This window comes from Neobacillus sp. NPDC093127, assembly GCF_044754175.1.
Taxonomy (GTDB): domain Bacteria; phylum Bacillota; class Bacilli; order Bacillales; family Cytobacillaceae; genus Neobacillus.
The window spans coordinates 1-57,671 of the sequence record NZ_JBIVOP010000004.1 but is presented as its reverse complement, the minus strand read 5'-3'; the positions used below and the strand labels follow the sequence as shown (position 1 = coordinate 57,671).

At 39.3% G+C, this 57,671-nt stretch carries 58 protein-coding genes and 1 pseudogene (1 of these 59 running past the window's edge); 45 read left to right on the top strand and 14 right to left on the bottom strand.

From position 1 onward, the window contains the following. A protein-coding gene (locus tag ACIQCO_RS07140) for an amino acid ABC transporter ATP-binding protein (RefSeq protein WP_400427055.1) crosses the window boundary here: on the top strand, positions 1 to 629 show its 3' portion. 94 nt of this gene lie to the left of the window's left edge; only the last 629 of its 723 coding nucleotides appear in the window; its start codon lies beyond the left edge, outside the window; the stop codon is at positions 627 to 629. 348 nt (positions 630 to 977) lie between these two features. Here the strand turns inward: ACIQCO_RS07140 and ACIQCO_RS07135 are convergent, their stop codons facing one another. After that, entirely contained in the window at positions 978 to 1,238 is a 261-nt protein-coding gene (locus ACIQCO_RS07135; protein ID WP_400427053.1) for a zinc ribbon domain-containing protein, read from the bottom strand. Between the two features lie 14 nt (positions 1,239 to 1,252). Beyond that, positions 1,253 to 1,762, bottom strand: coding sequence for a hypothetical protein (locus ACIQCO_RS07130; RefSeq protein WP_400427052.1), 510 nt, complete (start codon positions 1,760 to 1,762; stop codon positions 1,253 to 1,255). Between the two features lie 241 nt (positions 1,763 to 2,003). Here ACIQCO_RS07130 and ACIQCO_RS07125 point away from each other — a divergent pair, with 241 nt between their 5' ends. Next, positions 2,004 to 4,754: a dynamin family protein gene (locus ACIQCO_RS07125; protein WP_400427051.1), complete on the top strand. Its 2,751-nt coding sequence runs from the start codon at positions 2,004 to 2,006 to the stop codon at positions 4,752 to 4,754. Positions 4,755 to 4,926: 172 nt separating this feature from the next. Here the strand turns inward: ACIQCO_RS07125 and ACIQCO_RS07120 are convergent, their stop codons facing one another. After that, positions 4,927 to 5,037 carry a YjcZ family sporulation protein gene (locus tag ACIQCO_RS07120; RefSeq protein ID WP_400427050.1) on the bottom strand — a complete coding sequence of 37 codons (111 nt, stop codon included), beginning with the start codon at positions 5,035 to 5,037 and terminating at the stop codon, positions 4,927 to 4,929. A 646-nt stretch (positions 5,038 to 5,683) separates the two neighbouring features. Between ACIQCO_RS07120 and ACIQCO_RS07115 the strand changes: the two genes are divergently transcribed. The 5 genes from ACIQCO_RS07115 to ACIQCO_RS07095 all read left to right on the top strand — a co-directional run bounded on the left by ACIQCO_RS07115 (position 5,684) and on the right by ACIQCO_RS07095 (position 9,156). After that, positions 5,684 to 6,115, top strand: a complete 432-nt coding sequence (locus tag ACIQCO_RS07115; protein ID WP_400427048.1) for a hypothetical protein — start codon at positions 5,684 to 5,686, stop codon at positions 6,113 to 6,115. A 588-nt stretch (positions 6,116 to 6,703) separates the two neighbouring features. Continuing rightward, positions 6,704 to 7,069: a VOC family protein gene (locus tag ACIQCO_RS07110; RefSeq protein ID WP_400427046.1), complete on the top strand. Its 366-nt coding sequence runs from the start codon at positions 6,704 to 6,706 to the stop codon at positions 7,067 to 7,069. Between the two features lie 40 nt (positions 7,070 to 7,109). Further along, on the top strand, positions 7,110 to 7,547 hold the full coding sequence (locus ACIQCO_RS07105; protein ID WP_400427045.1) for an SRPBCC family protein: 438 nt from the start codon (positions 7,110 to 7,112) through the stop codon (positions 7,545 to 7,547). 175 nt (positions 7,548 to 7,722) lie between these two features. Next, on the top strand, positions 7,723 to 8,757 hold the full coding sequence (locus tag ACIQCO_RS07100) for a serine hydrolase domain-containing protein (protein ID WP_400427043.1): 1,035 nt from the start codon (positions 7,723 to 7,725) through the stop codon (positions 8,755 to 8,757). Positions 8,758 to 8,781: 24 nt separating this feature from the next. Continuing rightward, on the top strand, positions 8,782 to 9,156 hold the full coding sequence (locus tag ACIQCO_RS07095; protein ID WP_400427042.1) for a hypothetical protein: 375 nt from the start codon (positions 8,782 to 8,784) through the stop codon (positions 9,154 to 9,156). Here ACIQCO_RS07095 and ACIQCO_RS07090 read toward each other — a convergent pair. Further along, positions 9,108 to 10,155: pseudogene (locus ACIQCO_RS07090) on the bottom strand (helix-turn-helix domain-containing protein). The gene ACIQCO_RS07095 and the pseudogene ACIQCO_RS07090 sit on opposite strands and share 49 nt — an antisense overlap. 530 nt (positions 10,156 to 10,685) lie before the next feature. Between ACIQCO_RS07090 and ACIQCO_RS07085 the strand changes: the two are divergent. The 7 genes from ACIQCO_RS07085 to ACIQCO_RS07055 all read left to right on the top strand — a co-directional run bounded on the left by ACIQCO_RS07085 (position 10,686) and on the right by ACIQCO_RS07055 (position 15,553). Next, positions 10,686 to 12,266, top strand: coding sequence for an SGNH/GDSL hydrolase family protein (locus tag ACIQCO_RS07085; RefSeq protein WP_400427040.1), 1,581 nt, complete (start codon positions 10,686 to 10,688; stop codon positions 12,264 to 12,266). A gap of 227 nt (positions 12,267 to 12,493) precedes the next feature. Further along, a complete protein-coding gene (locus tag ACIQCO_RS07080; protein WP_400427039.1) occupies positions 12,494 to 12,784 on the top strand; it encodes a hypothetical protein in 291 nt (96 codons plus the stop codon). Between the two features lie 42 nt (positions 12,785 to 12,826). After that, on the top strand, positions 12,827 to 13,168 hold the full coding sequence (locus ACIQCO_RS07075; RefSeq protein WP_400427038.1) for a hypothetical protein: 342 nt from the start codon (positions 12,827 to 12,829) through the stop codon (positions 13,166 to 13,168). 41 nt (positions 13,169 to 13,209) lie between these two features. Continuing rightward, on the top strand, positions 13,210 to 13,821 hold the full coding sequence (locus ACIQCO_RS07070) for a M3 family metallopeptidase (protein WP_400427037.1): 612 nt from the start codon (positions 13,210 to 13,212) through the stop codon (positions 13,819 to 13,821). A gap of 105 nt (positions 13,822 to 13,926) precedes the next feature. After that, the gene (locus tag ACIQCO_RS07065) at positions 13,927 to 14,451 is read left to right on the top strand and encodes a GNAT family N-acetyltransferase (RefSeq protein ID WP_400427036.1); all 525 of its coding nucleotides are present in this window, start codon (positions 13,927 to 13,929) and stop codon (positions 14,449 to 14,451) included. 122 nt (positions 14,452 to 14,573) lie between these two features. Further along, entirely contained in the window at positions 14,574 to 15,095 is a 522-nt protein-coding gene (locus tag ACIQCO_RS07060) for a GNAT family N-acetyltransferase (protein ID WP_400427034.1), read from the top strand. Continuing rightward, positions 15,071 to 15,553, top strand: coding sequence for a hypothetical protein (locus ACIQCO_RS07055; RefSeq protein WP_400427032.1), 483 nt, complete (start codon positions 15,071 to 15,073; stop codon positions 15,551 to 15,553). Before ACIQCO_RS07060 ends, ACIQCO_RS07055 begins: the two co-directional genes overlap by 25 nt. Before the next feature lie 176 nt (positions 15,554 to 15,729). Here the strand turns inward: ACIQCO_RS07055 and ACIQCO_RS07050 are convergent, their stop codons facing one another. Then, on the bottom strand, positions 15,730 to 16,131 hold the full coding sequence (locus ACIQCO_RS07050) for a DUF1259 domain-containing protein (protein ID WP_400427031.1): 402 nt from the start codon (positions 16,129 to 16,131) through the stop codon (positions 15,730 to 15,732). Positions 16,132 to 16,395: 264 nt separating this feature from the next. On the opposite strand from ACIQCO_RS07050, the gene ACIQCO_RS07045 reads away from it, so the two are divergent. From ACIQCO_RS07045 to ACIQCO_RS07005, 9 genes are all read left to right on the top strand, one after another. Then, entirely contained in the window at positions 16,396 to 16,872 is a 477-nt protein-coding gene (locus ACIQCO_RS07045) for an NUDIX domain-containing protein (RefSeq protein ID WP_400427431.1), read from the top strand. A gap of 139 nt (positions 16,873 to 17,011) precedes the next feature. Next, complete coding sequence (locus tag ACIQCO_RS07040; RefSeq protein WP_400427030.1) at positions 17,012 to 17,587, top strand: hypothetical protein; 576 nt, start codon at positions 17,012 to 17,014, stop codon at positions 17,585 to 17,587. Between the two features lie 94 nt (positions 17,588 to 17,681). Then, positions 17,682 to 18,242 (top strand): histidine phosphatase family protein, encoded by a 561-nt coding sequence (locus ACIQCO_RS07035; protein ID WP_400427029.1) that lies wholly within the window; start codon positions 17,682 to 17,684, stop codon positions 18,240 to 18,242. 412 nt (positions 18,243 to 18,654) lie between these two features. Continuing rightward, complete coding sequence (locus ACIQCO_RS07030; protein WP_400427027.1) at positions 18,655 to 19,884, top strand: RtcB family protein; 1,230 nt, start codon at positions 18,655 to 18,657, stop codon at positions 19,882 to 19,884. A 215-nt stretch (positions 19,885 to 20,099) separates the two neighbouring features. Next, positions 20,100 to 20,498, top strand: a complete 399-nt coding sequence (locus tag ACIQCO_RS07025; RefSeq protein ID WP_400427025.1) for a cytidine deaminase — start codon at positions 20,100 to 20,102, stop codon at positions 20,496 to 20,498. A gap of 245 nt (positions 20,499 to 20,743) precedes the next feature. Continuing rightward, complete coding sequence (locus ACIQCO_RS07020) at positions 20,744 to 21,445, top strand: response regulator transcription factor (protein ID WP_400427023.1); 702 nt, start codon at positions 20,744 to 20,746, stop codon at positions 21,443 to 21,445. Further along, complete coding sequence (locus ACIQCO_RS07015) at positions 21,445 to 22,380, top strand: sensor histidine kinase (protein ID WP_400427022.1); 936 nt, start codon at positions 21,445 to 21,447, stop codon at positions 22,378 to 22,380. Before ACIQCO_RS07020 ends, ACIQCO_RS07015 begins: the two co-directional genes overlap by 1 nt. A 327-nt stretch (positions 22,381 to 22,707) precedes the next feature. Then, the gene (locus ACIQCO_RS07010) at positions 22,708 to 23,631 is read left to right on the top strand and encodes an ABC transporter ATP-binding protein (protein WP_400427021.1); all 924 of its coding nucleotides are present in this window, start codon (positions 22,708 to 22,710) and stop codon (positions 23,629 to 23,631) included. Further along, a complete protein-coding gene (locus ACIQCO_RS07005; RefSeq protein ID WP_400427020.1) occupies positions 23,624 to 24,316 on the top strand; it encodes an ABC transporter permease in 693 nt (230 codons plus the stop codon). The genes ACIQCO_RS07010 and ACIQCO_RS07005 overlap by 8 nt, the downstream gene beginning before the upstream one ends. Before the next feature lie 81 nt (positions 24,317 to 24,397). Here the strand turns inward: ACIQCO_RS07005 and ACIQCO_RS07000 are convergent, their stop codons facing one another. Next, positions 24,398 to 25,360 (bottom strand): D-2-hydroxyacid dehydrogenase, encoded by a 963-nt coding sequence (locus ACIQCO_RS07000; RefSeq protein ID WP_400427019.1) that lies wholly within the window; start codon positions 25,358 to 25,360, stop codon positions 24,398 to 24,400. Positions 25,361 to 25,551: 191 nt separating this feature from the next. Between ACIQCO_RS07000 and ACIQCO_RS06995 the strand changes: the two genes are divergently transcribed. Both ACIQCO_RS06995 and ACIQCO_RS06990 read left to right on the top strand, forming a co-directional pair. Beyond that, on the top strand, positions 25,552 to 26,763 hold the full coding sequence (locus tag ACIQCO_RS06995; RefSeq protein WP_400427017.1) for an MFS transporter: 1,212 nt from the start codon (positions 25,552 to 25,554) through the stop codon (positions 26,761 to 26,763). Between the two features lie 186 nt (positions 26,764 to 26,949). Beyond that, positions 26,950 to 27,717 (top strand): 3-hydroxyacyl-CoA dehydrogenase, encoded by a 768-nt coding sequence (locus tag ACIQCO_RS06990; RefSeq protein ID WP_400427016.1) that lies wholly within the window; start codon positions 26,950 to 26,952, stop codon positions 27,715 to 27,717. Between the two features lie 174 nt (positions 27,718 to 27,891). On the opposite strand, the gene ACIQCO_RS06985 is transcribed toward ACIQCO_RS06990, so the two are convergent. The 3 genes from ACIQCO_RS06985 to ACIQCO_RS06975 form a co-directional block, all read right to left on the bottom strand. After that, complete coding sequence (locus tag ACIQCO_RS06985; RefSeq protein WP_400427015.1) at positions 27,892 to 28,233, bottom strand: DUF3147 family protein; 342 nt, start codon at positions 28,231 to 28,233, stop codon at positions 27,892 to 27,894. Beyond that, a complete protein-coding gene (locus ACIQCO_RS06980) occupies positions 28,234 to 28,632 on the bottom strand; it encodes a MarR family winged helix-turn-helix transcriptional regulator (RefSeq protein WP_400427013.1) in 399 nt (132 codons plus the stop codon). Between the two features lie 779 nt (positions 28,633 to 29,411). After that, a complete protein-coding gene (locus ACIQCO_RS06975; RefSeq protein ID WP_400427012.1) occupies positions 29,412 to 30,404 on the bottom strand; it encodes a Gfo/Idh/MocA family protein in 993 nt (330 codons plus the stop codon). 253 nt (positions 30,405 to 30,657) lie between these two features. On the opposite strand from ACIQCO_RS06975, the gene ACIQCO_RS06970 reads away from it, so the two are divergent. The 4 genes from ACIQCO_RS06970 to ACIQCO_RS06955 all read left to right on the top strand — a co-directional run bounded on the left by ACIQCO_RS06970 (position 30,658) and on the right by ACIQCO_RS06955 (position 33,436). After that, positions 30,658 to 31,470 (top strand): lipid II flippase Amj family protein, encoded by an 813-nt coding sequence (locus ACIQCO_RS06970; protein WP_400427011.1) that lies wholly within the window; start codon positions 30,658 to 30,660, stop codon positions 31,468 to 31,470. 118 nt (positions 31,471 to 31,588) lie between these two features. Beyond that, entirely contained in the window at positions 31,589 to 32,074 is a 486-nt protein-coding gene (locus tag ACIQCO_RS06965; RefSeq protein WP_400427010.1) for a tetratricopeptide repeat protein, read from the top strand. A 64-nt stretch (positions 32,075 to 32,138) separates the two neighbouring features. After that, a complete protein-coding gene (locus ACIQCO_RS06960; RefSeq protein WP_400427009.1) occupies positions 32,139 to 32,711 on the top strand; it encodes a nucleotidyltransferase family protein in 573 nt (190 codons plus the stop codon). 5 nt (positions 32,712 to 32,716) lie between these two features. After that, complete coding sequence (locus tag ACIQCO_RS06955; protein WP_400427008.1) at positions 32,717 to 33,436, top strand: nucleotidyltransferase domain-containing protein; 720 nt, start codon at positions 32,717 to 32,719, stop codon at positions 33,434 to 33,436. Between the two features lie 225 nt (positions 33,437 to 33,661). On the opposite strand, the gene ACIQCO_RS06950 is transcribed toward ACIQCO_RS06955, so the two are convergent. Further along, on the bottom strand, positions 33,662 to 34,141 hold the full coding sequence (locus ACIQCO_RS06950) for a hypothetical protein (protein ID WP_400427007.1): 480 nt from the start codon (positions 34,139 to 34,141) through the stop codon (positions 33,662 to 33,664). 36 nt (positions 34,142 to 34,177) lie between these two features. Next, a complete protein-coding gene (locus ACIQCO_RS06945) occupies positions 34,178 to 34,636 on the bottom strand; it encodes a hypothetical protein (protein WP_400427005.1) in 459 nt (152 codons plus the stop codon). A gap of 344 nt (positions 34,637 to 34,980) precedes the next feature. Here ACIQCO_RS06945 and ACIQCO_RS06940 point away from each other — a divergent pair, with 344 nt between their 5' ends. Together ACIQCO_RS06940 and ACIQCO_RS06935 are read left to right on the top strand one after the other, a co-directional pair. After that, on the top strand, positions 34,981 to 35,673 hold the full coding sequence (locus ACIQCO_RS06940; RefSeq protein ID WP_400427003.1) for a Type 1 glutamine amidotransferase-like domain-containing protein: 693 nt from the start codon (positions 34,981 to 34,983) through the stop codon (positions 35,671 to 35,673). Between the two features lie 28 nt (positions 35,674 to 35,701). After that, the gene (locus ACIQCO_RS06935; protein WP_400427001.1) at positions 35,702 to 36,475 is read left to right on the top strand and encodes an SDR family oxidoreductase; all 774 of its coding nucleotides are present in this window, start codon (positions 35,702 to 35,704) and stop codon (positions 36,473 to 36,475) included. Positions 36,476 to 36,532: 57 nt separating this feature from the next. On the opposite strand, the gene ACIQCO_RS06930 is transcribed toward ACIQCO_RS06935, so the two are convergent. Both ACIQCO_RS06930 and ACIQCO_RS06925 read right to left on the bottom strand, forming a co-directional pair. Further along, positions 36,533 to 36,739: a zinc ribbon domain-containing protein gene (locus ACIQCO_RS06930; RefSeq protein WP_400427000.1), complete on the bottom strand. Its 207-nt coding sequence runs from the start codon at positions 36,737 to 36,739 to the stop codon at positions 36,533 to 36,535. Between the two features lie 120 nt (positions 36,740 to 36,859). Then, on the bottom strand, positions 36,860 to 38,197 hold the full coding sequence (locus tag ACIQCO_RS06925; protein ID WP_400426999.1) for an SGNH/GDSL hydrolase family protein: 1,338 nt from the start codon (positions 38,195 to 38,197) through the stop codon (positions 36,860 to 36,862). A 233-nt stretch (positions 38,198 to 38,430) separates the two neighbouring features. Between ACIQCO_RS06925 and ACIQCO_RS06920 the strand changes: the two genes are divergently transcribed. From ACIQCO_RS06920 to ACIQCO_RS06890, 7 genes are all read left to right on the top strand, one after another. After that, positions 38,431 to 38,661, top strand: a complete 231-nt coding sequence (locus ACIQCO_RS06920; RefSeq protein WP_400426998.1) for a hypothetical protein — start codon at positions 38,431 to 38,433, stop codon at positions 38,659 to 38,661. A gap of 109 nt (positions 38,662 to 38,770) precedes the next feature. Continuing rightward, positions 38,771 to 40,513 carry a sigma 54-interacting transcriptional regulator gene (locus ACIQCO_RS06915; protein WP_400426997.1) on the top strand — a complete coding sequence of 581 codons (1,743 nt, stop codon included), beginning with the start codon at positions 38,771 to 38,773 and terminating at the stop codon, positions 40,511 to 40,513. A 188-nt stretch (positions 40,514 to 40,701) separates the two neighbouring features. Next, a complete protein-coding gene (locus ACIQCO_RS06910; protein WP_400426996.1) occupies positions 40,702 to 42,237 on the top strand; it encodes a long-chain-fatty-acid--CoA ligase in 1,536 nt (511 codons plus the stop codon). A 201-nt stretch (positions 42,238 to 42,438) separates the two neighbouring features. Then, the gene (locus ACIQCO_RS06905; RefSeq protein WP_400427429.1) at positions 42,439 to 43,584 is read left to right on the top strand and encodes an acyl-CoA dehydrogenase family protein; all 1,146 of its coding nucleotides are present in this window, start codon (positions 42,439 to 42,441) and stop codon (positions 43,582 to 43,584) included. 18 nt (positions 43,585 to 43,602) lie between these two features. Beyond that, the gene (locus tag ACIQCO_RS06900) at positions 43,603 to 44,760 is read left to right on the top strand and encodes a thiolase family protein (RefSeq protein ID WP_400426995.1); all 1,158 of its coding nucleotides are present in this window, start codon (positions 43,603 to 43,605) and stop codon (positions 44,758 to 44,760) included. 316 nt (positions 44,761 to 45,076) lie between these two features. Then, the gene (locus tag ACIQCO_RS06895; RefSeq protein WP_400426994.1) at positions 45,077 to 46,651 is read left to right on the top strand and encodes a fatty acid--CoA ligase; all 1,575 of its coding nucleotides are present in this window, start codon (positions 45,077 to 45,079) and stop codon (positions 46,649 to 46,651) included. A gap of 15 nt (positions 46,652 to 46,666) precedes the next feature. Continuing rightward, the gene (locus ACIQCO_RS06890) at positions 46,667 to 47,767 is read left to right on the top strand and encodes a CaiB/BaiF CoA transferase family protein (protein ID WP_400426993.1); all 1,101 of its coding nucleotides are present in this window, start codon (positions 46,667 to 46,669) and stop codon (positions 47,765 to 47,767) included. 68 nt (positions 47,768 to 47,835) lie between these two features. Here ACIQCO_RS06890 and ACIQCO_RS06885 read toward each other — a convergent pair whose 3' ends face one another. Beyond that, the gene (locus tag ACIQCO_RS06885) at positions 47,836 to 48,987 is read right to left on the bottom strand and encodes a M20 peptidase aminoacylase family protein (protein WP_400426992.1); all 1,152 of its coding nucleotides are present in this window, start codon (positions 48,985 to 48,987) and stop codon (positions 47,836 to 47,838) included. Positions 48,988 to 49,198: 211 nt separating this feature from the next. On the opposite strand from ACIQCO_RS06885, the gene ACIQCO_RS06880 reads away from it, so the two are divergent. Genes ACIQCO_RS06880 through ACIQCO_RS06850 form a run of 7 tightly spaced genes read left to right on the top strand, consistent with a single transcriptional unit; the run spans position 49,199 to position 57,538 of the window. Further along, a complete protein-coding gene (locus tag ACIQCO_RS06880) occupies positions 49,199 to 50,224 on the top strand; it encodes an asparaginase (protein ID WP_400426991.1) in 1,026 nt (341 codons plus the stop codon). A 26-nt stretch (positions 50,225 to 50,250) separates the two neighbouring features. Next, on the top strand, positions 50,251 to 51,873 hold the full coding sequence (locus ACIQCO_RS06875) for a glutathione ABC transporter substrate-binding protein (RefSeq protein ID WP_400426989.1): 1,623 nt from the start codon (positions 50,251 to 50,253) through the stop codon (positions 51,871 to 51,873). A 60-nt stretch (positions 51,874 to 51,933) separates the two neighbouring features. After that, a complete protein-coding gene (gene gsiC / locus ACIQCO_RS06870) occupies positions 51,934 to 52,854 on the top strand; it encodes a glutathione ABC transporter permease GsiC (RefSeq protein WP_400426988.1) in 921 nt (306 codons plus the stop codon). A 35-nt stretch (positions 52,855 to 52,889) separates the two neighbouring features. After that, on the top strand, positions 52,890 to 53,786 hold the full coding sequence (locus ACIQCO_RS06865) for an ABC transporter permease subunit (protein ID WP_400427428.1): 897 nt from the start codon (positions 52,890 to 52,892) through the stop codon (positions 53,784 to 53,786). A gap of 21 nt (positions 53,787 to 53,807) precedes the next feature. Further along, positions 53,808 to 54,797 carry an ABC transporter ATP-binding protein gene (locus ACIQCO_RS06860; protein ID WP_400426986.1) on the top strand — a complete coding sequence of 330 codons (990 nt, stop codon included), beginning with the start codon at positions 53,808 to 53,810 and terminating at the stop codon, positions 54,795 to 54,797. Positions 54,798 to 54,801: 4 nt separating this feature from the next. Continuing rightward, positions 54,802 to 55,764 (top strand): ABC transporter ATP-binding protein, encoded by a 963-nt coding sequence (locus ACIQCO_RS06855; protein ID WP_400426985.1) that lies wholly within the window; start codon positions 54,802 to 54,804, stop codon positions 55,762 to 55,764. Between the two features lie 40 nt (positions 55,765 to 55,804). Next, complete coding sequence (locus ACIQCO_RS06850; RefSeq protein ID WP_400426984.1) at positions 55,805 to 57,538, top strand: sigma 54-interacting transcriptional regulator; 1,734 nt, start codon at positions 55,805 to 55,807, stop codon at positions 57,536 to 57,538. The last annotated feature ends 133 nt before the right edge of the window (positions 57,539 to 57,671 follow it).

Here is a 57,671-nt window from a genome sequence, read left to right as displayed (position 1 = left end):
TGATTGGACCTTCCGGCTCTGGTAAATCGACATTTCTCCGCTGCATCAATATGCTTGAAACGATTACCGGCGGTCATGTCTTTATTGAAGGGACAGATTTGACAGATAAAAAAACAGACATTAATAAGTTGCGGACTGAGGTCGGGATGGTTTTTCAGCAATTTAATCTATTTCCCCATAAAAAGGTGATTGAAAATATTATGCTCGCACCGATAAAAGTAAGGAAAGTTTCTGCAGAAAAAGCGAGGGTGAAAGGATTAGAGCTTTTAAGAAAAGTAGGCTTAGTGGATAAAGCAGAGGCCTACCCTGATTCTTTATCCGGCGGGCAAAAACAGCGGGTGGCGATTGCGAGAGCACTGGCAATGGAGCCTAACATCATGCTGTTCGATGAACCAACATCAGCCCTCGACCCGGAAATGGTCGGTGAAGTGCTGGAAGTAATGAAGCAGCTGGCCAAAGAAGGGATGACGATGGTGGTTGTGACGCATGAAATGGGCTTTGCCAAAGAGGTGGGCGACCGCGTTCTCTTCATGGACGGCGGCCTGATTGTCGAGGAAAATATCCCCCAGGAGTTATTTGACAACCCTCAGGAAGAGAGGACAAAGGCATTTTTGAGTAAGGTTTTATAAAGCATATATTAATCACTAGGGGGCTGACTGCGGTCAGCGCGGTCAAATGTCGGTAGTCATGGCTAACTGTCGAGAAGTCGTGTCCAACTGTCGAGAAGTCGTGTTCAACTGTCGAGAAGTCGTGTTCAACTGTCGAGAAGCGCGGCTAACTGTCGAGAAGTCGTGTCTAACTGTCGAGAAGTCGTGTCCAACTGTCGAGAAGTCGTGGCTAACTGTCGAGAAGTCGTATCCAACTGTCAGGAAGCGGAATCAACTGTCGAGAAGCGCGGCCAACTGTCTAGAAAGCGGCGCCAACAGTCTAGAACTGAAGCCTATAAACGGAAAGATAGAAAAAAAGACGAAATTGCGTCATCTCTTCCATCTTTCCAGTTTAGGAATATTTCTAGTAAACAAGCCAGCAATAAACTTTGGCATCCCGAATTCAACAATCTTCTGTTTCACTCTTTCCTTCATTTCCTCCATTGTGATATTGGGAAGAGTGAATTCTCCGTTCAAATAACAGTGACTGCAATACTTGATGCTTGTTGACCCGTCCTTTTCGGTTCCGCCTCCATGCTCGTCCTTTGCTAAAGGCATACCACAGCTTTGACAATTCTTATAGGCTGCCATATTCTACACTCCAATCAATTTTCAAAATCAAATACCTCAACAATTCGGTCGGCTTTTATCCGGTTTTGGCATAGCTTAAACACTTGTTCAAAAAATGCCTCCACTTCCGATGTTGCGGCCGGAAGCTTGATTTGTACCGTGGTTGAGCCAAACATTTGCTTAAAATAAGCTTTCCGCTGATCGTTTTTTCCATCACGTTTAAATGGTTTGTAAGACCAGACGATTTGCGGGACATCGTCAATTTCTTGGACTTGCCGGAGCTCCGCGACAGTAGTTTTTTTATCATGAGCATAAATCACCAAATAATAAATGTCATTACGATGCCAATCAATAAATACAAAGTAATAGCCAGTTTCCGTTGCTGGCCGGGTCACCTCATAGGCTGCTAACGTTTTCTTCCCATTTGTCCATTGGTGAAACTTTGGAAGAGTTCCGCTAACTGTTTCTAATTTGTTTATCTCATAGGCAGCGGGTGTTGATTTTTCTATGATATTGGCTAAAAAAAGTGCTTGTTCCTGTTCCAAGGTTAATTTCTCCTTTAGGTCTTTGTATTAATTATAACCGGAAGAACTCTCTATAGATACTAGCCCGAAAGTTTTAATTTGTCTCCAAAATGAAATACAACTGACATCCTTTTAAAAAAATCCTTTGGTAGAATCGTACTAATTGAGACTTATATTCTACATATGCGTCGAATAGTATAAGGAATAATTATGCCTCTTTTCCATATGAATGACAGAGAGTGTTGTAATTGGAGGGAAAGATATGACATTAGAGAAGCAATTAATACAGAAAACGTATCATGAAATGTTCATCAATGAGCATGAAGATAGTCATCCGATTCGTCTTCTTGGCGAAGCATTTCAGGAGGAAGCACAAAAGGATGTGCCTGATTTATCGCACATTCGCTTTGCCCAGGGTGAAGTCTATTTTCATTATAAAGATTTTGAAGCCGCCATTTTTAAGTGGGAAAACATCATCAATGAACTTGAGCCATGGGCAAAGAAAAATACCGCCGATGCCTACTATGAATTAGGGCTGCTATCGACGGCTGAGGATATTTACACAACGATTGTCACAGATAATCCAATCTTAACTACAGAAGTTGCGTTACAGTTATTTTCACTTTATATCGAGCGCGGTAAGGTGGATGCAGCCGTTAAGGTGATGAAAAAGACGATTGACGCCAATCCTGATTACCCGAATGTAACCGAAATTGCCCGTACTTTTTTTGAAGAACAACAGGATTGGGATAATGCAATTGAACTGGCCGTAAATGAAGCAAAGCGGACGGAATCGCCCGCTTGGTTTGATATGATTATTGCTTATGTGGAAAAGGGTGTAACCAAAAGCTTTGCTCCCAGCTATTTTACCCAAGCTTTAGTCCTCTTGTATGGCCTGGATAAAGGGAAATTTGAAGAGCTTATTTCAGCGCTTTGGAAAAGCTATCAAAATGAGGAAACCTATTTAACTTGGTTAAATGAAGTCAACCATCTCTTACTAAATCTTGATATTAATCGAGAAGAAAACTGGCCTGGGCTTTCTGGCCTGCATAAGGAAACCTACTTTAGCTTCATTGACGGCAGGTACTTTATTAAAAAAATTCAGGAATATATCCCTGACCTGTTAACGAACTGGCTGCGAATAGCGGACCAAGCTAATGTTGTCTTATCGTCAGCAGCCGTTCTCTCCTGGAACGAGCTATTTCCGGCAAGCATCAGTATGTCCATCGTAAGCGAGGCAGAAAAGCTCATTAGTATGACAGATTCTGACATTGACGAACTGGACGAGTGCCTGACACTATTTGATTCCATCATGAACTGGGCACAGGCTCACGAGATGGGAGAAAATAATCGTTTAAAATGGCTTGTCGATCAGTTAATTGACTTTGACAACCAACATATTTTCATAACCGGGTTAAGTGGCAGTGGGAAATCTTCGTTTGTTAATGCGATTATGGGGGAAAATTTGCAGGATAGCCCAACCTCGTCTGTCGTCATGTTTAAAGATGCTGACGAATTAGCCATCACTGAAATTACTGATTGGGAGATTACTAATCTATCTGGTTTTTCTGATTTCCAAGAACGAATGGATCGACGTCGAAATGCGCTCGAATCGATTATTGAATTTAAGCAGCCGAACGCATTTTTACAAGGAAATCGGGTTGCTTTTATTGATACACCAGGAATTAAGGGCAGCCATTACGATCGGAATGAAATTCTGAAGAGTCTCCATGTTGCTGACAATGTCCTATTTGTGCTTGATGCTAATGCCCCGTTTACGGAAAAGGAGCGTAGTGTTCTAACACAAATTCAGGAATTAGCACCTGAGATTCCTATTCATTTTGTCTTAAGCAAGATGGATACGATTGCCGGCGAGCAAGAAGCAATCCGGATTTTTGATGAAACTAGGTCCACCATTCAAACGTATCTGCCGGAATCCCAAGTTTTTGCGTTTTCTTCGCAATATGAGGGTTCACAGTTAAATGATTTACAAGAGTTTTTTCGATCAATTAACAATTCGATAAACATAGAAGATAAACGTCTGTCGAAGCTGTTGTATTTTATCAGAGTCACGATTGCCAGCCTGTTGCAAAAACGGGTTGATGTGGAGAATCAATTGGTAGAATCGGTGCGCTGGAATGAAGAAATGTTGATGAAGTTAACCGGAGCCGTCAATCAACTGAAGGATACGGAGTCACAAAAAACAAAAGCGTTCACGAAGTCGTATCGCGCATTTAAAGATGCGATTGAAATCGATATTGCAGAGACCGTTCCGAATTTGCTAAAGGCGTGTTCGGTCCTAATCAAGGAAGATAGCAAATTTAGCAAAATCCACGTGGAGCTAAATGATGAAATGAATAGAAGACTTCAAGATTACTTGGAGGAGCAGGTGATGCCGAAGTATTACCGCTTGCTTCAGGATTGGATTGTCCGCTGCAAAGAGGAGTTTGAGCAAGGTCAGGAATTTTTGAATGAGATGAGCGAGAGCTTTAATCAGATGTACGGGGACGAGCGCCTCAAGCTGGAGTGTGACTTCAAAGTGCTTGATGATTGGCGCCGCGATACGGACCGGATGACGAGTCGTTTTCAGCTGGATTCAATCAATATTCTGCTTCGCCGGACACCGTCGCAATTTTTATTGAAAAGCGCCGGAAAACTGTTTGGTGCCCTGTCGCAAAACAAAGCGATGCTTTATAACAAGTACAAATCGTTTGTGGAAAATGAGGATTACGCCGAAGTGGCTAAGTTGGTCTGCCAGCAGTTTTTCCGGCCATTTGAACTGTTTGAAAAATCATTAGAGCGGGATGTTACCATGTTTTTCAAGAGCCCGTTAACAATGTTGAATCGCTCTGTTGAAGAAGCAAGTGCCGGGATTCAGACGAATCAGGAAATGCTAAATAACATGAATGCTAATCCAGAAATGTTCCGAGATCCCTTAACACTATTTGAGGTGCGACTGCGCCAATTCGAATGGATGACCGTCGCTGGAAAAGGCATGCAAACGATCTATTAATAGTTTAGAAGAGAATGCGGTCACCAATATCTTTATTGGTGACCGTTTTTTATATTTGAAGAGCATTGCGGTCACCAATAGTCTAAATTAAAGAAACTACAAAAAAGAAGCGTGGTATCCACGCTTCCAAAGGAATTAAGATTAGCCTTTTGATTTTTCTGTCTTAAAAAGGTTAGTATCCATCTCTCATGAAAGAAGCACCAACAATAATCAAAAGGATGAAGAGAACAACAATTAACACAAAACTGGATCCGCCTCCGTATCCGCCGCCATATCCATACATAAGTAACACCTCCTTTTTTTATGAGGTAGTACATTTTATGCAGATGCGATTCATGTCGTAAGGTACAAGCATGGAATTATGGCAAAATAGTGTATAGAAATATTCGAGGAAAATCGGCACAGAAATTAATTGGAGAGCTCCTTTTAATTGAAATATCCCCTCTTTATGGCTTTGGAGCGGTACAATTCCCGCTGTTTTCAGTCTCAAAAAGTAAATGAGGTTAATAAAGCGAGACAACTTTTAAAAAATAGAGTTAATTAAGAATGAATCACAGCCAAAATGAATACTCAGTAAAAAGGGAATTTTATTTTGGGAGTTGAATAGCAGTGAAAAGATTTTTCAAGAGAATTTGGAAAGATATGTGGGAGCTTTTAATAATGTTTGTTGGCTGGCTAATCATCTTTCTTGAAGAAATACCGATAACTATTCTTACTGTATTCTTTGTTACGATAGTTGGGTATATTCTGGGGAATGTTATTAAGTTTATTATCTGGCAAGGAATGCAAGAAAAAAGATAGGGAACAAATTAACAAAATAGATTTAAAGATGTTGCAGAGGATATTTTTGGGTATAATTGGAGAATATCCATCTAGGAATGAATGATAAAAAAGGTAGATAGAATTAAAAAGATAATGGGGGTTCTTGAATGAAAAAAGTTCTTATGAATTTATCTATATTTACTATCTTCCTAATAACTCTTATTGGATGCTCGAAAGAAGTTCCTAAAGAGTTTGATTGGAACCAACTAACTAGAGTAGATGTTCAAATAATCACAGGTGAACACAGTGACAACGAAATAATAATAACAGAGAAAGAAAAGATTAAAACTTTAAGAAAAGTATTTGCACAAATTGAGTGGGAACAGAACGTAAAGGCTAAAATGTCTCGAAAAGAAGATGTGAAGGCTATTTTATTCTTCACGTTTGATAAAAATATGCCAGAGAGATTGTTTGAATATTTTATCTGGTTTAATCAAGGCGATGCATCAGCAACGATTATTGACAGTGAAAAGAATGCTTTAGGAACATTAGATAAAGAAAATGCCCAAACACTAAAAGCTATTCTGCTGAATAATTAAAAGAGCGGGTTTAACCTGCTCTTTTTGGTGTGATTTGGTATGTTGAATTAGCTGCATTTTAATGTTAGTCCAATAAAAAAAACAAGTTTTCCCTCCGAAAAGAGAACCCGATATTTTCGAGCTTGCTCCTTTTTCAATTATAGCCGGAAAGAATTCGGTTCCTTTACTTAATGCCGTTATTACTTTTAATCTGCCTCTTGTCCCTTTTTGAAAAGGCTGTACGGTTCCATTGCCTAATAAAAAGGATTTCCCGCACAAGCTATAGAATACTAATTTAATAAAAATTAAGGTTGTGAAGCTGGTGGCGTTAGGAAGCTATATCAATTTGTTTCTTGGTATTTTAGTATTCTACGGCTGTAGGATCCTTTTTGACTCTAAGTATAAATATGAGGGAGTAAAAAGACTATTTATTGAGGTTGTTATTACAGCTATTTTTGTTCTGCTTGTGCAGTGGTTAATTAAACTGCTTTTTTAAAAATTATCTGCTTAATAAAGATGGTTTAACATAGCTAAATCAATTGCCGACTTATTTAAGTTCAAGAAGCATTAGTGATAAAATGAATTTATCAAACACCAGGAGGAATTTTCTTGAAAAGTGCTAGTCCATATGTATTCATAGATAACTGCAACGAGGTCATGGAATATTACCACAGTCTTTTTGGCGGAGAAATAACTAATATTCAAAAAAGCAATGATGGCAAGTGCTTGCATGCCGAACTTCACCTTGGTAACAGCATCATTCATTTTTCAGATACCTTTGGCAAGACCCAAGAAGGAGATAGTGTACGAATCAGCCTAGAATGTGAAAGCGAAGAAGAAATTAGAAAAGTGTATGACGCTCTTAGCAAAGATGGAAAGATTACTGCTGAGCTGCAGGATACATTCTGGGGAGCGATTCATGCAAACCTAGTCGATAGGTTTGGCATTGGCTGGCTGCTAAACTTTCAGAAATAAGACGAATTTTAAAAAAATCCAGAAGGGGATGATTTAGTGTATGAACAACCTGACAAAAATGAAAATATTCAAACCGGTGAAAGAAGTATTTGAAGCTTTCGTTGATCCTTCAAAAATCGGGAATTTCTGGTTCTCATCGAGTTCGGAAAGATGGGAACAAGGTAAGACGATTACATTGCGATATGTTGAATACAATGCTCAACTAGATATAGAAATAAAGGAAATCGAGGTAAATAAGAAAATCGTTTTCCAGTGGGGTCCAAATGGCGAAGGGCATATTGTTACGATTTCGCTGCATGAGATGGATCATTCAACTACCATTATCGAAGTTAACGAAGCTGGATTTAATGAAAATGATGAAGCGCTAATTAGTCAATTGCTAGATAATAAAGAAGGCTGGGTTTTCATGCTGACTTGTTTAAAGGGTTACTTAGAATCTGGTGTGAACCAATTAAGAGGCGGATTAGTGAAGGATTGACATGTAAAAAGAGCCGAATGGCTCTTTTTTTGGTGCAGATTTATATTTATGTAAGTGTGCATAGTCATTCTATGTATGAAATTAGAAAAATAAAAAAATGAGTAATCCAAAAATATTCATTAGAACGTATATTCGTGTTAAGATTATTCTAATGTTGCAAAAAGTGGAGGCTTTTATGAAGCTAAAAAATATAAACATTAGCGAGCGTATGGAACATTATAATGTAGCTGGTTTAAGTATGGCATTAATTGAAAAAGGTCAAATCAATATGACAGCAGGCTTTGGTGTCCTTGAAGCAGAAACCACAAATAATGTAAACAATAATTCTATATTTAATGCGTGTTCAATTAGTAAATTTGTAACGTCAATGCTAGTTATGAAATTAGAGGAACAAGGTGTCTTTAATTTGGATGAAGACGTAAATAATAGACTTTCATCGTGGAAAGTTCCTGATAATGAATTCACGCAAAATAATAAAGTAACATTACGGCTGCTGCTTTGTCATCAATCCGGGGTTACAGACCCTGATGGTAGTTTTGCTGAACTTAATTTCACTCAAGAATTTCCAGTAATGGTGGATTTATTGGAGGGAAGAACGCCTTATTGCAATGTACCTATTGAAGTGATGTATGAACCAGGGAGTGACTTTCAATATTCAGATGCAGGTTTCTGTCTCATACAACAGCTAATAGAAGATCGCCTTGGAAAGTCATTTTATGACGTAATGAATGAACATATATTTGAACCATTAAAAATGAAAAATAGTTCCTTTCTACAGACAATACCCCAAGCAAGAAAAAAGGATTTTTCTTGTGGCCATAAAAATGGAAAGATAGTCAGTGCTAAATATCCGATTTATCCCTATCCTGCAGCCTCTGGACTATGGACAACACCATATGATTTAGCCATTCTGGTAATTGAATTTATGAGTTCTTTAAAAGGGGAAAGTAGAATTGGTCTTTCTCCAATTAAGGCAAAAGAAATGATTAACTCACAAGGTTGTAAAAAGTGGACTGGACTAGGTGTTTTTCTAGATGGATCAGAGCGTGAAATTGAAATTTCCTCACTTGGTTGGGGTGTTGGCTTTCAATGTATGATGGTGGCTTATCCTTATTTAGAAACTGGGGCAGTGATAATGACGAATACAGATTTAGGGGTTCATCAATTGAAGGGGATAATTGGGGAAGTATATAATTCGCTTCCTTTTTAAATTTATCATTTAGGGGGGAAATGAATGAATCAAACTAAGTATAGAGAAGTTTGGGACTTAGAAAAATTATTTCCAGGGGGAAGCCAATCAATTCAATTTTGTGAACATATAGAACAGTTAGAAGTAAAAGTTGATGAATTAGAAGAAAAAATTGAGTTTTTTCATACGCCACTAGAATTTAATGATTCCTTTCATGTAGCCAATATTATTGATCAAATAGTTAGTATTCAGCTGAACCTGTCACAAATTACTTGTCTTCTTGGGCAAAACCCAAAGGATCAGCATGCTGCGATACTAAGAGGAAAGATAAATCTTTTAATCGCAGTACCGTTTCGATTGGAATCACCATCCTATTTATTTTTACTAATAAAATATACATATACCTTTATCATAAAATAGCTTACCTCATCCGGAAGGAGTTCCTTGATCGGTTTCAGCTGGTCCGGCCAGCTTCTTCGACTGCCTTTTCTAATAACGGAATGTAGTCACTAGGAATAAGCGACGCAAAGTCGACAGCAAGGCCTTGTTGGGCGCATTGTAGCAAATGACTCTCGACCGTACTGATTGCCAGTTCCCGCTTTGCTGCGATTTCAGGTATCGATAAGTGGCTATGGTGCAGGTTTAATGTCTCCAAATGGGATTCGCCTACTGATTTCTTTGGCGCCTTTTCGGAGCTGCTTCTTCTATGCTTTTATATTCGGGATGGTTACTGCAAAAGGTGCGGATTGCTTGGATAAAATCAAGGCCATATTTACGGAGCTTAAGTTCATCAACACCGCTGACCTGTAAAAAGGCCTCGTTCGTTTGTGGCAGCTTGGCACACATATCCTTTAAGGAGGAATCGGCAAAAATAACGAATGGCGGCACTTTTTCTGCTTCGGCAATTTGTTTTCTTACTGCCCTTAGCTCCTCAAATAACGGATCGTCCTTTGATCGATAGCTTGGGCGAAAGTCGTGTCCCCATTGCGAAATACAATGGGCTTAATCTACTGCAACTAAAGGGATGTCCATCGTTTGCAGGTCTTCGATAAATTCCCGCGACTCTAATCGCTCCGGTGCAATATAAAGCAGCTTGTATTTCCCCTGAATAGCTGCTCGCATCCGTTCGCTTGCTTCATTGTAGCTAAGTGTACTGTTGATAAAAGTCGCTGGAACTCCAACTTGAATGAGTGCATCGACCTGATCCTTCATTAATGAGATTAACGGCGAGACAACAATCGTTGTGCCATGGAGAATAAGTGAGGGGATTTGATAGCAGATTGATTTTCCACCGCCGGTCGGCATAACGCAAATCGTGTTTTCTCCTGCTAGAACGGATCGGATTGCCTGCTCCTGGCCAGTGCGAAAGGAACTGTACCCAAAATAGGATTAAAATAATGGTAGGGCTTTTTCAAACAAGATAGTTACTCCCTTCTATTTTTGATAGATTCTTTTATTTATTATACAACTTATTGGTTTTATTCGGGTGGGAAATTATTGGGGGATTTGGGTGGATAGGGTTCGGTTACTGGCCCAGGGAAAGATATTTTGGGGAGTATCATTACCTTGAGGGCTCTTTTTGGTTGGTATGGGGAACGATTCAACTAGTATCGTTACCCTGAAGGTCCTTTTTTGTCGGTGTGGGGAACGATTCAAGTGAAATCGTTCCCTTGAAGACCGTTTTCCGACGGTGTCGGATACGTATCATGGCATTTCATTCCTTTCAGCCTGTTTTTCGAAGCTAATGGGCACAAATCATTGTGGTGTCTTTTACCCTGAAAACCTCTTTGTTTTCGAGAAGATCACTGCGCTCCCCAATTGCCCCCCCACTCCCATTTCTATTGCCCTAGGCCATTCCGCATAATTTGTAGAATGGTATTTATTGAATATTCGAAAAACCGCAGATTATAATAGAATGTGGTAGTAAAATTTTTTTAGGAGGGATTTTGTTGAAGTTTAAAAGATTATCGTTTCTTTTTGTCTTTGTGTTAGTTTTAAACACTTTTTTCGCATCATTTGCATTTGCAGATGAAAACCCAAAGCCTAATCTTGCAGCTTTAGGCGACTCTATTACTTTTGGTCTATATCTGGAAGCAGGTCAAGTTCAGGCCTCACCGAACGCTTTTCCTAGTTTAATAGCGGGCGGAAAATTTAATGTCAGCAACTTTGGGGTGCCTGGACTTACTTCATCCCAATTATTAGCCGGATTTGATGCCGATCCAAGAGTCAAACCGGCGCTTCAAAGTGCCAATGTGATCACGCTCAATATTGGTAATAATGATATTATGCTAGCAGCTGATTTGAAAAAAATTATTGAAAACCAGACTCCTGTCGACCCTATTGAGTTACTGCCAAAAGTAACTGCCGCAGCCACTCAATTAGGTGTAAATTTACAGGCGATTGTAGGGAAAATTAGACAACAAAATCAAACAGCTCCAATTATTCTTTACAATCTTTATAATCCGTTTGGTGAAGGTGATGATGAATTTCTAGCTAGCCTACATAACATTGGAGAGCTCCTCATCCCTAGTGTAAACGCAAACGTAATTGCTCCTTTCGGTAATAAGCTAGGAATTTATGTAGCGGACGCCTATTCTGCTTTTAATGGACACCAAGCGCAGTATGTTTTTGCCCCACCAATTGATTTAATTCACCCGACCCTTGATGGGCAAAGAGCACTGGCAGCATTGGCTGATCGAATTCTGGCAGCTTTAGCTCCGAAGGATTTTGATATTGAATTATCTGCGAATCCAACAGAACCAACTCAGGGTCCAGTAACAGTCACTGTATCCACAACTGCAGAAGAGGTTTTGGCAATGAAATGGCTAGATGGTGAAAAAACCGTTGCTGACTTTGAAGATGCTGGAACTGCTATCACCGACAATCAATTCCAAGTGACCGAAAATGGGAAGTACACAGTTTATGTCTTAAATGGACAAGGTATTGAAAAAGTAAGTGTCATAGAGATTAATAATATTGTTGAAGCCCCTAAGGATTTCGACATTGAATTAACTCCATCGACAACAGTGCCAACTACAGAACCCGTGACCATCACTGTGTCTACGACTGCAACAGAGGTCACTCAGATGAGATGGCTGGCAGGTGACAAAGTACATGAAGACTTTTATGATGGTGCGGGAACAGACATCAACGACAACCAATTTCAAGTAACCGAAAACGGTAAGTATACGGTCTTTGTTAGAGATGGACAAGGATTAAGGAAAGTTAAGGTTATTGAAATAACAAATATTACTGCGGAAAAGCCTGAAGACCCAACCACTCCCGACCCAGGCGATGGCGGCGATGACCCAACTCCGCCAGGCGACAATGGCGGGGATAATCCAACACCTCCGGGGGATAACGGCGGAGATGATGGTTCAGGCAGCAGCCCGGGACCTACCGATAAGGGAGGAAAGTTGCCAGTAACTGCCACACCAATATACAACTATATGGCTGTTGGTATTGCTTTAATTTTAGCTGGATTGGCCGCAATGAAAATTCAACAAGTTAGAAGAAGAATAAATATTTAGTAAATAGGTCATACCCACATAGTTTGTGGGTATGACCTTTTTTTACTAAGAAGCAGAATATCCCGTGTTTTACGATCGGTTGACTGCCAGAGAAAACCTGGAACTGCACTGCGAATATATGGGTTACTATGATCACTTGATACTGATAGGTTAAATGCCTATAAATTTATTCTAAATGAATGGCGAGAGAATACTGAAAATCAGTAACCGAAACAGAAGAAAGTTTAGTGTCCAATCTAATGGTTGATGGCTATCATGCTTGGGGACAGTTCTATAATTCTCTTATTAGTAGTATTAAAGTTAATATTTTAATCAATGGAGAAAATAACGAATTATCAGTTGGCCAAACGATTAATTTACGTTCCCATCCTGATGAATCAGTTCGAATGGAATCCCATAAGGCTTTAGAAGAAATATGGACAGAGAAAGAAGACCTGTTTGCAAAGATTCTCAATCATATTGCAGGCTTCCGGTTACAAGTGTACAAAAAGCGAGGTTTAAAAAATGTTCTAGAATAACCTCTAAAGGACAACCGCATTAAAGAGGAAACACTGAACGCCATGTGGGCAGCAGTTAATAAATACAAACAACCGTTTGCAGATTACCTAAACCAGAAAGCAAAAATGTTTGGTGATAAAAAGATGCAAGCGTATAATTTTTGGGCCCCTATTACACAAAGTAATCAAAAAATTAATTATGAAGAAGCTGTCGATTTTATTCTAGAGCATTTTAATCAGTTTGGAACGGAATTAGAACGTTTTTCGCGCAAGGCCTTTGCTAAGGGCTGGATTGAGGCAGAAAATCGTCCGAATAAATCGGCTGTTGCGTTTTGTGCAGGGTTCCCACTTTCGGGAGAATCAAGGGTTTTTATGACATATGACGGTAGAACACAAATGTCTTAACTTTAGTACATGAGTTAGGTCATGCCTTTCATAACTATGCAATGAGTCCCGTCAAAGGTATGAATAAAAAATATCCGATGATTATGGCTGAAACAGCCTCAATATTTTCTGAGATGATCATTTTAGATGCAGCTATGGAAAAGGCGGAAAGCACTAACGAGCGATTATTTTTACTGGATGAAAAATTAAAACGCAGTGTGATGAACTTCATGAATATTCCTTCTAGGTTCTTGTTTGAGACGCGGTTTTTTGAGGAACGAAAACATGGAATCGTTTCTTCATCACGGTTAAATGAATTAATGAAAACAGCAATGGATGAAGCGTATCAAGGCTCTCTTGATGGTGCTTCTATTCATTCGTGGTTTTGGACACCACATTTTTATATTACAAATACTCCATTTTATAATTTTCCTTATACGTTCGGGTACTTATTTTCTCTTAACCTATATTCACGGGCTAAGGAAATAGGTAAAGAATTTGAAAAAAGTTATTTAGACTTGCTGCGTGATTCAGGTAGGATGCCTATAGAAGAATTGGTAATGAAGCATTTAGGGGAAGACATTACTTCACAAGTTTTTTGGGAAAAAGGAATGCAATTATCTATTAAAGATGCTGAAGAGTTTATTAACTTAACATCAGGTGCTGGAGGTTAATAATGTTTTTTGGCGCTATGATAGGGTGGCAGCTCAAATAATCAGAGGGATTTAGGATTTTTAATCGAATAATAACTAGTAAAATAATGTTTGAAGGTGAATTCTATGAAGTCAGATGTATATTTAACTCGACCAACAATGGAATTAGAAACTGAATATCTGTCCTTTTACCGGGAATGGAAGGAAAGTGGAGAGGATATGATCCCTTGGGTCATTAGTAAAGATCCCTCAAATTTCAAAGAAATGATTCAATTTTTACTTGATTCCGAGAATGGAATAAATCTCCCTGAAAATTGGGTGCCTGACTCTACATTCTGGTTAGTTAACGATGATAAAAAAGTTTTCGGTGCTGTTAATATCCGACATCGACTAACTGATAAGCTATTTAACAGTGGCGGGCATATTGGTTATGGCATCCGTCCCTCTGAGCGGCGAAAAGGATATGCTTCGAAACTTTTATCCTTATCTTTAGAAAAAGCCAAAGAACTAGGGATCCAAAAAGTTCTTGTTGTTTGTGACAAGGGTAATACTGGTTCGGAAAAAACAATATTGAATAATGGCGGGGAAGCCGATTCGGACTATATTGAGGAAGCTGGAAATATTATTAAAAGGTTTTGGATTAAAATTTAAATATTTATTTTTTAATCTTTCCTCTTGAAGACTAAGTTCTAGGCGTAAACTAAAGTTAAATGATTATATTAGAAAAAGTTCATATTTAATAGTTTTCCTTGAACTAAAGGGAGTTGAATTATTTGTTTGAAACAGAGAGATGCTCTATTAATACCTTTCAAAAATCGGATTATTTTGATGTGAAAAAATTATATGTAAATCAGGAAGTAAGAAGATTTTCGGGTGGCATCCGTCAGGAGGATTCGATTGGAGTAGTAATGGATGAAATGCTTAATTCAAGTGATGACTCTTTTTATTGGGTTGTAAGAGAAAAACTAACAGAGAACTTTATTGGGTTGGTTTCCCTTGACCCTCACCATGAAGGAGTTTACCCCGAAATTTCGTACCAGTTGTTACCGGAATGGTGGGGATCTGGCTATGCAACAGAAGTAATTCAAGTGATACTCAATTTTGCATTAAATGAATTGAATCTTGCAAAAGTAGTGGCCGAAACACAAACTGCTAATAAGTCCTCTTGCAGGCTTCTAGAGAGAGTAGGTATGGAATGGGAAAGAACAATTAGCAGGTTTGGAGCCGAGCAAGCGATTTATTCGATCCAATCAAAAAATCAGGGGGGAACATGGAGAATAAATACAATTTATTAGAAAATGAAGAAGTAATTTATTATGTTTATAAATTAAATTGGCATCTTCCTAAGACAGATCAAGAAGATGCTATCAGTGTATTATCAGATCTATCGCCTGAACAAGTAGATTTATTGATTCCTAAATATGGAAAGGAGTGTTATGAAAACGCAGTATCGATTTTACAAAAGATGGGTTATCCTAGAATAAAGAAAGCATTGCCTAGATTAGTTTGGTTATTAAACGATATTAATTGGCCGGGCGCACTAAAGGCTATTGAAATATTCAAGAGCATTGATAAAGAAATTATTGTTCCGTACATAGAGGATGGCTGTGTTACAGCAATAAAAGAAAATGATCCGACATGGCTAGAATTTATTAAATATGCATGTGACGACATAGGTATATCAAAAGAAGATTTTACAAATCAAGATGTCTTTGCACATATGGTTGAATTAGGGGAAAAATACAATTGGTAAAAGAACCCACCTTGGCTGTTGGAGTCGAGAATAGGTTCTTTTACTTTCGGGGTAAGGAAAAAGGAGAGGTGAGCCACCTCCCAAGTAAAAAAAAATAATCTATACTTTGTGTTACTGGAAACGTCAATTGGACTTTATATGCTTGTTTCCAAATGGGGCTTAAGGCTGGTTACTTTTTAGTTTACTCCAGCTTTTTTAAGAGCATGAGCAACTTCTTTTGCAAACTCTACCGGATTTTGAACCGATTCAAGGTGCATATAAATGAGCCGGGGCTTTTCAAATAACCAGTGGTTGTGAATAGCCGAGACATTGATATGACTACTTTTGTTTATAGCCTGCAAAAATGGATTTACTTCGTCTTGTAAAAAAACAAGTTCGGCTAGATTCAAAGTTTCCTTTTTCTTAGAAATAGGTTCGAAGCTAAACTCATGTTCAATTACCATATCTGAGTGTGTAGGATGCCCAAGGATAGTCACATCTAAATCTGTTCTCTCCTTTGTTACCATACATACATCGTTTTTTTGTTCAGCTTGTCCGTTTAGGATCTTTGCCAGTTCATTACATAATGATTTAGCCATCAATCATCACCTCCCAAAAAGTAATACTCCAGTGTATGAGAGAAAGAGAATTATTGAACCAGCAAAAGGTTTATTATGGCAAAATAGTTTAAAATCTGTCCTTATTTTTTACATAATGGGAACGGAGAGGTGCAGGGATTGGCGTGGGTTGTTCTTGGATCCTTTCCACAATTGCACCTACCGTCCAATTGATGGTTCATTTTTGTCCAATAAAAGTGTTGATATTTGGTAAAATTAGAAATTAAAAATATAGGAGAAAAGAAAATGACTCAAAATGACATTGTTTTAGTTGTTAGTGTATCAGTAATCAATGGCGACGAAGTTTTGATTATTAAAGAAAATAAACCATTTGCAATGAATAAGTGGAATTTTCCATCTGGACATATTGAATATAAAGAAGACATACTTGATGCTGCCTGCAGGGAAGTAAAAGAAGAAACAGGATTTGATGTGAAACTTACCGGCACAACTGGTGTATATAATTTCATCAGTAGTTCAAATGATCAAGTGATTTTATTTCATTTTACTGGTGAAATTATTGGCGGATCATTAAGAATTGAAGAGGACGTTATAATAGATAGTAACTGGATAAAGGTATCAGAGCTCATGAATTTTGATAATAATCAACTTCGTGAACCAAGTGTAATTAGACAGATAGTAGATAGAATAGTAAATCAAAAGGTTCATCCAATAACAGTTTTTAATGAACGGTTGATACCAGGCAAAGAAGATTTGATATAAAACGGAATTCTAAGTAAACCGATGGATGCGGCTTTTCATAATTGGAAGTCGCTTTTTTGTTGAAAAAATAATAAAAGGTTATTTTCTCTAGTCTACCGAATATATAAGGTAGACAATTGGTCATTAGGAAGTGTTTATTTTGGACTATGTATTTATGGGGCTTATTTTTATTTTTTCAATTTATCTATTTTTTGTAAAAGACTTTGATAAGGATGAATTGGAAGTGGATCATCCTGAATCACTTTCAAATTTAGTTCGCTACCTCCTTTTTGGGACAATAAATTCATTTTTTGCAGGGTCGCTCTTTGAAATTGACTGGCTTATTTGGATTGCCCTCTATTCAGTAATGGGGATTATAATTTGTACAAGATCGAAAAAGGCTGAAAAGGAATTATCTCAAAAGCTAACTTTTGCTTTCATTGTACTCTTATTTTTTTCTATGTACCGAGTTCCAACTCATCCAGCTTCAATTGAAAACTATATTAATAGCAAAGCAATGTTCAAGTGTGTCAATAGGGTGGAATGTGTAAAAATTACACCAGTAATAACAGACCGAAATGAAATAAAAACCAAGGTAGAAATTCTTTCAGTAAAAGAGGATACATTTGATTGGTATTTGTTGTTTGCCAGGGCCTCATTTAAACTTGCTGACGATAAAGGGAAAGTTGAAGAAATAAAAGCTGTAAATATTTGTGGATTTTGGATCGAGTATTGAATTATAAATACATAAGTATTTGAAGAGGAAATGGAGGCTATGATTTTTTTACGAATAAGTTAGTGATTGGTGGAAAAAAGGAGGCCAGTAGATAATGACCAATTTGTATTTTGTTCGGCATGCTCATTCTATATATACCCCTGATGAAATGGGCAGACCTTTATCAAATCAAGGATTGGCTGATGCAGAAATAATTACGCAAATACTTAAAAATGAAAATATTAATAGAGTCATTTCAAGTCCATACAAACGAGCTATTCAAACTGTCCAAGGCGTCGCTGAATTCATCGGTAAAGATATTGTGATTGTGCATGATTTTAAAGAAAGGAAATTGTCCGATAAACCTCTCGAGGACTTTAAATCGGCAGTTGCCAAAGTATGGACGGATGACAGCTTTTCATGGGAAGGGGGAGAATCTAATATTGTTGCCCAAGCAAGAGGAGTTATGGCTACAATGAATGTTTTAGAGAAATATAAAGATGAAAAAATTGTCATAGGAACTCATGGGAATATGATGGTTTTAATTATGAATCATTTTGATAAGCAATTTGGATATCGTTTCTGGCAAGAGCTCGCTATGCCAGATATATATAAATTAACTTTTGATAAAACAAAACTGGCAGGTGTTTCCGGATTATGGAATAAAAATAATTAAAGGAATTTGGTGGTTCCTCATGCAGATATTATTTTGGCCTTCTACGATTGCCTCGTTGGTTCTATGTATTATAGCGCTATTTACAAAGAAACCTAAACTACTTGTTATATCCTCAATCCTTATCTTACCTATGTGCCTATATCTGGCGGCTACTCCACTTTTCCTAGTTTGGGGATTAATATTTCCAATCCTTTATCTAGTGGCGGGAAAATTCATCGCAAAGAAAAGGATCTGGTTAGCCATTTTGTTTGTCGTTCCAAATTTTATTTTAGTCGGGTGGCTGGGATGGATTGTAATAAATCAGTAGATTTATTAAGGCGTTTTTTTCAATTGAAACAATTAAAAATACGTTGCCCAAATCTCCAGTAAATGGTAGCCTATTGGTAATCTGCTTTTGAAGGAGGGAAAACAAGTGATTAATGTAACGGGGTCACAAACAGAAGCAAAGGTATTTTCAAATTATCCGCAGGAATCAGCGATTGAACAGATTCAAGAACTGTGCAATCAGCCTTTTTTAAAGGATGCAAAAATTAGTATTATGCCAGATTATCATGCAGGAAAAGGCTGTGTGATTGGAACAACCATTCAGTTAAAGGATAAAGTCGTCCCCAATCTGGTTGGCGTCGATGTCGGCTGTGGCGTGCTAACCGTTAAGCTTCGGGAGAAAAAGGTGGATTTTAATCAGCTGGATCAGGTCATCCGTACCTATGTCCCAAGCGGGCAGGAGCTGCATTCAGATGAGACGGTCAGGTTTATTAACACGAGTTTTCCAGCCATTAAAGAATTTAAAGCGGAGCATATTTTAAGTGAAAATAGAAGTCTTTATAGCTTAGGAACGCTTGGCGGCGGCAACCATTTTATCGAAGTCTCTGTCGATTCCGATGGCTATCACTTCTTGACGATTCATACCGGCAGCCGTTATGTTGGATCAAAGATTGCCAACTACTATCAAAAAGTAGCCATTTCAAGGCATCGTCAACATGACTTAGGTGAGATAATTCAACAATTAAAGGCGGAAGGCCGCCAAAAGGATATCCAGGCAGCTATCCAAGGCTACAAGGATAAGATTCCTGTTATTCCTAATGATTTAGCCTATTTGGAAGGCGAGGATTTTGAAAATTACATTCATGATATGAAATTAGCCCAAAGTTTTGCAAAAGCAAATCGCAAAGAAATAGCCAGGGCGATTACTGATAATATGGGGTTTGAAGAAATAGAACGTTTCGATACGGTGCACAATTATATTGATACCGACAACCTGATTTTACGAAAAGGCGCGGTTTCCGCACAAAAAGGTGAACGCCTCATTATCCCAATTAACATGCGGGACGGGTCCATTTTAGCAGTCGGCAAAGGCAACGAGGACTGGAATTATTCGGCACCACATGGGGCTGGTCGTGTCTTGAGCCGAACAAAAGCGATGAATACCCTAAACATGGACGATTTTCACAATACCATGAAAGGCATTTGGACGACATCTGTTTCAGAAGAAACCCTTGATGAAGCGCCAATGGCCTACAAATCGATGAATGAAATTTTAGAAAAAGTCGAAGAAACAGTTGAAATTAAGAGCTTTATCAAACCTGTCTATAACTTTAAAGCGAGTGAAAAATTTAATCCTCGTAGATATAAAAAATCATAGTATCGAAAAAGGGAGATTTTTATGATGGTAACGAGCTCCGTTCCCTTTCGCAAACAAAAAGAATACAAAAATGACCACCAAATTATTTGATGGTCATTTTTGTATTGGTATTGATAAAGGTTTCAAAAAGTGATAATATTAGAAGTCCTGCCAATCAAAAGTTGGCGCTAAGGGGACTTTGATAAGTCCATTCTTCTTTGAAAAGGATGGGTAAGATGAATAAAGAGCAATTAGTGGAAAGTGCACGTAAAATGAAGGAACGGGCCTACGCACCTTATTCAAAATTTCCAGTTGGAGTAGCATTATTACTCAAAGATGGTACTGTTATTAATGGTGTAAACGTGGAAAATGTTTCACTAGGTGCAACAAATTGTGCTGAGAGAACAGCGATTTTTACTGCAATAGCAAACGGTTACAAAAAAGGTGATTTCCAGGCTATAGCTGTAGCAGGTAATACGGTAGATTTTCTTCCACCATGTAGTATTTGCAGACAGGTTTTAGCAGAATTTTGTTTACCTGAAATGCCAGTCTATTTAACAAATGAGAAGAAAGATATATTAGAATTGCCCCTAAAGGAATTATTACCCTACGCATTCACAGATTTAGAAATGTAAATATAATACTTAATCAAAACAAATAAAAGTGACGTTAAATAAATAAGAGAAAGGCTCAGTTCCATATCGGACTGGGCTTTTTTGACACTCTAAAGAGATCACAGTGCCCATAGAAGCGAGAAAACAGCCGAAGCGGGCACTCTGCCTCCATAATAAAAAATTGTAACATTGCTTTCGACAAAAAAAGGATTTTCCAGAGAGAATATGGAAAATATCTATATAGGAATGAACGGGTGGGGATAAAAATGAAACACAAAATTTTATTAGTGGAAGATAATGTGGCAATAAGTGATATGGTCAAAGGCCAATTTACCAAAGAAGGTTTTGAGGTAGTGCCAGCATTTGACGGGGAAGAGGCGCTTGAGGTGTTTGCAAACGACTCATTTGATTTGATTCTCCTTGATTTAATGCTGCCGAAGCTTGATGGGATGGAATTTTTGAAAATAATCCGTGAGAAGAGCATGATACCTGTACTGATCATGTCAGCTAAAGACGGGGATTTAGATAAAGCTTTAGGTTTGGGTTTTGGTGCGGATGATTATATCGCCAAGCCGTTTTCGATGATTGAGCTGACGGCTAGGGTGAAGGCAGCAATCAGAAGGGCAACTCATTATTCCCGTACAGAACAAAAGCAAGAAAAGAAGCTGCTGGCGGTCGGGGAATTGATGGTTGATTTAGACAATTTTTCCCTGCAAAAAAACGGTAAAGAAATCAAGCTGACCGCTAAGGAGTTTCATATTCTAAAACTATTTATCTCACATCCAAGCCGTGTCTATACGAAGGCGCAAATTTATAGCTTAGTATGGGAAGACGACTACTACGGTGATGAAAATGTGATAAATGTCCATATGAGAAGGCTAAGGGAGAAAATTGAGGATGAACCGTCTAAACCGCAGTATATCAAAACATTATGGGGCATCGGCTATAAGCTTGGGGAGTTTTCATAATGATCATTTTTCTATCTATAGTCATTATCGTTTTAGCAGGCATTAATTTAATCCAATATAAAACGAGAACCAATGATAAAGAAAATTTCACTTACATTCATAAAAAACTTAAGCAGATTATTGATAGGAAGACAGATGAAAAGCTGCTGTTGCATACGGATGATGCGAATCTGAAACAGACATTGATCGAAATCAACCGTCTTTTAGAACATAATCAAAAAATGATGGCCAGCTACAATAAAACCGAAATATCGATGCGGAAAATGCTTTCCAACATTTCGCATGATTTAAAAACGCCGCTGACCGTAGTGCTCGGCTATATTGAAATTATGTTGAATGACCCGAATAGAAATCATGAGGAAACCGAGGAGCTTCTGCAAAAAGTTCACGGTAAAGCGGTCGAAGTTTTAGACTTAATTAAAAAGTTCTTTGATCTTGCGAAACTGGAGTCTGGGGATAAAAATCTGCCGCTTACAAGGGTGAACATAAATGAAGTGTGTCAGAAGAATATTTTAAACTTTTACGAGGTTTTAACTACAAAAGGCTTTGACGTTGCAATTGAGCTGCCGGAAACCATTCTTTATGCGCTTGGGAATGAGGAAGAACTTGACAGGGTCTTGGATAATTTGCTTTCAAATGCGTTTCAATATGGCGGCGAAGGAAAAGCGCTAGGGTTGACACTTAGAAGTGATGAACAGTCTGTTTACGTTGATGTGTGGGACAAAGGCAAAGGAATCAGCGAGCTCCACAAGGATTTAGTGTTTGAAAGAATGTACACATTAGAGGATTCACGAAACAAATCCTATCAAGGCAGTGGTCTCGGCCTTACCATTACCAAACGACTTGTAGAAAAAATGGATGGGCAAATTTTTTTAGCCAGCAAGCCCTATGAAAAAACGACTTTTACCGTTCAATTAAAGCGAATTACCTATTAAAACAGCTAAGGGTGCCTCAGGTCAAGGTTACCCTTTCTTTATCTTAGGTTGTGTTAAAGCACATTGTTGATTTTGAGCACAATGTTGATTGGAGTGGAAGGCGCGAGACTCCTGCGGGAGCAGCGGGACAGGTGAGACCCCGCAGGTGCTTTAGCGCCGAGGAGGCTCACCGCCCGCCCCGCGGAAAGCGATGCGCCTGGAACGGAAATCAACATTCACTTTTAACTCAGCCTTATCTTAAGAATTTCGTAAGAATTGGTTAATAAAAAAGAAAAGTCTGCTGACTAAAATAAAAAGTAGTTAAAGACGAAGAGGAGCTGAAAATTGATGAGCTACATTATCAAAACAAATCAACTGACAAAAGCCTATAAGGGCAAGGAAGTTGTTTCGAATGTCAATATGAAGGTCAAAAAGGGCGAAATATACGGGTTTCTTGGGCCAAACGGTGCCGGTAAAACAACGATCATGAAGATGCTGACAAATCTTGTGAAGCCAACGAGCGGTGAAATTGAGATCTTTGGTGAAAAACTGACGAATACCTCCTATGAAGTGTTAAAGCGGATGGGGAGCATCATCGAATATCCTGTTTTCTATGACCGGCTAACCGCACGCGAAAATCTGGAGCTGCACTGTGAGTATATGGGCTATTATGACAAAAAGGCGATTGATGCGGCCCTTGATTTAGTCAAATTAAAAAATATCGAAGATAAATCAGTGAAAGAATTTTCACTTGGTATGAAGCAGCGTCTGGCAATTGCCCGTGCAATTATCACAAAGCCAGAGCTGTTGATTCTTGATGAACCGATTAATGGCCTTGATCCAGTTGGGATTAAAGAACTCCGCAATCTTTTTCATATGCTCTGCCGGGAATATGGCATTACAATGCTGATTTCATCACACATCTTAGGAGAAATGGAGCAAATTGCCGATACGATTGGGGTTATCAGTGATGGAAAATTAATCAAAGAGGTTTCGATGGACGAAATCCATGAGCAAAATACGGAGTACATTGAACTCACAGTGGACGATGTGAAAAAGGCATTCTATGTCCTTGAGGAAATTCTTCACCTGACGAATTTTAAAGTGGTCGACACAGCACGCTTTAGAATCTATGATACGGGAGTATCCCAATCAGAAATATCTAAGACTCTCATTCTTAACGGAGTCATGATTGAGGAAATCAATAAAAAGAACCATTCACTCGAAGATTATTTCTTAACTTTAATAAATGGGGGCGGGATCAGTGCGTAAATTAATCAGTCTTGAAATGAAGAAATTTAAATTGTATGGCTATTGGAAGGGAATTGCGATTGCCAATCTTGCCATCATGGGCTTTTTCATTTTGGTTTATTACGGAGATAAAAGCGAAGGGAAAGTTCCATTTTTAAGCTATGAAACAGCATTTGCTGATATTGGAAGTTTTACCAGGGCAACGTTTACGATTTTTGCTGCGACACTTATTGCTAGAATAATCATCGATGAGTATAAAAGCAACTCAATCACCCTAATGTTTATGTACCCAATTAAACGGAAGCAAATCATGGCTGCTAAGCTAATTATTGTGGCGGGTTTTACATTTTTAACAATATGCGCATCGAATCTATTGATTGGCAGTGTCTTTTATTTAGCTGATTCCTATTTCCACTTTGTGCCTCATGCATTAACAGCGGAGGTACTTTGGAAAGGATTGACCGATATGATTCTTGGAGCTATTGCTTCAGCTGGAATGGCATTAATTCCCCTATATTTCGGAATGTTAAAAAAGTCTGTTCCAGCAACAATCGTCTCAGCCATTATCCTTGTGTCGATTACAGGATCAACAAATAATGGTGTAACTGCCTTCTCCTATATTGCTATACCGCTTGTACTCGCCGCAATTGGCTGCTTGATTGCTTATTTCTCGATTAGGAATATTGAGAAAGTGGATGTGAATTAACTAAAGGTCGAGTAATTTTGTCTATAACTAAAAAACTCGTCGATTGACGAGTTTTTTGGTTAAAAGAAACATAGGGAATTTTTAATATCCTTTTGAAAAATCAACAAGATTAATCGAAGGATTCCCACCAGAAATATATGCTTTTAGGTTGGGGATCAAGATACTTTCAATCAGACGTTTATTATAATTTTCGGTTGAGCCAGAGGTATGCGGGGTAATTATGACGTTTTCCAGTTCCCATAAAGGACTTTCAGCACTTAATGGTTCTTTTTCAAATACATCCAGCCCTGCCCCGGCAATGGTTCCTTCCATTAATGCCCGGACGAGTTCATCCTCTACTACTATCTCACCACGACCGATATTAATGAAAAAGGCTTTAGGATTCATTTGTGAAAATTGTTCGGCACCAAATAATCGATGGGTTTTCTTCGTATGTGGTAACGTAACAACCACATAATCACACTTTGGCAGCAGAAGATCCAATTGATCTAAAGTGTACATTTCATCAACATATTCAACCGGCATGCCCGAGTTCCTTACACCAAGGACAGTCATCCGAAATGCTTTGGCAAGCTTAGCTGTTTCTTTTCCAATTGCTCCAACACCGATAATTCCAACCGTTTTATCATGCATTTCTAGTCCCATATTGGCATGATGCCACGTTTTCGTTTGTTGATTACGCACATATGTATGGATTTTTCTTGTTAAACCAAGCATTAAGGCAAAAATTGTTTCGGAAATGGGATAGGCATGCACACCGTTGGCACTTGTAAGGGTAATGCCCCTCAATTCCAACCCATCTAGCGGTAAGTTATCGACCCCAGCACTCCATGTTTGCAGCCACTGAAGCTTTGACTGCGGGTCAAGACAATATTCTTCTAGCCCCTTTGTCCAGCCGGCAATAATTTCAACATCCATTGCATGCTCCTGCCAAATATCTTTATCTTTGCCGACAATCAATTCCCAATCAGGAATGACCTTTTTTATTTGCTCAATGTGATTCTGTTCCAATTTACGTGTGATGACTATTTTCCTCTTTTGCATACGATTTCCTCCGATCATTACGATGTTTATATACCTTCATGATAACAAAAATAGCCACCTTTTTGGTAAAACCTTCTGCATTTCCTTTTTCAGGATTCTGTGTTATTATTTTATGATATAAAATATATGAATGAATGCGGATCTTCTGGGTGAAGATTCTTTTTTTATTGAAATAATTGGGAGGGAATTATTTGAAAGAACGTTTGTGGACAAAGTCATTTATCATGCTCATGGTGGGCAACCTATTTGTGTTTATGTCATTTCAAATGCTTATTCCAACTTTGCCGCCATATATAAAATCCATTGGGGCATCAGGTTTGGAAATTGGTTTAGTAACTGCATTGTTTTCAATAGGAGCTGTACTCAGCCGGCCATTTATCGGTTTTATGCTTGAATACAAACCGAGAAAGTCGCTTGTCATAACAGGAGCTATCATGCTCCTACTCATTACGATTCTATATCCGATTTCACAGGTTGTTGTTATTTTTCTATTATTCCGCTTCGTACATGGCCTTGTCTGGGGCTGGTCAACCACAGTTAATGGCACAGCAGCCGTCGATGTAATTCCAAATTCGCGTCTTGGTGAGGGAATGGGCTATTTTGGCCTTTCGATTACTATTGGTATGATTATTGCTCCAAGTCTAGGAATCTTTATATATAAAATTACTTCGTTTACCAATCTTATTTATATCTCCGCATTTCTAGGGGTTATCGCAGTAATTTTGCTTACAGCCGTACGCTATCAAACTCCTGAAGCTGTAAAAAATACTCAAAAAGAAGATCTCAAATTTTCCTATATGGACTCATTGGTTGAAAAATCAAGCTGGTTCCCGGCTTTTGTAACAATTATCATCAATCTTGGGTATGGAGCGATTGTTACGTTTATCGTCATCTTTGGGCAGGAACGAGGAATTGAACAAATCTTTTTATTCTATATTTTTAATGCAGTCATGGCCACTTTGGCGAGACCAATCGCCGGGAAATGGTTTGATGAGAAAGGCCCGAAAGGACTTGTACTGCTTTGTACCTCGCTTACATTTATCGGAATATGGGTACTCTCCTTTGCGCATTCGAGTCTATTTATTGCCATTGCCGGTGTTTTATTCGGAGCTGGTTTTGGCTGCTTGATCCCAACATTGCAATCATGGGCATTATTAATGACACCGACACATCGGCGCGGTGTGGCTAATGGGATGATCTTTTCGTCTATTGATTTAGGCATTGGGCTTAGCGGTATTATTTTTGGTGGACTGGCGCAATTTGTTGATATAGCTACTATCTTCAGGATTGCGAGTCTTTTTCTCATTGTCGCGATTGTCTTAGTTGTCATAATGGAAAGAAAGAAACGTGTAGCTGCACAGGAAAGCGTGGTAACGAAGAAGAAGGTCAGGACCTCATTTTAGATTTGGGGGCTTGGCCTTTTTCTTTTTCTCACTGTACAATATTTGGTCATTTTTGCTTAATAACTGTCCAAACCACATACATATAAAAAGAAGCACAGGCTTAAACCGACTTGTCCATTGAAAAATTACAATTGGTATAAAACTTGCAAACTAATAAAAGAGAATTCTTTTAAGGGGGTTTCCAATATGCAAATTCAAGCGTGCCGTGGCATTGTTACGGGAGGTGCATCAGGTCTAGGCGAGGCGACAGTTCGTAACATTGTTGGAAGTGGCGGAAAAGCAGTTATTTTTGACCAATCAGAAGAAAAGGGAGCAAGGCTTCAAACTGAATTAGGAGAATCAGTATTATTTTTAAAAGCAGATGTAACGAAGGAAGAAGATATCCAAGAAGCAGTTAATAAAGCGGCCGAATTTATGGGTGGAGTAAATGCGGTTGTGAACTGCGCTGGGATTGGAATAGCAGAGAAGGTACTCGGACGAAATGGGGCACATAATCTAGCACTTTTTTCTAAGGTGATTAATGTGAATTTAATCGGGACCTTCAATGTCATTCGCTTAGCGGTGGAGAAAATGACGGGCAATGAAGTGAATGATCAAAACGAAAGAGGCGTTATTATTAATACTGCTTCGGTTGCGGCTTATGACGGACAAATCGGCCAGGCGGCATATAGTGCATCTAAAGGGGGAATTGTCGGAATGACGTTACCGATAGCAAGGGAACTTGCCCGTTATGGAATCCGGGTCATGACAATTGCCCCCGGGCTTTTCCACACGCCAATGTTTGATACTCTGCCACAAGAGGCTAGAGATTCACTTGGAAAGATGGTGCCATTCCCATCAAGGCTCGGGTACCCAAGCGAATACGCACAGCTTGTCCAAAGTATTATTGAAAATCCAATGCTGAATGGGGAAACGATTAGGCTCGATGGTTCGATTCGGATGCAGCCGAAATAACTGATGAAAGAGGGGGGGGGAGACCTTAATGGGTTCCGTTTTCTATCGCAAAACGTGAATTTACAACCAAAGATGTAAAGCAAAATACATAATAATTCGCACCGCTTTTTGCGGTGCGAATTGTTGAAAAAATAGCCCAGTCCATATGAACTATGCTATTCATCCGTATTTATTTTACGAAATAAATGCTTCCATTATAAATTTTTGACCTATTAAAAATACTCCCCAAGCAACTATTCCTAGTGAAATCGCTAGTACTAAATGAACAGATTGCTTTAATGCAATAAAGATCACAAACAGCATTATCGCCGTTGCAGGAAATCCAGCTAAAACGCCAAGTGTAAATTTGCTGATGTTTTGAGTAGATTCTCCTTGAATTGTTAGCCAAATAATACTTAGGATACTGATTAATGGTAGAGCAGCTACAATGCCTCCATATGCAGGAAATCGTTTAGCCAATTCTGTTACGATGCCAATAATGGCAGCTGAACTTATAATTTTAATTAGCAAATACATTTATTTTGATACCTCACTTAAAAGTCGAAATGCTTCAACTATTTTTTCTCTTTCATTAGCCGATAATCTGCTAAGTGCAGCTTGCAGTTTATTTTCATCTAACTCTGTATTCTTCTTTAATATTTCAGAACCTATGTCTGTTAAATGTAGATACACCTTACGTTGGTCTTCTTCCGACCTTTCTTTATACAACCACCCATTACCCACCAATTTTTTCACATGTTCTGAAGCTGTATTGTGTGAAATCGATAATTGCTCGGCAATGTCACGAATCATGACATATTGCTTTTTCTGAACCGTTTGTAAAATACGGAGACTTTGATGTGAAATGACTTCTTCTTGCGTAGGATGTAAATTGAAATAAATGTCAGAAAAGTATTTATTTATATTTTGAATCATTAAACAGCACTCCTATTTTAATCGTTTAAATAGATTATATCGTAAATAACGATATAATTACAATAAAAATTTCTATTCTAGAAACGGGTTCCAAAATGTAAAATAAGCGCTAATCCTTGTTCAAGGATGCGCCTGTTAATTGAATAAGAAAAAGGTATCATCTAAGGGACATTTACTAAGAGAATAACATCTGCCCTTTTATTTCAAACCAAATACTCTCCAGTAGCCCTATAAATAGGAATGCTAAAATAATGGCTAATATAGACAGTAAAATTGTATTTCGTAATCGAATAGTATTAAAACGTAAATAAACCTTAATTACGAGATTTACAATTATTATAGCGATTGGAGCACTTATACATATTGCTATTAAATCAACACGAGTAAACGGTTTGCTAATGTATTTATCAGAAAAAACATTAAGAACTAAAAGTGTGCCAAACAATATGAATTGATAAATAAAAAATCTAACATGTTTCATAATTGATTTGCTCCATTTAATATACTTGATATCCATTTTAATTAACAGTTTTTTTTGTTTGCTATAGGGAACGGAACCCATTATGAAGACCTTCTCTTTTTAATGGCTATTTTCTAAGGAGTATTGATTTTTTTTGATTCGCTGATAAACTTTCGAATTCCGCCGATATATCAAATTAATTCACGAATTAGGTTTAATTTTCCACTTTATTATGCCGTTTTAGAAGTCTGAAGGTGGTTAATAACAGCATTCATTACGAAAACAGCTTTTTTAAAAGAGTTGTTCCAACAGAAAGTTCCTAGAGCAACGTAGACAGAATACGATCGCAGAGTACCATTGTATTTACATTATCACGTCCATTAGATGTTGGGGTTTCACCACTTTTACAACAGTCTATAAAATGATACATTTCCCCAACAAAACCTCGTAAATAAAGGTCTCTGTAGGCTCCAGACATAGGAGTAGCAGAGGGAGTAAATACAGTGTCGGTCTCTTTAAGTGATTTCCATGGCAGATCATCAAATGTTTGTGACTCATGAACTGTAAGCGAATTAATTTCATCAGCAAAAGCAAATCCATTATCAAACGTCACAAGCATATTTTCACTTTCACGAGACCAAGCAGTCATACCTGCCAAATAAAGACTACCAACAACGCCATTTTCAAACTTTAACGAAATACTATGAGAAACAAACTCATTGTCACTATTTTTAAAACCTGTAACTTGTACAACTTCTCCAAATAAATAGCGTACTAAATCAACAATATGTATTGCAGCCAACTTCATAAATTGTTCTTCATTTTTACAAAAAGGCGTGCTGTCAACTGCAAATCTTGCTTGAAAGGAACGCACAGTACCTAGTTTACTGCTCGTAATTAACTCTTTTAACTTTGTATAACAAGGAGCATAACGTTTCATAAATCCAACCATTAATGTTACACCCGCTTGTTCAGCAGCATCAGCAATTTCAGTAGCTTCTTCTGCACTCATCCCAAGAGGCTTATCCACATATACATTTTTACCAGCTTTGATACAATCTAGCACAAGAGAAGGATGATCTTCAGGTTGAGCAACCACAACAACTCCTTCACAATCTTCATTTTGTAACATCATTTTATAGTCATCGTATGGTGTCCCATTGCTTCCAAAGCGTTGAAGAGCAGCTTTTGAACGATCGATATTACGTGTAGAAATCGCTTGTATATTTGCTCCTGCTTCAATAGCAGAAGGGTAAATGTTTGTTGATGCATGAAATCCTGCACCAATAAAACAGAGATTGGCTTTTTTCACTATTATCGCTCCTATATGTTTAATCGTAATATATACATCTTTTGATTCAAATCAAAAATACCATGAATTCGAAATATTTGTCCATTATAGTGAGAGATTTTTGAACGACTGAAAATAAGTTATTCCAAATGAGACCAGATTAGCTAAATAGCTATTTTTCATCCTGAATATTTTTAGAAATTTAGTGGTAATTTCCATCTTTTTCATAATGGTATATAATAAAAATTAGATAAATTACTAAGGGGAACATACTATGGGATTAATATCAGGTAAACTAATTATCATTTCTATTTTTCTATTAATTGTAACAATGATTGAAACATTAGCCTATTCAACTAGGATTTCAGGAGCCAGGGTAAAATTAATTGCAACAGCATTATCTTTATTTGGTACGTTAATTATTGTTTCAAGATTTTCTACTATGATTCATCAACCATTAACCGCAAAACTGATTGCAGAAGCACCTGATACAAACAAATTACTTTTTATAGAGGAGCAATATAGGATTCTAATTGGCATAACCTCAATTGGTGTTGTTTTAGGAATTCTTCTTTTTCCAACATTCATAAAACTTTTCTCACGCGCTATTGTTCAATTATCAAATGAACGAGGTTCTGTAGCGTCAGTATTTTTTAATCAGTTTAATGCAAAAGGAATAAAAAAAGTATGTAATTGTTTTACATTACCCAGATTATCTTATTTAAAAGGTATTACGTTAAAAACAATTCCTAAACGTCTTTTTGTGATTAATGTCATTATTTCGGCTGTATTTACTGTTGGGGTAATTTCATCTATTTATGCCTCATTGCTAGTTCCGAAATTTGGTCAAGCAGCGCTTATGTCATCTGGAATTATAAATGGTATTGCGACGATTTTATTGTCGCTATTTATTGACCCTAAAGCATCGGTGCTTGCTGACAGAGTTGTAAAAGAACCAAGGATGTATGTTTATCTAAAAAGTTATTCATTGACTATGGTTAGTTCAAAATTAGTTGGCACAGTAGCGGCACAACTATTATTTATTCCTGCAGCATATTATGTTGCCTGGTTTGCTAAATGGATTTAGAAGAAAATTGAAGAACTGCCGGATGTATTCATTGGAGAGATGGCTTCCAAAAGCCTTTTTCTAAGTGGCTACCAGTAGTTTGTGCAACATGCAAATTAAGAGATGAAGGTGAAAATTGATGCGCAAAGAATTAAGTAAAGCAATAGAATTACGAAAAGAAGGAAAACAAAAGGAATCTAACGAAGCACTTCTAAAATTAACAAAAGAATTTCCAGACGATGCGTTGATAAACTACCAATGTGCATGGAGTTTTGATGTATTAGGAGAAGAATCGAAGGCCGTGCCATTTTATGAAAAGGCAATAAAATTAGGGCTATCTGGAAAAGATTTAGAAGGAGCATTATTGGGATTAGGAAGTACATATAGAACATTAGGTGAATATGAAAAGTCAAAAGATGTATTGTTAAAGGGAATAAGTTCATTTCCAGAGAATAGAGCAATTCAAGTATTCTATTCGATGACTTTATATAATTTAGAAGAATATAACCATGCTATGGAGTTACTACTAAAATGCTTGGTAGATACGACTGCTGATAAGGAAATATTAGGTTATAAGGAAGCGATCAATTTCTATTCGGGTAAACTAAATAACATTTGGCGATGAAGAAATTTTTTCAACAAATAGATGCTAGACAGATCAGAGTTATTTTAGAATGGAGAATAAAGTGATGTTAAAAACAAAAAATGATATCATCCAACTTGTTAAAGAAGATAAGTGGATGATGGATATATTATATTCAGCACAATCTCTTAATCTTCCGGACTGGTGGGTTTGTGCAGGCTTTGTTCGTTCGAAAATATGGGACACGCTCCACGGATTTACAGAAAGGACACCTATTCCAGATATTGATGTAATTTATTTTGACGAGCGAAATGTCGTAGAAACTGAAGAAAAGAGACTTGAAGAAAGATTAAGAGTTATTCACCCGAATGTTCCCTGGTCGGTAAAAAACGAAGCACGAATGCATGTTAAAAATGATATTCCTCCCTATACGTCCTCCATGGACGCGATGTCAAAATTCCCGGAAACAGCCACTGCCCTTGGTCTAAAGCTAGATGAAAACAACAATGTGGTATTAGCTGCTCCCTGGGGAATAGAGGATGTCCTCCATTTTGAAGTGAAGCCAACTCCATTTTTTGTTGAAACAAAAGAACGGGCAGCGGTTTATGAAGAGAGAATTATGAAAAAGAATTGGATGGCAATTTGGAATAAAGTAAAGGTGAGCGAAACTAAGAGGTGATAAACATGGAGGAAATTAATAGGTTAAGTGCAATTGAAGCAGCACAACAGTTTATCCATAAGTATTTTCCTTATTGTCAAGGTGCCCTATTAGCTGGTAGTGTTGTTCGCGGCGAAGCAACAGAAACATCTGACCTGGATATTGTTATATTCGATCAGACCATTAGTTCCTCCTATAGAGAGTCTTTAATTGAGTTTGGCTGGGCTATTGAGGTCTTTGTGCATAATTTAAGCTCATATAAGCATTTTTTTAACAATGATGTTGAAAGAGCGAGACCTTCATTGCCGAGAATGGTTTCAGAAGGAATTATCTTAAGAGATATCGGAATAATGGATTCAATTAAAAAAGAGGCTAAGGAATTATTAACTAATGGACCTGCAGAATGGTCGATTGAAACAATTGAATTAAAACGGTATTTTATTACGGATGCTCTGGATGATTTTATCGGTTGTTCAAATAGGGCAAAAGAAATATTTATAGCGAGCACTTTAGCTGAGTTGGTAAGCGAATTTGTTTTAAGAACAAACCGTAAATGGATTGGTGCATCGAAATGGATAGTGCGTGCATTAAGGAATTATGACGAAGATTTCGCAAATCTTTTTGTAGAGGTTTTTGATCATTTTTATAGGACAGGTGAAAAGAAACCTGTAGTTGAATTCGTTGATCAAGTCTTGGATCCCTTTGGCGGAAGGCTATTTCATGGGTTCTCATTGGGGAAAAGGTAATAAAGACTGTGGCACCGTAGCAATTACTCTTTTTAACAATACTATGGAGTTAATACTAAAATACTTGGTGGTTAGTTGAAGGGAGAAAAGGATGAGCCTTGACTATTTTAGCACTTGATTTAACATACAAAAAAGCTTGGATAGAAATAAAAATTCATCCAAGCTTTTTTTGATTATCTGAATTTTGATTGTTAAAGTAAGCTAGCACACGTTAACTTAATAAGGTTATTTACGAACTAACTGACCTATATAATCATAATCAATTGAATTTTCTATTGAAGTGTAGAAAAATCCCTTATACCTTATTGTATCATTCGAGTTTATTATTAATTCCTCAATGGATTTTCCCTTATTATCAAAAATGGTGGTTCTAAAGCTATAACCCATATACATAAATGAAGGTTTACCCTTTTGAAATGTTACTTCATTCAGATTTCCGATAATACGATTAATATCGGTTACATTAGTAATTTCTAAATCCTTTCCTGTGTTCCCATCGAAAACAGTTATCTTAGAAACGTTAGATGGGTCTATGCTTACGATTTTATGAGGAATATACGTGCACCCAAACGCTAAAACCAATAATAAAGGAATAGCTAAAATAGTAAACTTATACTTTCTTTCTTTTCTTTTCAAAAACCATAAAACTAATAAAGCAAATGATAGAAGTATTAATAAGAAAACAAGAAAAGATACAATTTTCATAAGTCCCCCCTTCTAATAACCTTAGTTAGTAGGATTTTAGCTTAATTTTTCTAAACCCCAATCATTGTATGTGTATTTTTCATTAGGAGATATAGGTTTATAATCTTTACAAAAATCAAGAAGTTTTCGGATTCTTCTTTCAAGAGACTTATCCTGTTTTGAGAAGATTTCGACGACCTCATCCCTATTGCGAGGTGTTTTATCTTTCAAGCAGAACACCTGATTTTCCATATCACCATACGGGTTGAAATTACCGTGACGGCAAGATTGACAACAAGCGATACTGATATTGTCTGGGAGTTCTTTCTGTAAATATTTTATTGCATATTCAGTCGAGTTAGATGAATTAGAATAAATATGTTGATTATTCAGTTGGATTTTGAAATGAATGTTCTGCATTTTGTCTTCATCTAATTGTTCGTAAAACATTTTTGTTGGTTTTACTTTGAGTGTTCCGTCAATTATATAATTTACATTTAAGGTATCTACTTTCAATGTGAACCCTCCTACTAATCCCTTCTTCATAAATAGAATTTATTAATGAATTTTGGAATAAGTAAACTTCATTTGTGTCTATCATTTCAATACAAATTAGCCCCTACGATTTCAGCCGATTTTCACAGAGAATAGCCTGAAAATATACAGTCAACGAATGTAATCCATTCATCGCTTTTACCACGAATATTTGTTCTTAAATTGATTATATCAAGACTTCTGAAAGGCATCAATATCAACTTTGACCATTAACAGAGCCAAAATATGAAAGAAATTTATTGAAATATATGGTAATATATAAGTAGATATTTTTGCAATCAAGACAATGAAGAGAGGCTTAAAATATGAGACAAATCATCGCATTGGGTGGCGGCGGATTTTCGATGGAGCCGGAAAATCCATTATTGGATAATTATGTTCTAAAACAAGCAAACAAACCTGTTCCTTCAATTTGTTTTTTGCCAACAGCTAGTGGAGATGCTGAAAACTATATTACAAGATTTTATCAAGCATTTGAAAATCTTGATTCTTCACCTTCTCATCTATCATTATTTAAACCTCCAACTAGAGATTTAGAGGATTTTATTTTAACGAAGGACATTATATATGTTGGCGGGGGAAACACAACGAATTTATTAATTCTCTGGAGAGAATGGGGTCTAGACAAAATTTTAAAAATTGCCTGGGAACAAGGGGTGGTTTTAGCCGGTATTAGTGCAGGTTCCATCTGCTGGTTTGAGGAAGGTGTAACAGACTCTTATGGTGATAAATTAGAGCCGATTAAAGCTTTGGGTTTTTTGAAAGGAAGTAATTGTCCCCATTATGACGGAGAATCCGAAAGAAGACCATCTTATCACAAATTAATACAGGATGGGAGAATCCAACCAGGTATTGCGGCAGATGACGGAGTTGCTGTTCATTTTATTGATCAGAAAATGACTCGTGTCGTTAGTTCGAGGCCAAATGCAAAAGCCTATCATGTTTCTTTTGAAAATGAAGTAATCGAGAAAGAACTAAAAACTGAATCTTTAGGTTAGTTGAAGGGTCATCTTTGGAGGATGTCGCATGAATCATATAAAAGGAAAGATAGCGATTATCACAGGGGCAAGTCGTTTAAAAGGTATTGGTGCTGCTATTTGTAGAGCGTTAGCAGAGGATGGCTATCATATATTCTTTACCTATTGGACTGAGTATGATAAAGCAATGCCATGGAATATAAAATCAAATGAACCTCAGATATTAAAAGAAGAACTCCGGCAAAAAGGTGTCATGGCAGAATGTATGGAGTTAGACTTATCTAATCCAAATGCATCAGTACAACTTTTAAATCTAGTAAATGATCAACTTGGTCATCCAGATATCTTAATAAATAACGCAGCTTATTCAACCAATAACGATTTTTCTAACTTAACAGTAGAAGAGCTAGACAAACATTATATGGTAAATATACGTGCTACAACACTATTAAGTATTGAATTTGCAAAAAGGTTTGATAAGAAATTTGGTGGACGAATTGTTAACCTAACTTCAGGTCAATTTCGCGGTCCAATGCCAGGAGAATTAGCATACGCAACAACAAAAGGTGCAGTCGATGCTTTAACTATTACATTATCGGCAGAACTTGCCCCCTTGGGGATCACTGTAAATGTCGTAAATCCAGGACCAACCGACACAGGCTGGATGACTGCAACGGTTAAAAACAATCTGCAGCCATTGTTTCCATTCGGTAGAGTAGGTAGGCCGGAAGATGTTGCAAAATCGATAAAGTTTTTAGTAAGTGATGAAGCAGAGTGGATTACAGGTCAAATCATCCATTCAGAGGGTGGATTTAGAAGATAATTAGGGCTCAAATTAACAGAGCCCTTGTGTCTCTTTTTGGAAGCATCTTATCTAAAATCACCCGCCAAAGAATAGGTCAACAATATTTGAAGCTGTGGATGTTTTCTTGTTATAGAACTCGGAATAACCACATTTCTTACAAAAAACTACCGTAAAGCTGTTGTGCTGAATATCTAACATTTTTGACAGTCCGGTGCCAGTCATCGCTACATCTTTCGTGCCAGTTTCCCTGCTTCCACATTTAATACAGCCCTTTTCACTCATAATTTCACTCCTCTATAAATTCTCTTTAATTATCTACGAATAATGAGTTGAAAAGTTTCCCATTTTGGCATAAAAAAGTTAAGGGGACGAGGAGTAGCCTCGTCCCCTCGTCCCAAACCGTTAGAAGTTTTCTTTTCTTCTCTTTTGCTGAATGCGCATTGCCAATAAACCGGCTAAAATTAAAGCTAGTCCAATTGCTAAATAGTTATACATTGAGGTAGCGGTACTTGGTAAATGATTTCCTGTTTCTACTGGAGATTTGTCAACGCCCCCGCCGCCGCTTGATGGGTCGTCGCTGCCGGTATCTCCCGGATTCGTTGTCGGGTTATCGTTTCCAGTATCTCCCGGATTTGGTGCAGGGTTATCCGTGCCGCCGTCTCCTGGATCTGGAGTCAGGTTATCACCATCGTCTCCTGGATTATCACCAGGCTGTTCATCGTTTTGAATATTGTCAATCGTAATAATTTCAACGGCCTTCGCACCCTTACTGTCTCTAACATAAACAGTATAGGTACCATTTTCAGTTACTTCGAACTTATTGTCGGTAATATCGGTTCCTGATTGTGCAAAATCTTCAATGGTTTTTTCACCGGCGAGCCATTGCATAGCTAGCACCTTTTTTGCACTCGTAGCAACTGTGATTGTCACAGGCTCCTTTGTTGTCTCGGTTGTTGATGGCGTTAGATCAACAGTAATTTCCCCAGTATTTTGTGCTGCTAATAAATTTGTGGATAAACTAGCTAAGACTTTCTGTCCTTCCACGTTCGGATGAACATCGCCGTTCGGAAGGATTAACTCAGCTTGTTTTCCTTTATAGGATGAATATGCGTCAGCTAGAAGCAGGTTAGATTGCGCTGCAACACCCTGGAATCCTGCGTTCACTCCCGGTAGGAATTGTTCCCCAAGTGGATAAAGAGCAGCTAGCGTATCCGAAAAGGGATTGTAAATGTTGTAAATGATAATTTGCGCATCATCGTTTTGTGCTTTAATGGTACCAATTATTGCACCTAAGTTTTTGAATAAATTACCAGAAATTTCTTGGATGATCTTCCCGAATGCTATAGGGTCAATAGGCGTTGATGGATTAGCACGAAGAGCCTTTATCGCATCATTTTGTAAAAAATCATTACTGCCAATATCTAATGTTATAATATCTGCATTTTTAATAGCTTCCAGATTTTCAGGTTTGTTTATTTCGGTTAACAAATTAGCTGTGGTCCATCCGCCGCCGCTAATGTTTTTAGCGACATCATAATTACCATTCCCAATTAAATAAGGAAAGGCTTTTGGCGATGGTTCTCTGTTTCCATTGTTTTCAAGATTCCAGCCAAATGTAATAGAATCTCCTAATGCAACAAGATTTGGTTTTACATTATTTTCAGCAAAGGCAAACGACGAGAAAAAGGTGCTTAGGGCCAACATTAGTACAAATAAAAGCGAAAAACGTCTAAGCTTCAAAAAAATCCCTCACAATCTATTAAATTCTACTGCCAAATTCTATTATAATTCTACTTATTCTGAATACCCAATAAATACCATTCTACAAATTACGCACAAAGACCTAGTGAACAGGCTCCTTGTCCTACTTTGGGATTAGGACGAGGAGCCTCGTCCCAGAAAAAAGGAATTATTAAAAAAATGCCGAATATAGATATTGATGCAAAAAAATCTTAACGAGGGGCTAGAGTCGAATGTGGAAGAAAGCCGCGCTAGCAATTGTATTGCTTTATTTATTTTGGATTCTACTCTTACCCGAAAGCTGGAAAGAAGGTTTTGCTTCATTTTTAACTATTAAATCAAATCATCTTGACCATAAAGTAAATGTACTTTTTACAACAATCTTTTTCATTTGGATTTTAGTTTTATTTGTGACACTAACTTACCGTTCTTGGAATAGATTTAAACAAATTAAAAGACAGTAGGAACTGGATACTCGTCCACTTTTGGAAGATTGCAATCTATTCTTACAACTATCATTTATCAATAATAGGGACGAGGAGCCTGTCCCCTCTACCAGTGAGGAGTGATGATGTGCTCCAATTTAAAGATATTATTACACCTGTTGATTTTATTGTTACGGAGGAAACCACGTTAAAAGAAGCGATTACCCTTATGTACCAAAAGAAGTGGAACATTTTGCCAGTTACGGATTCAAGCAAGCATCCGGTCGGGGTTTTTACCCGCAGCAGTTTGCACCAAATGGTGACAGAAGAAACCCCGCTTACGACCCCTATTAAAAATTACATAAAGAAACAAGTTGAAAAGATCAGTATTGATACCCCGTATGAAAAAATCGAAGAACTCGTCAAAAATAGCAGTGTTGGTACTGGTGTGGTTGTCGATAAAGATAATCGTGTCGTCGGTATTCTGACGAAAACAGATATGGTAATGTCGCTGCTGCAAACGTCACAAGAATTACAAACGATAACAAAATTAAAACGAACGCTGGAAACAGCGCTTGACCATGCTTTTGATGGAATTGTCATGGCTGATGAAAGGAAGGTCATCACGATGGTCAGCCCGCCGCTTCTGGAATTGTTCAATCTTCCAATAAAGGAGGTATTGTACAAGGAAGCGGCTAAGGCATTGCCGCATCTTCAGTTAGAAAACGTCTATGAATCGGAGGCAGCGGAGGTTAGCGATTTTTTAGAGATTAACGGAATTAAATATATCGTTCACCGTATTCCAATCGTAGAGGATGGCAAAGTCATCGGGGCAATTGGCAAGGTCGTATTCCGCCAATTAACTGAGGTAAGCGAATTATTTAAAAAGCTGCAGAAGGCTGAAAATAAAGCAAATTTTTATCATCAGCAATATCAGCAGGCGGAAACAGCTAAGTTTACTTGGGATCATATCTTAAGTGTGGATCCTTTGATGGAGAAGTTGAAAAAAAGCGGGGCGAAAGCAGCTAAGGGCAGGTCAACAGTGCTTATCCGCGGTGAAAGCGGCACTGGTAAGGAGCTGTTTGCCCACGCGATTCATAATAGCAGCGCCAGATGTACCGGCAAGTTTATCGTTGTTAATTGCGCGGCGATTCCTGAGGATTTGCTAGAATCTGAGTTTTTTGGTTATGAAGATGGGGCATTTACCGGGGCACGACCGAAAGGGAAGCTTGGAAAGTTCGATTTGGCCAATGGAGGCACGCTTTTCTTGGATGAAATTGGCGATATGTCACTTGGCTTGCAGGCAAAGCTGCTGCGCGTGCTTCAAGAGCGGGAATTCTACCGGGTTGGCGGAACAGGAAAAATAAAGGTTGACGTCAGAATTATTGCCGCAACGAATCGTAATCTAGAAGAAATGGTCAAGGACGGTCTTTTCCGAGAGGATTTATATTATCGCCTTAATGTCATTTCATTAAATGTCCCGCCACTCCGCAATCGTCCGTATGATATTGATAATTTTTTCGGACAGTTTATGATTGAATTTAATCAAATTTTAGGCACAAGCATTTCCGGAATGGAGGCTCGTGCCAGGGAAGCACTCCTCGATTACGACTGGCCGGGAAATGTCCGCGAATTACGGAATGTGATGGAACGGGCGATGACATTTTCCGAAACTGGAAAAATCAAATACGAGGATCTGCCAGATTATCTATTAAATCAGGTTCCGAATAAAGAACTGGCCCTAAATGTATCCATGGTCGAAAATGCAGAGCTGGAAGCGATTAAAAAAGCTCTTGTCCAGGTAAACGGAAATAAAGTCCAAGCGGCAAGATTACTAGGAATCAGCCGTTCGGGATTATATGAAAAAATAAAAAAGTACAAACTAGGATAACAGAAATATTGCTACTATATAGGTGTCCATTTATTGGACACTTATTCTTTTAGGCTGTGTGATTGAAATACACATATCGTTAACTAATAACGCAAAAAGGACTCTGTTCCTTGTTTTCTGAATATTGGCATAAAATTTGCATACTAAAAGTTGGAGTGTATTTTTTAAAATATAGGAGGAATTCCTGGATGAATATCGGAAGTCTTTTGTCGCAATCTGCCCGCAAGTTTCCCCAATTACTTGCAATTGAATGTGAAGGAAGGTCTTATACGTATCGTGAATTTAATGAGGAAGTAAACCGGCTTGCTCACGGCCTATTGGAGCAGGGGGTGAAAAAAGGTGACAAGCTGGCCTTGATGATGAAGAATTCGGATCACTTTGTGTTTACCTTTTTTGCCGCTGCTAAAATTGGTGCTGTTGCCGTCCCGGTAAACTTCCGGTTAACTACTTCAGAGGTTCAGTACATTTTAGAGCAATCGGATGCGGCAATTGTCGTCTGCGACAAGGAATTCGAACAAATCATTGCTGCGGCGAAGCAAGGTACGATTGTGAGTAAGGTGATCACAGTTGGTGAGCCGGAAACGGTGGGCTTTTATTCCTATGAAAAGATTTTATCAAAGAGGACTAGTGAACCGGATGTTGAGGTTTCCGAGAAGGATGATGTCGAGATTTTGTACACATCGGGTACAACAGGCCGCCCAAAAGGAGCCCTCTTTGATCATAGTCAAATTTTTAAAGTCGGAATTTCCGTTGTCATCAATATGGGGATTGGGCAGCATGAGCGCATTCTTCATTTAGCACCGCTTTTCCACTCAGCCCAATTGAACCTATTCCTTATTTCCGGAGTGGCCCTTGGTGCGACCCATATTATTCATCGCGATTTTCATCCAGTTAAAACACTGCAAGCAATTCAAGAGCATAAAATTACCCATCTTTTCGCGGTTCCGGCGATGTATACCTTTCTTCTGCAGGTTCCAAATGCCGCCGATTACGACTTATCTTCCATTAAGAGAGTCGGATACGGTGCGGCCCCAATGGCACCGGAACTGGTCAAAAAAAGCATGGAAATCTTTAAAACGGACCAATTTTATAATCTTTGCGGCTTGACTGAAGCGGGCCCGGGCGGGATTCTCCTTGATCCGGAAGGTCATAAGCTCCATCTCGGTAAGGGAGGGAAGCCAATTTTCATGACGGAAACAAGGGTTGTGAATGAAGAAGGCATGGATGTATTACCCGGTGTGATTGGTGAATTTATTCTCCGCAGTCCGATGGTGATGAAAGAGTATTATAAAAAGCCAGAGGAAACGAAGAGCACTCTTAAAGGCGGTTGGCTCTATACGGGAGATTTGGCGACTATTGACGATGAAGGCTATATTACCTTGGTTGACCGGAAAAAGGACATGATTATCTCAGGCGGGGAGAACGTTTACTCCGTTGAGGTCGAAGGAGTTTTGTGTGAGCATCCGGAGGTCCTCGAAGCAGCGATTATCGGCTTGCCGGATGAGGTCTGGGGCGAGGCCGTCTGTGCGATCATTGTGCCAAAAGAAGGTGCAGTGATTGATGAAGCCGAGCTGCGCAGCTTCTGCCGGGAGAAATTGGCTGGATATAAAGTGCCAAGGCGGATTTTTATTGAGAAGCAGCTGCCTAGGAATGCATCTGGGAAAATATTAAAATATCAGCTTCGGCAGAAAATGAGCGAATTGAGCAGCGGGAAGTTTTCTTAAGGCGGATTTATCATGGATTTGTAGAAAGGCACTTTGAATTTGTAGAATGCAGGCATAAATTTGTAGAATGCATCCGTAAATTTGTAGAATGGCGGAGCGAATTTGTAGAATGTACCCTTATTTTTGTTGAATAATGAAATCCTTTACAAAAGAATACACAAAAACGGAAGCGTTTTCTTGACCGAAAGTGAGGCTTATCGAATGATCCATCCATACTTAAACGAAGATCATAAAATTTTTCGTCAGTCACTAAGAAAGTTTTTAGAAAAAGAAGTATATCCCTTTTATGAGCAGTGGGAGGAGGACCGGATGATTCCCCGTTCCTTTTGGACAAAGATGGGCGAGCAGGGATTTCTGTGCCCGGATATCGATGAAAAATACGGAGGCAGTGAGGTTGATTGGGGATTTGCCGTTGTTATTAACGAGGAACTGGAACGAGTAGGCTCTGGTTTAGTAGGTATTGGACTTCACAATGACATTGTGGTTCCGTATATCACCTCTTACGGAACGGAGGAACAGAAGCAGCGCTGGCTGCCGAAGTGTGTTACCGGTGAAATCATTACTGCGATTGCGATGACAGAGCCTGGAACTGGTTCAGACCTCGCCAACATCAAAACAACCGCCAAGCTGGACGGCGACCATTATGTTGTCAACGGCCAAAAGACGTTCATCACAAACGGTATCCAATCCGACCTTGTGGTTGTTGCTGTTAAGACCGACTTGCAAGCTGTACCGAAGCACAAAGGTGTCAGTCTGCTTGTCATCGAACGAGATGCTCCCGGTTTCTCCAGAGGCAGAAAACTAAACAAAGTGGGACTCCACTCACAGGACACAGCGGAATTAATTTTTGAAGACTGCCGTGTTCCGAAAGAAAATCTGCTTGGCGAGGAGGGCAACGGCTTTCTTTACTTAATGGAAAAACTCCAACAGGAACGGCTTCTTGTCGCGATAGGGGCGCAAACGGCGTCGGAATTGATGCTGAAAATGACTCTGGATTACGTGAAAAGCCGGGAAGCGTTCGGAAAACCTGTCGGCCAGTTTCAAAATACACAGTTTAAAATTGTCGAAATGGCTACCGACATTGAAATGGGCAGGGTGTTTTTAGACCAGTTAATTGCCGAGCATATCGAAGGAAAAAACGTGGTCACAAAGGTGTCAATGGCAAAATGGAAGCTGACCGATATTGCCAAGAAAATAGCGGCAGAATGTATGCAGCTCCACGGCGGTTATGGATATATGGAAGAATACGAGATTGCCAGAAGGTTTCGCGACATTCCGGTTTCGAGCATCTACGCCGGCACGAATGAAATTATGAAAACAATTATTGCGAAAAACCTAGGATTATAGAAAGTGAGGGAGATGAATATGCGTGAGGTAGTAATTGTTGAGGGTGTCCGTACCCCTGTTGGAAGAAGAAATGGTGTGCTTAAGGATATCCGTCCCGATGACCTGGCAGGGCTGACCTTAAAGGAACTCGTCAACCGGGCGGGGATCGATCCCGCGATTGTTGATGATGTTATTTTAGGGTGTGTCACTCAAGCGGGGGAGCAAGCAGGAGATATCGCGCGGGTAGCAGCGTTAATCGCTGGATTTCCAATTGAGGTGCCAGGTACCACGATTGACCGCCAATGCGGATCAAGTCAGCAGGCTGTCCATTTTGCTGCACAGGCGATTCTTGCCGGTGATATGGATGTCGTCATTGCCGGCGGTGTTGAAAGCATGTCTCGTGTACCAATGGGTTTAAATTATAAAGGGGTAGAAGAACCATTTAGTCCGAATTTAAGATCGAAGTACGAGATGATTCATCAAGGGCTGTCGGCAGAGCGGATTGCCGAAAACTACGGATTTACCCGTGAGGAACTTGATCAATTCTCTCTAGAAAGCCATCAAAAGGCATTAAAGGCTCAGGAAGAGGGTTATTTTTCAAGAGAGATTTTTCCGTTAGAAGTAACGCTTCCGGACGGAACAACAACGGTTATTAAGGAGGACTCTGGTCCAAGAAAAGGAACATCGTTGGAAGCCTTGGCAGGTCTAAGAACTTCTTTTAAAGAAGATGGCGTCATTCATGCTGGAAACGCCAGCCAAATTAGCGACGGGGCGGCCGCATTATTACTCATGTCACGTGAGAAAGCGGAAGAACTCGGGCTTAAACCGCGCTTCCGTGTTCACACCCGTGTAGTCGTTGGTTCCGACCCAACCTTAATGCTGACGGGACCAATTCCGGCGACACAAAAGGCATTGGAAAAATCCGGGCTCTCCATCGAGGATATCGATGTATTCGAAGTAAATGAGGCATTCGCGCCAGTACCGCTTGCCTGGCTGAAGGATATGGGTGCAGACCCGGCGAAGCTGAATCCAAATGGCGGTGCGATTGCCCTTGGTCATCCACTAGGCGGCAGCGGTGCGCGCTTGATGGTGACCATGATGCACGAGCTTGAGCGCAGCGGCGGCCGCTACGGTTTGCAAACAATGTGCGAAGGCCACGGAATGGCAAATGCTACGATAATTGAGCGGTTAGATTAATATTCAGAGTTTATTTTTCTGCCCGTCTAAATTGGATTCGCCGATAGGATGGGGAAATTCGCCGATAGAATGCCAAAATTCGCCGATAGAAAGGCCAGATTCGCCGATAGAACCCGAAAATTCGCTGATAGAACGGAATATTGTTTGATAATATCGAGATCTATGATTGTAACCGGGGTAGATTGTATAGAAAAAACAAGTTGGAGTTATAAAACGCAAAAAATATAGATTTTTTCTAGGTAAACACTCTTCGAAATTAATTAAGGCAACCGGCATCCGCCGATTGCCTGCAAATCTATCAATGGAGGCGATTAATATGACCACAACGATCGGAAAAATCTTTGATTTAACAGTGAAAAAGTTTCCAAACAAGGAAGCTATCTATGACGTAAGGAAAAATGTCCGCTATACGTACAAAGAGTGGAGCCATCAGGTCAACCGGCTGGGAAATGCCCTGCTAAATGAAGGAGTCAAAAAAGGAGACCGCGTCTCCACCTTCATGTTTAACACCGAAGAATTGGGAACTGCCTTCTTTGCCTGCGCGAAAATCGGAGCTATTTTTAATCCGATTAATTTCCGCCTCACTCCTGAGGAAGTTGCGTATATTTTATCGGATGCCACTCCCAGGGTTGTTCTTTTTGAAAAAGCATTGGAGCCAGTAATCGGGGCGATAGAAAACCGCTTCGACAAAATCTCCTTCTGGTTCATTGATGAGGAAAAACCGGAATACGCCACCAGCTATCAAGAAAAAGTCGCCTCCGCCTCCACCAAAGATGTTCAAGCTGAAATCAATGAGAACGATATCTACGCATTTATCTATACAAGCGGCACAACCGGAAGGCCAAAAGGAGTCATGCACAGCCACCGAAATATGGTCGATCAAAGCGTATTATGTAATGCTGCTCAGAAGCTTGATTCGGAAGATGTAGGCCTTGTGACAGCACCGATGTTTCATTGTGCCGAACTGCATTGCGCCTTCCTGCCAAGGGTGCATATTGGTGCAAAAAATGTCATCCTGCATCAATTCAATCCTAAAGCGATCCTTCGTTTAATTGAACAAGAAAAAATTACGAAATTATTTGCTGCTCCAACCATGTGGAACATGCTTCTTCAGGAAGATTTAAGCCAATATGATCTATCAAGTCTGAAACTTGGTTTATATGGTGCAGCTCCAATGGCTCCATCTCTGGTGCATGCTCTCCATAACCGCTTAGGAATCACCTTAATTCAAGCCTATGGAATGACGGAAATGGGACCGGCGATTACCTTTTTATCAGAGGCCGACCAGCTCCGAAAAGCAGGTTCAGCTGGCCAAGCGGCTTTAAGTCATGATATCAGGGTAGTCCGGACAAGGGAAGGCGGGCCATCTGAACCTGATGATATCGTTCCAGTCGGGGAAACTGGTGAGATTATTGTTCAAGGGCCGTGTATGATGATTGGTTATTTCAATCGCGAAGAAGCAACGGAAAATGCGCTGTATAAAGGCTGGTACCATTCAGGCGACATTGGTTACCTTGATGAAGATGGTTTCCTGTTTGTAAATGATCGTGTCGACGATATGATTATCAGCGGCGGGGAGAATATCTACCCAAGGGAAGTCGAGGATGTCTTGCACGCACATCCGGGTGTTCTTGATGTTGCGATTGTCGGTCAGCCTGATGACCGCTGGGGCGAAACCGTGACGGCTTTTGTTGTGAAAAAAGATCCGAATGTGAACGAAGAGGACTTGGATGAATTCTGCAAAAATAGTGATAGTCTCGCAAACTATAAACGCCCGCGTAAATATGTTTTCTGTGAGACATTGCCGCGAAATGCCAGCGGGAAAATCATGAAATTTGTCCTAAGAAAACAGCTGGAGGAGCTTTTTACTCCCGGTCCAACGAATACGTAGGAAAGGATCTTCACGATGTTAAAAGGTGTGAAAGTCATCGATTTCACGAACTACCTTCCTGGCCCTTTTGCTACGTTGCGATTAGCAGAATTGGGTGCGGAAATTATTAAGGTGGAGCCGCCCGAAGGAGATCCTGCTCGATATACCGGAATTTCTAAACAGGGAAGTGGACTTGTTTTTCTTGCCAACAACCGCCAGAAAAAAAGCATTACCCTTAATTTAAAGGAAGAATCCGGCGTCGAAATGGCGTTAAAATTAATTGCCCATGCCGATGTTGTGATTGAAAGCTTCAGACCTGGTGTGATGGAGAAACTCGGGCTCGGGTATGTGGCCGTGCAAAAGGTGAAGCCTGATATCGTCTACTGTTCTATCTCCGGCTACGGTCAGCAGGGACTGTTAAGTAAGCTTGGTAATCACGATCTCAATTATATGGCATTAAGCGGTGTCTTGGCTCAGTTAAAGGATAAACAGGGGAGACCTGTCCATCCATCGATTACGCTAGCTGATTATTTGGGCGGGTTTGCCGCAAATGAACGGATTCTAGCCGGACTGGTCTCTCGATTTTTAACGGGACAAGGAAGCTATCATTCTATTGCCATCACCGACCAACTGGTTTCATTGCTAGGGAATCACGTCATGGTCGAAAATGAAACGGGCGAGGGGACAGGGATTGATGCACTTAATGGCAGCATCATTTCATACGCATTATATAAAACGATGGACGAACGTTATATGAGCCTGGGAGCGCTGGAACCAAAGTTTTGGCAGAATTTCTGCCTGGCTCATGGACGCGAGGACTGGCTCCGAGCCCATTTTTCCAAAACGGATGAATCTAATCCTGTCTATCAAGAAGTTACCGCCATCTTTAAAAGCAAAACCTTCTATGAGTGGATCGAGTTCGCCCAAAAGGTAGATTGCTGCATGGCACCAGTACTTGAGATCGGAGAACTTCAGGACAATCCTTATTTTAAAGAGAAGGAACTTATTTTTGCCTCCCCCTGGGGAGATTATCAAGTTAAAATGCACAGTGATATTGAACATACCTTAATTACGCCTCCACCTCATAAAGGCCAGAATAATGATGAACTTTTGAATAAAACAAGGGACAGCCTCTAAATGCTGTCCCTTGTTTTTATTTTGCGCGCTCACCCTTGCAGCTCGCCAGCCGGTGAGTGGGTAATCCCCTAATTAGTCTTAGGTGAATCCCCTTTTTCAAGCGTATTAAATGTTTTAATAATCGTCTTAGCCAAAATTTCGATTCCTGTCAGTAGTGCATCATGATTAAATGTCATTTTTGGATGATGGAGACCTGGTACTAAGTCACAACCAAGCCCAAGCATCGTTGCTTTAATATTTGGTCTCTTTAGTGTGTAAAAATGAAAGTCCTCGCCTCCGCTGGACATGTAGGGCATGACATGGTTATCCTGTCCAAGTGTTTCCGTAATGACATCCTGCATAATTGCTTGTGCCTCCGCACTAATTTGGGCAGCGGCGACTCCAGCATTCACTTGAAGTGCAATCTCTACCCCGTAAAGCGAAGAAACAGATTCCATGATTTTTTCAACCCGCTCGGATAGTTGATTCATGACATCGTTACTTTGCGCACGAAGATCCAACGCGAATGTTGCACGCCCAGGGATGATATTGCTGCTTTCTCCGCCTGCATGGAATGATGTCATTTTAACTGAGTAAGGGACCATCGGGTTAAGATGGATTTTGCTGAGCTCATTAACGATTGCTGCCCCAACCTCAATGGCATTTTGACCTTGATGCGGTCTGGCACCGTGGGCATCGGTTCCATTTATTTGACCAGTAATAAATTTGGCTGCACCGTTAATAATTCCCGATGAAGCCTTTCCAAAGGGTACCTCTTCCTTCGGGCGAAGATGAACACCATATAAATAGTTAATATCATCGACCACTCCTTTTTCAATTAACTTTAATGCCCCTGTTCCTTTTTCCTCTGCTGGTTGAAAAATGAATTTTAACCTGCCAGGTGGTTGATAATTCATCTTTTTAAATAAAAGTAATGTCCCGAAAACAATCGTCATATGCGCATCATGGCCACAAGAGTGATTGGCTTGAAACGTGCCGTCTACCTCCTGCCAAAGTGCGTCGATATCTGTTCGCAGCCCAACACAGGCTTCACCCGAGCCAATTTCAGTAACTAGGCCGGTACAATCATCAAAAGATGTAATGGAAAGATCAAGGTTTTCTATCAATCCCTTCAAATAATCTGTCGTGTTATATTCCTTCCAGCTAATCTCGGGATTGGTATGTAAATGGTTAAAAATACGGAAAAGCTCTGATTTCAATTCAGCTAACTCTGTCTGCATGATTTCCTCCTTGGAACTGATTAATTGGGTGAATTAGGTCGATTTCGCCACAAAAAATAGGAACCTATTCTTTTATTAAATGGTTTATTGACAAATTGTATCAAAATAATCTAAAAATTAAAACTAAATAGGTTGTTTTAGGTTAAAAAGTGTTTTATAATAATTTGAAATTATTAAAATTTTTAAATTAATAGAAATGAGGGGTGATAGAATGGATTCTACTAAATTAGTTAATGTGACTAGGGGGAATCTGGTAGAAAGTTCTCATAAGGGGCACGTAGCCGTCGTAGACTCAAAGGGTCAATTACTATACTTTGCAGGAAATCCTAACGCTAAAGTTTTTGCCCGTTCCTCCATGAAACCAATTCAAGCGATTCCAGTAGTGGAAACAGGAGCTGCCGACCATTATGAATTCAGTGATGCTGATCTTTCCTTATGCTGTGCTTCGCATAATGGCGAGAATATGCACACCGATCGTGTACTATCCATACTTGCAAGGTCGGGAATGGAGGATACCTGTTTAAAATGCGGCACCCATATTCCTCGTTGGCAAGATACATATAAGCAGCTAATTTTGGAAGGGAAGGACGTAACCCCTTTATATAACAACTGTTCCGGGAAGCATACAGGGATGCTGGCAACAGCGAAACATATGAATGAACCGATTGAAAATTATTATGATTTGGACCATCCCGTTCAACAACGGATTCTGGCCGCAGTTAGTGAAATGACGGACTATCCAAAAGAAGAGATTGAAATTGGGATAGACGGATGCGGCGTGCCAGTTCACGGGGTGCCGCTAGAACGACTGGCTTATGGCTATGCAAAAATGGCCAAGCCTGACGAACTTTCTGAGAAACGTCGTGACGCAATCAAGCGAATTACTAAAGCAATGGTCAATGCGCCGGAAATGGTTGGCGGCACCGATCGTTTTTGTACAGATTTTATGAGAGTCGGCCAAGGGAGATTTATTGGTAAAGCAGGTGCGGAAGGCGTTTACTGTATTGGAGATCTTGAAACTGGAATGGGGATTGCGATCAAAATTGAAGATGGAAATGGTCGAGGTGTTTACCCGGTTGCGGTGGAAGTGTTAAAACAGCTGAATTTTTTAACGGATCAACAAATTGAAGAACTCATGGGTCACTTTCGTCCAAAATTACGGAATGCTCGTAATGAAGTGATTGGGGAATTGGCAGCTGATTTCAAGCTTCAAAGTGCAGGAGCACTTCAAGAATAATTTTTACTATAAAAGGAGGAAGTACATTGAAAAATCGTTATTTGCATACGTTACTTGCCGTATTTGTTATGTGCAGCTTGTTCTTAATTGGGTGCAGCAATTCAAACAAGGCTTCAAGTGATTCGAAAGATGGCAAAAAAAATATTAAACCGGCGGAAACACAGGAGTTGGCTAAAAAAGAAGGAAAAGACGTTACAATTGCTGTTGCGGATAATTTTATTAGTATGGATCCACATGACACAAATGATACGCTTTCTTATTCAGCCCAAAAAACCATGCTTGAAGGATTGGTTGGTTTTGACAAGGATATGAAGGTTGTCCCAGTTCTTGCCGAAAGCTTTACGGCTAATGATACTGCGACGGAATTTACTTTTAAACTTCGTCAAGGTATTACTTTCCATGATGGAACACCATTTAATGCCGAAGCAGTAAAAGTAAATATTGACCGCTTAGCAAATCCGGACCTTAACCTAAAGCGTCATAGCTTATTTGCCCTTGTGAAAGAGACACAAGCTGTCGATGAAAACACTGTTAAAGTTGTTTTAAGCGAACCATTTGGTGCGATGATTAATACATTTGCCCATCCTGCGGCAATGATGATTAGTCCGAAAGCGTTAGAAACCTATGGCAAGGATGTCTCACAGCACCCAGTCGGAACAGGACCATTTAAATTTGCAGATTGGGATCAAAGCGATCACTTAAAAGTTGTGAAGAATGATCAATACTGGAAAAAAGACTATCCGAAGGTTGATTCGATTACATTCAAGCCAACACCTGAAAATGGTGCGCGTGTAGCGATGCTTCAAACAGGAGAGGCGGATTTTATCTATCCAGTGCCAACTGAGCAAGCCGAAAGCCTTAACGGTAAAAACGGTATTGTGGTTGAAAACAAACAATCAATTGTTGTCCGTTATTTATCGATGAATACAATAAAGAAACCATACAGTGATGTCCGTGTTCGCCAAGCCATTAACTATGCAATCAATAAGGATGCATTCGTAAAAGTTGTTATGAACGGTTTTGCGACACCATTAGACTCTGTCATTGCTCCAAACGTTCAGTTTTATTCAAAACAAGATCAGTACAAATTCAATCTTGAAAAGGCTAAAGAATTGCTGAAGGATGCCGGTTTTGAAAAGGGCTTTACTGCAAAATTATGGGGCAGCAACAGCTCGCAAACGATTAAAGGAATGGAATTTATTCAGCAGCAGCTTGCTCAAATTGGCGTAAAGGTTGAAATCGTCCCAATGGAATCTGGAACAATGGCAGACAAAATTTGGTCTGTTCAAGATCCAAATGCAGCGGAGATTGAATTGTATTATGGCGGCTGGTCACCATCAACAGGTGATGCGGACTGGGGTATTCGACCGCTTGTAGGCGGTAAAGATGCATTCCCGCCGAAATCCTATAACACTGCTTATTATAACAATGATGAAGTAAACCAAGCGATTAAAGATGCTCTTGCTACTGCAGATTCCGATAAGCGAAAAGCAGCATATGAAAAGGCTCAAACGGAGATTTGGAAGGATGCTCCATGGGCGTTCTTATCCGTGGATGACACGATGGCAGGAAAGAAAAACTACCTGGAAGGCATTAACTTGCTGCCAGATGGTGCATTAAGTGTTGAAAATATCGAAATCAAACAATAAGTAAGGTTGAGCGCTATAGTCATATAGCGCTCATCTATTATCTGCAAAGGAGGAATCCAATTGTTAAAATATTTTTTTAAAAGATTAATTGGAATCATACCTATTTTATTCTTTGTTTCCATTTTTATTTTTCTGTTTGTGCATATGATTCCAGGAGATCCTGCTAGATTAGTAGCGGGACAGGATGCCAGTTTAGCAGATGTCCAAGCAGTTCAGAGAGAGCTCGGCTTAGACAAGCCATTGTATACCCAGTATGCAGAATTCGTAAAAAATATTGTTCAAGGGGACTTCGGTTTATCGTTAAAGACAAAACGTCCTGTTTTTGATGAAATTGCCGCGCGCTTTATGCCTACTTTTTGGTTAACCTTTTGGAGTATGATTTGGGCTGTTTTATTTGGCCTTGTGGTGGGCGTATTTTCTGCAACGAAAAGAAATAAATGGCAGGATTATCTCGGAATGTTCGGGGCCGTATCAGGAATCTCCCTTCCATCCTTTTGGCTCGGCCTTATGTTAATTCAATTATTTGCCGTAAATTTGGGCTGGCTGCCAACTGGCGGGATGGATTCTTGGAAGAGTTATATCTTACCTTCCATCACACTTGGGGCTGGAGTTGCAGCCGTTATCGCACGGTTTTCCCGGTCTTCATTAATGGAAGTCATGAAAGAAGACTATATTCGTACAGGACGTGCGAAAGGATTAAAAGAAAATAGAGTTGTTTGGGGCCATGCGTTAAAAAATTCCATGATTCCCGTTGTCACCATGGCAGGGTTACAGTTTGGATTTCTACTTGGCGGCTCAATCGTCATTGAAACGGTGTTTAGCTGGCCTGGTTTAGGGAGATTGCTGATTGATTCTGTTTCCTTCCGCGATTACCCAGTTATCCAGGCAGAAATGCTCTTGTTTGCTTTAGAATTCATTTTAATAAATTTATTTGTCGATCTATTATACGGGGTTTTAAATCCGCAAATCCGTTACGAATAATGGGTGAGAAAAAGGAGGAAAGATTAATGGCGGAAATGAAAGTAGGAGAAGTGATTCGACAACCGCTTCCTCAAGCAGTTAACGGTAAAAAGAGTACACCAAAACAAGAGTTTTGGCGGAAGTTTAAAAAGCAAAAAATGGCGTTAGCCGCCGGCTTTTTTGTTGTAATCCTGTTTTTATTAGGAATTATTGGTCCCTTTATCGCGCCTTTTGGTGCGGCGGAATTTGATTATGACCACATTCTTGAGGGGCCGTCCGCAGCACACTGGGCTGGTACAGACGCGTATGGGCGGGATATCTTTAGCCGCATTCTCATTGGAACAAGACTATCACTTTTTGTTAGTTTATTATCTGTATTTTTAGGGGCGGTTGGAGGAACAATCCTAGGACTTATCAGCGGATACTATGGCAAATGGATTGATAATTTAATTATGCGATTCTGCGATATTCTCTTTGCTTTTCCTGGGATTTTACTGGCGATTGGAATAATTGCAATTCTTGGACCAGGTTTAGGGAACGTCGTTATTGCTATTTCCATTTTCAGTGTTCCTATTTTTGCAAGGATTGTAAGAAGCAGTACACTACAGGTGAAAGCAACTGTTTATGTGGAAGCGACGAGATCAATTGGTGCAAAACCGCGCAGAATCATTTGGAAGCATATTTTTCCTGGAACTCTTTCAAGTATTATCGTAAATTTTACGATGCGTCTTGGCACGGCAATCTTAACAGCCGCATCGTTAAGTTTTCTTGGTCTTGGAGCACAGCCGCCATCACCTGAGTGGGGAGCGATGCTAAGCGGCGGAAGGGATTATTTAAATAATGCTCCACATGTGACCTTTTTTCCGGGACTTGCAATCTTTCTAACCGTGCTGGCGTTTAACCTGTTTGGTGATGGGCTAAGGGATGCGTTAGATCCAAAAATTAAAGATTAACCATCAGAAAGGGGTACGGTGATGGCTGAAAAAATACTTGAAATAAAGAATCTGCAAACACATTTTACGAGCGACAGCGGAGTGGTGAAAGCCGTTGATGGTGTAACAATAACGGTCAATAAAGGGGAAACGGTTGGAGTCGTTGGCGAATCAGGGTGTGGTAAAAGTGTTACCTCATTATCGGTAATGCGCCTGTTAAAGGATACCCCCGGAAAGATAGTAGGCGGATCGATTGAATTCGAAGGAAAGAACCTGGAAGCCATTTCTGAAAAAGAAATGCGTTTGATCAGAGGCAATGAAATTGCGATGATTTTCCAAGAACCAATGACGTCGTTAAACCCAGTCTATAAAATAGGCAGGCAAATAGAAGAAGCGGTCCAGCTTCATTTGAAATATGACAAAAAACAAGCAAGAGAACACGCCATCAATATGCTAAAGCTGGTCGGGATTCCAAGAGCAGAGGAAATCGTTGATGAATTTCCCTATCAGTTATCCGGAGGTATGCGGCAGCGGGTCATGATTGCAATGGCAATGGCTTGTAAACCTAAGCTTTTGATTGCTGACGAGCCGACTACTGCGTTAGATGTGACCATTCAAGCGCAAATTTTAGATTTAATGAGGAAATTAAGTAAAGAAGGCGATACGGCCATTATGCTGATTACTCATGATTTAGGGGTAGTTGCTGAAATGTGTGATCGGGTTGTCGTGATGTATGCAGGCAAAGTGGTAGAAGAAGCGGATGTTTTTACCATCTTTGAAAATCCAAAACATCCGTATACAGAAGGGTTACTGTATTCCGTTCCAAAGCTTGGTCAAAAGGTCGACAGATTGGATTCGATTCCAGGGAATGTTCCTACACCTAGCAATATGCCTGAGGGATGCAAATTTGCACCCCGCTGCCCAAAGGTTATGGATATATGTAGACAGCAGGATCCAGATTTACTGCTAATAGAGAAAGAACATACATGCAGATGCTGGCTCTATCAGAATAGCGAAGTATTGGAGGTATAAGCCTATGGAAGCTCCATTAGTTGAAGTGAAAAACTTGAAAAAATACTTCCCGAAGAACAAAGGGTTATTTGGCGGGAAGAAGTCCTTTGTCAAGGCAGTAGATGATGTCTCCTTTACGATTAAAAAAGGTGAAACGCTTGGCCTTGTTGGTGAAAGCGGCTGTGGAAAGTCGACTACCGGAAGAATGCTGATGAGATTGCTTGATCCGACAGAAGGGCAAATTTTATTTGAAGGAAATGAAATCAGTAGTTTAAACGATAATCAAATTCGGGATATCAGAAAAGAATTTCAAATGGTGTTCCAAGACCCATATGCGTCATTAAATCCAAGGATGAAGGTAAGCGACATTATTGCCGAACCTCTAATCGTTCATGGCTATCCAAAAGAAAAAAGAGAAGAACGTGTCCAGCATTTATTAGAGGTAGTTGGATTAAACGCCTATCATGCGGACCGATTTCCCCATGAATTTAGCGGCGGCCAAAGGCAGAGAATTGGGATTGCCCGCGCACTTGCCGTTAATCCAAAACTAATTGTTGCAGATGAACCTGTTTCAGCGTTAGATGTATCCATTCAATCGCAAATTTTAAACCTTTTAAAGGATCTTCAAGAGGAATTTAATTTAACCTATTTATTTATTGCACACGATTTAAGCGTGGTTGAACATATAAGTGACCGTGTTGGTGTCATGTACCTTGGAAAGATTGTCGAATTGGCCGATAAGGATAACTTATATAAAGAACCTTTACACCCCTATACAAAAGCATTGCTTTCTGCGGTTCCGGTACCCAATCCCCGCTTGAAAAGGGAGCGGATTATTTTAACTGGGGATATTCCAAGTCCGTCCAATCCACCAAGTGGCTGCACTTTTCATACGAGATGTCCCTTTGCAATGGAAGAGTGTAAAAAAGTGGTTCCGCAGCTCAAAGAAATTTCCAATAGGCATTTTGTATCATGCCATTTATACTAGTATAATAGAAATACTTTGAAGGTATTCGGGGGTTGTACTGGTGAAATCTAATCGAGCTATTCACATTATTGCAATACAAGAGAACTACTTAGAAGAAATAACGAAACAAATGAAAGACGTGCTCGGCCATGAGATTATGATTAGACCAACTGCGCTAAAAGAATTACGGGCCAATATGGTTCAGGACGATGATATTGTTGTTCTTTCCCATCATATGATAAAAGGATTAGTCAGCCAGCTAATTCCTGCTGAATGCCCGTGTATTATTGCGAAGCGGGATGTTAACTTTGCCAATGCAAGGGAATTAATTAATCTTCCCCCGGGGCAAAAGATTCTTGTTGTTAATGATACGAAGACAAATATCGAAGAGACTGTTGCTTCGCTGAGAGAAACGATTTTTGAGCATGAGTACTATCCATACAACCCAGATGAATCAATCCCGGATTCGATAGATTACATTTTAACACCAGGAGAATTGGACTTCTTACCTACGGGTTTAACAGACGTGATTAATATCGGTTCAAGACTTTTAGATATCGAGACATTTTACGAAATAGCAGCCGCTCTTGGATTTAAAATTGATCAAACACAAATAGTAAAAAGATATTTTAAAACTCTAGTATCTCTTTCACCGGAATTTGAAGAGGGAAAAAGTAGTACAAAATCGAATCAAATAAAGGATATTCGCAATGTTGCCAGCTATTCATTTCAAGATGTAATAGCAGTGAGTGAGTCGATGCAGAAAGTCGTTCAGCTTGGAAAGGAATTTGCCAAAACACCACTCCCAGTCCATCTATACGGCGAAGATGGGACCGGGAAAAGCATGCTCGCCCAGGCCATTCATCATCATTCCTGCCAATCTGGTAATCCTTTTATTTCGATTAATTGTAAATCTAAATCCACCGACATGTTGGAAAGAGAATTGTTTGGATCCGAAGAAAACCAGATGATTTCTATTGGTGCATTTGAAATTGCTGAAAATGGAACCGTATATTTGGAAGATGCGGATGAATTGCTCATTCCACTTCAAAACAGAATTTTTCGGGCAATAAAGGAAAAAAAATTTCAGCGTGTGGGTGGTACCAAGACCATTCCTTTTCAGGCAAGATTGATTTCATGCAGTAAACAAGGATTGATAGGGCAAACTGAGAGTGGAGAGTTTAACCGTTCTTTTTATGAAGCGCTAACGTCATTGTCATTAAAGGTCCCATCCTTAAAGGATCGTAGAGAAGATTTTGTTGCGTTAATCGAGGATATAAAAGGAAGACTGAAGAAAACAGATATTATTTTGAATCAGGAAGTAATGAATCAATTACTGGATTATGATTGGCCAGGGAATGTGACAGAACTGTATAATACCATTACTTATCTATCTTTCTTAGGAGAACAAACGATAGAGGTAGAATTATTGCCTTTGCGAATACGAATAGAGGAGAGTAACTTCCACTCTTTACCACAGCCAGAAATCAATCCAAATGAGGCAATAAGAAAAATTGAAGCTCATGGCTTTTTGGAGGAAAGTGTTGAAATCCTTAGGATATTTGAAGGTGGAAAGCGGGAACGGACTTCATATGGGCGGTTGACGCTTAAAAAGCATCTAGAGGATAAGGGGATAAATCTCACCGAACAGCAATTGCGCATGAGAATGGAAGTCCTGCAGGAACTAGATTTATTAATTGTTCGACAGGGAAGGGCAGGATCAACCATTTCACAAAATGGAGAGGAATTTCTTCAATTTATTTCCAATTCTATTCTAGAAAAATCAAAAAGATAAATAAGAAACAAAACGAAGAGGCTAATGCGCCTCTTTTTCTGGTGTGCCAGGCATGGCAACTATCTAGGTGGTGAAAGTCCACTGTGGGGGTACACATCGACCAACCACTAAGGAGGCGCAAGGTACTTACCGT

What these genes read in the sequence shown, in the direction of transcription:
- ACIQCO_RS07135 (WP_400427053.1), bottom strand. Translation starts at nt 1,238, where the DNA reads ATGGCAGCCTATAAGAATTGTCAAAGCTGTGGTATGCCTTTAGCAAAG.
- ACIQCO_RS07125 (WP_400427051.1), top strand. Translation starts at nt 2,004, where the DNA reads ATGACATTAGAGAAGCAATTAATACAGAAAACGTATCATGAAATGTTC.
- ACIQCO_RS07120 (WP_400427050.1), bottom strand. Translation starts at nt 5,037, where the DNA reads ATGTATGGATATGGCGGCGGATACGGAGGCGGATCCAGTTTTGTGTTA.
- ACIQCO_RS07115 (WP_400427048.1), top strand. Translation starts at nt 5,684, where the DNA reads ATGAAAAAAGTTCTTATGAATTTATCTATATTTACTATCTTCCTAATA.
- ACIQCO_RS07105 (WP_400427045.1), top strand. Translation starts at nt 7,110, where the DNA reads ATGAACAACCTGACAAAAATGAAAATATTCAAACCGGTGAAAGAAGTA.
- ACIQCO_RS07100 (WP_400427043.1), top strand. Translation starts at nt 7,723, where the DNA reads ATGAAGCTAAAAAATATAAACATTAGCGAGCGTATGGAACATTATAAT.
- ACIQCO_RS07095 (WP_400427042.1), top strand. Translation starts at nt 8,782, where the DNA reads ATGAATCAAACTAAGTATAGAGAAGTTTGGGACTTAGAAAAATTATTT.
- ACIQCO_RS07075 (WP_400427038.1), top strand. Translation starts at nt 12,827, where the DNA reads ATGTGGGCAGCAGTTAATAAATACAAACAACCGTTTGCAGATTACCTA.
- ACIQCO_RS07070 (WP_400427037.1), top strand. Translation starts at nt 13,210, where the DNA reads ATGAGTCCCGTCAAAGGTATGAATAAAAAATATCCGATGATTATGGCT.
- ACIQCO_RS07065 (WP_400427036.1), top strand. Translation starts at nt 13,927, where the DNA reads ATGAAGTCAGATGTATATTTAACTCGACCAACAATGGAATTAGAAACT.
- ACIQCO_RS07055 (WP_400427032.1), top strand. Translation starts at nt 15,071, where the DNA reads ATGGAGAATAAATACAATTTATTAGAAAATGAAGAAGTAATTTATTAT.
- ACIQCO_RS07050 (WP_400427031.1), bottom strand. Translation starts at nt 16,131, where the DNA reads ATGGCTAAATCATTATGTAATGAACTGGCAAAGATCCTAAACGGACAA.
- ACIQCO_RS07045 (WP_400427431.1), top strand. Translation starts at nt 16,396, where the DNA reads ATGACTCAAAATGACATTGTTTTAGTTGTTAGTGTATCAGTAATCAAT.
- ACIQCO_RS07035 (WP_400427029.1), top strand. Translation starts at nt 17,682, where the DNA reads ATGACCAATTTGTATTTTGTTCGGCATGCTCATTCTATATATACCCCT.
- ACIQCO_RS07025 (WP_400427025.1), top strand. Translation starts at nt 20,100, where the DNA reads ATGAATAAAGAGCAATTAGTGGAAAGTGCACGTAAAATGAAGGAACGG.
- ACIQCO_RS07020 (WP_400427023.1), top strand. Translation starts at nt 20,744, where the DNA reads ATGAAACACAAAATTTTATTAGTGGAAGATAATGTGGCAATAAGTGAT.
- ACIQCO_RS07015 (WP_400427022.1), top strand. Translation starts at nt 21,445, where the DNA reads ATGATCATTTTTCTATCTATAGTCATTATCGTTTTAGCAGGCATTAAT.
- ACIQCO_RS07010 (WP_400427021.1), top strand. Translation starts at nt 22,708, where the DNA reads ATGAGCTACATTATCAAAACAAATCAACTGACAAAAGCCTATAAGGGC.
- ACIQCO_RS07000 (WP_400427019.1), bottom strand. Translation starts at nt 25,360, where the DNA reads ATGCAAAAGAGGAAAATAGTCATCACACGTAAATTGGAACAGAATCAC.
- ACIQCO_RS06990 (WP_400427016.1), top strand. Translation starts at nt 26,950, where the DNA reads ATGCAAATTCAAGCGTGCCGTGGCATTGTTACGGGAGGTGCATCAGGT.
- ACIQCO_RS06985 (WP_400427015.1), bottom strand. Translation starts at nt 28,233, where the DNA reads ATGTATTTGCTAATTAAAATTATAAGTTCAGCTGCCATTATTGGCATC.
- ACIQCO_RS06980 (WP_400427013.1), bottom strand. Translation starts at nt 28,632, where the DNA reads ATGATTCAAAATATAAATAAATACTTTTCTGACATTTATTTCAATTTA.
- ACIQCO_RS06970 (WP_400427011.1), top strand. Translation starts at nt 30,658, where the DNA reads ATGGGATTAATATCAGGTAAACTAATTATCATTTCTATTTTTCTATTA.
- ACIQCO_RS06965 (WP_400427010.1), top strand. Translation starts at nt 31,589, where the DNA reads ATGCGCAAAGAATTAAGTAAAGCAATAGAATTACGAAAAGAAGGAAAA.
- ACIQCO_RS06960 (WP_400427009.1), top strand. Translation starts at nt 32,139, where the DNA reads ATGTTAAAAACAAAAAATGATATCATCCAACTTGTTAAAGAAGATAAG.
- ACIQCO_RS06955 (WP_400427008.1), top strand. Translation starts at nt 32,717, where the DNA reads ATGGAGGAAATTAATAGGTTAAGTGCAATTGAAGCAGCACAACAGTTT.
- ACIQCO_RS06950 (WP_400427007.1), bottom strand. Translation starts at nt 34,141, where the DNA reads ATGAAAATTGTATCTTTTCTTGTTTTCTTATTAATACTTCTATCATTT.
- ACIQCO_RS06940 (WP_400427003.1), top strand. Translation starts at nt 34,981, where the DNA reads ATGAGACAAATCATCGCATTGGGTGGCGGCGGATTTTCGATGGAGCCG.
- ACIQCO_RS06935 (WP_400427001.1), top strand. Translation starts at nt 35,702, where the DNA reads ATGAATCATATAAAAGGAAAGATAGCGATTATCACAGGGGCAAGTCGT.
- ACIQCO_RS06930 (WP_400427000.1), bottom strand. Translation starts at nt 36,739, where the DNA reads ATGAGTGAAAAGGGCTGTATTAAATGTGGAAGCAGGGAAACTGGCACG.
- ACIQCO_RS06920 (WP_400426998.1), top strand. Translation starts at nt 38,431, where the DNA reads ATGTGGAAGAAAGCCGCGCTAGCAATTGTATTGCTTTATTTATTTTGG.
- ACIQCO_RS06910 (WP_400426996.1), top strand. Translation starts at nt 40,702, where the DNA reads ATGAATATCGGAAGTCTTTTGTCGCAATCTGCCCGCAAGTTTCCCCAA.
- ACIQCO_RS06905 (WP_400427429.1), top strand. Translation starts at nt 42,439, where the DNA reads ATGATCCATCCATACTTAAACGAAGATCATAAAATTTTTCGTCAGTCA.
- ACIQCO_RS06900 (WP_400426995.1), top strand. Translation starts at nt 43,603, where the DNA reads ATGCGTGAGGTAGTAATTGTTGAGGGTGTCCGTACCCCTGTTGGAAGA.
- ACIQCO_RS06895 (WP_400426994.1), top strand. Translation starts at nt 45,077, where the DNA reads ATGACCACAACGATCGGAAAAATCTTTGATTTAACAGTGAAAAAGTTT.
- ACIQCO_RS06890 (WP_400426993.1), top strand. Translation starts at nt 46,667, where the DNA reads ATGTTAAAAGGTGTGAAAGTCATCGATTTCACGAACTACCTTCCTGGC.
- ACIQCO_RS06885 (WP_400426992.1), bottom strand. Translation starts at nt 48,987, where the DNA reads ATGCAGACAGAGTTAGCTGAATTGAAATCAGAGCTTTTCCGTATTTTT.
- ACIQCO_RS06880 (WP_400426991.1), top strand. Translation starts at nt 49,199, where the DNA reads ATGGATTCTACTAAATTAGTTAATGTGACTAGGGGGAATCTGGTAGAA.
- ACIQCO_RS06865 (WP_400427428.1), top strand. Translation starts at nt 52,890, where the DNA reads ATGAAAGTAGGAGAAGTGATTCGACAACCGCTTCCTCAAGCAGTTAAC.
- ACIQCO_RS06860 (WP_400426986.1), top strand. Translation starts at nt 53,808, where the DNA reads ATGGCTGAAAAAATACTTGAAATAAAGAATCTGCAAACACATTTTACG.
- ACIQCO_RS06855 (WP_400426985.1), top strand. Translation starts at nt 54,802, where the DNA reads ATGGAAGCTCCATTAGTTGAAGTGAAAAACTTGAAAAAATACTTCCCG.